A 57,671-nucleotide genomic window follows, 5' to 3' on the forward strand; every position below is an offset into this window, starting at 1 on the left:
TATGGGCAACTGGGCGATGGTAGCTATGGCTACTCCGTTTATTCCGATAGTTTTGTGCAAATCGGTGATGACAATACCTGGGTAGAGGTTTCTGCTTTTGAAGATAGTACTTTAGCACGTAAATCCGATGGCTCGTTATGGGCTTGGGGATATAACGGTTATGGGCAGCTTGGGTTAGGAAATACCTCAAATATTATCGCGCTACCAACGCCCTTAAATGCTGGTAGTGACTGGGCATCTATTGCCGACAGCGCTAACGGTGATCACATGCTCGCTATCAAAGAGGATGGAAGCTTGTGGGGATGGGGTCGTAATAACTATAACCAAGTCAGCAGTGATACTACCAGCAATGTTGTGTTACCTACGAGAATTGGCACCAAATCGGATTGGGAAGCCGTTTCGGTTGGTGGTCAAAGCTCTTATGCGATAAAAGAGAGCGGCGTGCTTTATACTTGGGGATACAATTACTATGGTCAACTAGGCCTTGGTCATAAAGATAACCAACCCAAACCCCAAGCGGTGGAGGGGTTATGGCAAGAGGTTTCGGCTGGAGAGCAGTTTACCGTTGCAACTCGGTTGAATAGCAACGAGCTATATGTTTGGGGAAGGACAGTCACGACTGATACCTATTATAGTAATTATTCTAACTATTTAACCCCAACACAATGGTCTTTCAATGATCGTGACGGTGACGGCATCGCAGATGGCGCAGATGCTTTCCCAGCGAACCCTAAAGAAAACTTCGACGCCGACTATGATGGCATCGGCGATAACGAAGATACAGACGACGATAATGACGGCCTAAGCGACGAATACGAGCTGCTTAATGGTACCGATCCAAACCTACCTGACAATGGCTTGGTGGATCGTGATAATGATGGCTATCCGCTGTTTGTTGAGTATCAAGCTCAAAGCTTTGATAACAATGCGCAGTCTGTCCCGACGCGTGATAAGTACCGCTTATTCACGTTTGCAGATGACAAGGACATCGTTAGCTTCGCTTCTCAAGGTTGGCAGGTTGCCTCTGGTGTGGACTCAAGAGATGGTTATGCTGTTAACTCAACCACGCATGCTGATGGTGGTGAAGACACACTTACGTTAACCTCTAAATTCCATAATGGCTCTATCGTCTACTGGGCGAAGACCTCGACAGAGAATGAGTTCGACAAACTTTACCTCAAAGTCGACGGCGTAAAAGTGGAATCAACAGAGCTCTCCGGTATCAATGGCTGGACTCAGTTTGTTGTGGATATTGAGGAAGGGCAGCATACGGTTAGCTGGCACTACATCAAAGACGATGAAACCAACGAGAACGAAGATACCGTTTGGCTAAGTGATATCGTTATGCCAATTGATCTTGATGGTTTAGACAGTGATGGTGACGGCCTAACCGATGCTTGGGAATACAAGCATGGCCTGGATCCATACAATCCTGCAGACGCCAATCAAGATAGCGACAACGATGGACTGACAAACCTAGAAGAGTTCTTTGCTGGCACGGATCCGCGTTCTGACGACACCGATGGTGATGGTATTCCTGATAAGTTTGAGATTGATAACAATCTCGATCCCCTTGATGCAACCGATGCTCTCAATGATGCTGATGGAGATGGTCTTTCAAACCTGATGGAATATGTATTAGGTACGAGCCTGTCTAACAGCGACAGTGATGGTGATGGTGTTAGTGACTTTGATGAGCTAAACAATGGCACGAATCCTTTAGATTCTAAGGATTTTGTTGAAGATTATGTTCAAGCACTACTTTGGGGTGATGTAAACAAAGACGGACGTGATAATGTTGTGACATTAGATACATCGAGTGATTTGTTTGCCAAGGTCACTCTATTTGGTGGCAATGCTTTGGGTATTCTACGTTCCCAAGAGCTTGAGCTTGGACTAAACCAGATCTCGCTTCATAAGCTGAGTGATCGAAACAATGACGGCATTGCTGAAGTTGGGTTGTTTGGTCTCGATTCTGAAAGAAATCGCTATACACTAGTTGTGTTGAATATTGCCAAAGATATCCAAGTCATGGGTAAGTGGAACTGGAGTGCCACATTGCATGATGCCAGATTCCAAGAAATAGACGACTTAGACCTTGATGGTAAGCCTGATTACGCAATGTCCGGTCGCCACAAAGTTAACAATACCAACCAGTTAATTGTTCGTAGCAGTACGAGTAAAGCAACAATAAATACCTACAAGTGGGTAAACAACTGGTCAAATGTTTCTTTCTTTGCGGTACCAGATCGAACTAAGGATACTATTCCTGAGGTTGCGCTATTTGGGACGCATAAGAGAAATGGGAAAGGTCAGATGTTTGTGCTTGATGGCGCTGATGCTTCAAAGCTTGAAGTCTACAACTGGAACCCAGTGTGGCAAAATGGTCAAGTTATGCTTCTAGAGGACATGAATGGCGATGGATATCGTGATATTGCTCTGTTTGGACAAAGAAGTGATGATGGACGTTATCAAGTAGCGATCAAGCATGGTCATAAGAGGTCTGGTATGGTGGGTTCAAAAACCTGGCCTACAGAGCTTACCAAAGCCCAGCCTGTGCTCATTAGTGACCGCGATGGTGATGGTGTGAAAGAGATTGCCTTGTTTGGTCAGTCAGAGAAAGGTGGAACGTCTAAGCTTAAACTCTGGATCACTGCAAGCTCTAGTGTCCAGCGTTTGCAAAACCTAGCGTGGAACAATGTTTGGAGTGAGGCGTCTATACAGGAAATTCCGGATCTTGATGGTGACGGCCTCAAAGAGGTGGTATTGGTTGGGCGTAACTCAGTATCGGGTCGTTTGGAGCTTTCTGTTCGCTCGAGTGCAGATGGTAGTCAACTAATCAATCTAGCATTACCAGATACGTGGGAGGACATCGACTTCACTATTGGTGATGTTAATGGTGATAACGTTGATGATTTAGTACTTCTAGGTCAGAGCCAAAGCTTGAAGGGAACTAAACTCCTTGCTGTTGATGGTCGTGATGGTAAGAGTGTGATTTTCAACACTCCAATTCACTGATTCAACGATTTTGTAAAACGGTAACGACATGGCCCCACTTTAGTAAGTGGGGCCATTTTTCGTTGAATCCTGATTTAACTTTAAAGGTTTAGCTAAGAAACCGTCCCTAGCTCATATTTTATAGCCGCTCTATCATTTATTGAGTTCTACTTACATTGCGAGAGCCTAGAAGTTTGGTACAATCATCGGAATGTCTCAATACCAATGGAAGGTCAAGTGCAAGTCGCAGACTCTACCCCCATAAATCTTCATGTCGATCACCTCTATTTATCATCATCAATCTTGTTACTTTCCGGTTGGTTTGTAGCTGAAGAGTTCACAGAGAATGTTCGTTTGTTTCACAAGCAAGATGAGTTGAATCAGCATACATTGCTTGTTCCCAGAATGGATGTTGTAGCGGCTCTAAACTTAACGGATGAGACTTTTTGTTCCGGCTTTGTTTGTATAGCAGATGTTTCTCATTGCGACGATGATATCGAGATTTCAATTAATGGACATATAACCTCGCTGTCAGCTTTTGATGGAAGTCTATGTGACAACCCCGAACACATCTTACAGGCTACGGGGGCATTACGAAGTCAATTTTTAGCTCAAATTGACCAGCAGAGTATTGCCGCTCAAACAGAAAAAGCACGAAGCTGCATTGACGTATGCGAACTATTAGATGGTAATTTGTTGCTTCTGGATGGTTGGGTTTTGGATGAAAGTTATGTTGATGCCGTTGTCACTAATGTCTTTGGAGAGAAGCAAGACCTTACTTTCAATACGATTCGCTTTGCGCGGCCAGATGTTTCGGAAGAGTTAGAGCTTTTGGATGTAAGTCAAAAAATTGGCATTAGTATAGTCAGTAGGTTGACTATTGCTACACAAGGGTTGAGTGTTGAATTGCGCTCTAGGAATAGTCAGCCTTTTGAGGTGACGGTTAAATCAAGTGACAGAAAGCTGGAATCGCAACCCTTACTCAAAAAGCAACTAGACAGAACAGATGTATACCAAAAGGACTTTCTAAATTCTGGATGTAGAAACATCTCAAATGTTGTTCAGGCTATCTGGAACTCTGAGGAAAAAAATGCCGGATTAGAGTCAGTAACGACGATGAAAGTATACGGTCGAGATATTCCCGAGCCCATGGTTTCCATTATCATTCCAATATATGGTCGCTACGATTTTATACAGCATCAGATGCTCGCATTTAGTGAGGATGTTGATATGCACAATCATGAAATCATCTATGTTCTTGATGACCCCAAGATTGAGAGAGAGTTTGGGATTGCGGCCAATGGTGTTTTCCAAGCATTCAAATATAGCTTTAAAACCGTATATGCGGGGCTAAACCTTGGTTTTTCTGGTGCAAATAACCTTGGGGCTAGCATTGCTAAGGGCAAATACATATTGGCACTCAACTCGGATGTTATGCCAACGACGACAGGATGGCTTTCCCGTTTAGTAGCTAAATATCAGCAGACTGACGATTGTGGCGTGTTAGGTACACGCTTGGTATATGAAGATGATACCTTGCAACACTTGGGGATGGAGTATGTTCAGGACCCATATTACCCGGGCATATGGATGAACCAGCATCCTTATAAAGGTATGCCATCTTCACTTTTTCCATCTCAACAAGTGCGATCTGTTGAATCTGTGACAGGGGCATGCATGCTAATGGAAAAGGCTTTGTTTGACAAAGTTAATGGATTCGACACTGGTTACGTTATTGGTGATTTTGAAGATTCTGACTTGTGCTTAAAAGTATCTGAGCAGGACAAGAAAATATATCTCGATTCTGAAGAAAAGCTTGTCCACTTGGAACGTTTGTCGCAAAGCCTAGTGGATAGTGGGGACTGGAAGTTTAAATTAACCATTTTGAATGGTACACGACAAAGAAATAAGTGGGATAAAAAAATTTTAGAGGTAAAGGCAGCCAATGCGTAAAGTACTAGTCATCGCTCACGGACACCCTGAATTGAATAAAGGTGGGGGAGAGCAGGCCGCATATCACTTCTACAAGGAGTGTTTAAAACAAGGTGATGATGCTTATTTTTTAGCAAGAACCGATGCTATTCCACATGGTGGAGCTGCTTTTTCCATTATCAATCCACCAAGAGAGATTCTCATGCATACCACGCATGATGACCACTTTTTATTTTCTAACATCAAAACTCGCCATTTGTGGGGTGACTTTAAGGGGTTGCTTGAAAAAATACAGCCTGAGGTTATCTATATTCATCATTATTTCCACCTTGGTATTGAAGTAATAAAAGTAATTAAGGACACACTTCCAAATTGCAAGATTGTAATGACACTACATGAGTATCATGCAATATGTGCGAACGGTGGGTTAATGAAAAAGAGCAGCGGTGAGCTTTGTTATCGTTCAGGTACTTTAGATTGTAGCCGTTGCTTTAAAGGATCTACGTTTGGTCCAGGCGAGTTTTATCTCAGAAAGCGTTATATCCAGACCTTCTTTAAATTAATTGATCACTTTGTTAGCCCTTCTGCATTTCTAAAAAAAAGGTACGTAGAGTGGGGGATCGCAAGTGAAAAGATCACGGTTATAGAGAATGGTCAGCCGACACTGAATATTTCCGAATCTGAAAAAGGAAGTTCAGACTCGCTAAGTCTCTGTTATATAGGGCAGATTAACCCTAATAAAGGGCTTGATGTGCTTTTAGAAGCCATCACTCTATTACCAGAAGAGATAAAACAACGTGTTCAGGTTGATGTTCATGGTTCTGGGCTTGAAAACCAGAGTCCTGACTATCAAAAAAAGATACAGAAACTGGTTAAGAAAAGTAAGAAATCAGTAAGATTGCATGGGCGATATCAAGCGGAAGACGTCGGTAACATTCTGAGTTCGGCTCAATGGCTAATCGTCCCTTCTATTTGGTGGGAAAACTCACCGATGGTCATTCAAGAATCTTTGAACTGTGGTGTACCACTTATTGTGAGCGACATTGGTGGAATGGCCGAGAAAGTAGAAAACAATGTAACAGGTTTGCACTTTAGAGTAGGTAAGCCCCTGGCTTTGGCTAATCGAATCGTCCAGATTGCTGAAGATAAAGATCTCCACACTCAGCTTGCAAGTAACATTACACCACCTCTGAGTCTCGCTGACGCCTACAAGAAAACAATGGATATTGTAAAGCAATGTTAAACTACTACTTACAGGAAACACAGGCCGCGGGTGTTGGGGTTCACTTTTTTTCACCAACTATTGGTCAAGTCGCGAACGCCAAAGTGGAGTTTAAAGGTAAGCTGTCTTCATCGAATCGAGTAAAAGGGATCCGAGTGGAGTGTTTATCTGAGCAGCATTCGATAGGTGTTGTATGGAGTGCCGCCCCTGATCTTTCCGATGAAGGCACTGCGCATACCTACCGCTTTTCGTTAGAGGTTGATTCAAAGCAAATCACCGAAGAGCATGACCTTCATTTTTGTGTGTTAGTTGAATATAGCGATACTTGTGACGAAGTGGCATGCGGGTTTATCCAAAAAGTCCATCCAGTTGATAGCGTGGTATTTGTGGTAGGTTCGCCAAGAAGTGGTACATCAGCGCTAGGTAAAGGCCTCCGTAAAGGTTTGGAAGCAAATGCGCACGGAGAGTCCCATGTTATTGAAGGCTTTCAAAGAATATTAGAAACTATTGATGCTTTCTTTGTTCGTTCTAAGACGGCTCAAATAAAAAATAACTTGGTCAACGTTTTGCCTTATACCGTTTTGCTTGCAGAGCAAGTCCGCTCACTAAGGCGAGTGTATGAACTTTATTATGGTAACCAGGTTATTCTGGACAAGACACCGGGTATCCCGATGCTAAAAGCATTGCCTATTGCTCTAATTGCATGGCCAAATGCAAAGGTGGTGTTCTGCAAACGAAGAGCGCTTGAGAATGTAAAATCTCGCGAGATAAAGTTTCCTGCTGTCAGCTTTGAGGCGCATCTAGCGCAATGGAAGCAATCCTTCATAGCTTGGCGTCAAACAAAACAGCAGATCAATCAAGCGCTGAAGACCAAAGATTGGGCTATGGAAGTGGATCAAAAGCAGATGTCAGATCACTCGAATCAGGTTGCTTTGCAAGTTTCGACATTTTTAAATTTGTCCAAACGAGGTCACAATAAGCTTGAAAGAAGCTTAACCAATGATAGGCCTGAGCAAACTTCGGCCCCAACAAAGCAAGCGCGAAACCTTTCGCAGTTTGGCTGGAGTGAAACGCAGCAACAGGCTCTTGTTAAGGTATGTGGGGATGAATTAAAGCGTCAAGGCTACTCTCTTGATGAACGTTATTACTTATAAGGTTGAAACAGAATATGACTCGTGTGGTAATTCACATAGGAACAGAGAAGACCGGAACGACAAGTGTTCAACACTTTTTTGACCAGAATAGGGCAAAACTAAAAGAGTTGGGAGTGCTTTACCCTCACGTAGGACCACGAAAAGATGCACACTTTGATCTCGTAAACGAGCTTCATCCATTAGACAACAATGGAAAATACATGGAGTTTTTGCCTAAACCGACGACCGACATTGGTTTTTATTGGGGGCAATTACGTCAGCGAATCGAAGATAACCCAGAGAAAACGGTGTTCTTAAGTGCGGAGCATTTTAGCTCTAGGCTTCGTGATAAAGCACTCGAATATATGTCGGCGTTTTTTTCATCGCTAGGAATCGAACCTGAAATACTGGTCTTTTTACGTCCACAAGATGAGTTTTTAGAATCGACTTACTCAACGGCGATAAAATCCGGTTCAAGTCAAAGCTTTGAGCAAATGATAGAGAACTATCAAGCACAAATATTGCGCTATGATTATGAGCAGTTGCTAGCGCTATGGAGCCGCTATTTCGGAAAGCATCATATTAAAGTGATGCGCTATCAAACCTCCGAAGGAGAAGAAAGAGATGTACGTAAACGAATACTAAACTACTTGTCGGTAAAAGAGTCAGAGACGTTAGACTTTTCACAATCGAAAAGCCTCAATGTTAAGTGGGGGCGGGATATGCTGGAGTTTGCGCGTTTGTGCAATCTTAATATTAAACCGCGCTTAGGAAACAAAAGGTTGTTGTTTTTAGAGACTTGCAGCAACAAGTTGCCAGCGAAGCCCAATGAACGACTTTTGACGTTTGAGCAGAGAGAGGCTATTGAGAAATATTTTTCTGCATCCAACAGTCAAGTGGCCATGGATTATTTAGGCTTGGATACGTTATTTGTCGAGCGGGAGCCTGTAAAAATAGACGAATCTACGCCCGCCCGACCTTTATTAACAAAGCTTAGTTTGATTGAAATGTTGGCTGAAGAAATGGGCTTTTAGGCAAGCGAGCTTGATTACGCTTATTTTTCCATTTCAGCAGCCCTATCACAGCACAATCTTAAGGGTTACATGTTTTTTCTCAACCAGCGCTTTATGGTTGGAATATCGAAACGTGTAACCTGCTTCTCTAGGTCAATCACCTCTCCTTGAAATGGGATGAGTTCACACTTTAGGTCATTAAGCTGGTTACAGATTGATTGGTTTGTGTTTAGTCTATTGGGATAACGACTGGTACAAATATTTATTATGCGAGATTTTCTTGGTAGAAACACGCCGTTGTGAAGAGCTGAGCCGTCTAGGCTTGCAAGAGTATGACAACTTCTGTAGAGCGTTAACTGTTGTTCAACACTGAGTTTTTCTGGATGAACAATGATAAAGCCGTGTTCAATGAAAGCTTGTTCAATCGCTTTTTCATTAACAACCATTCTTTTTCTTTTCTGCAGATTAGAGCGAGATAAGTATACTCTTAGTGTACCATTTTTAAGTGGGTTTGATATGCGTTTGAAAGTGTTAATGTATTCGCGGTGAGCCTTATTGCCTATATAAAACAATGGCGTTGGAATGTGAAGTGATTCAAACTTAGTGTTCTCCTTGATAATCAGAGTCTTTGTTGGATCTACACCAGCTCTAGATAAAAATACTTCAGTAAAGGATTTTAATTGTTCTGACTGTATCACAAATTCACTAAAAACAAATCCAGTGTAGTTGGTTTTCTCTTGTGCCGCCCATATACGAGATAATGACTCCAGTAAAAAATGACCGTAGTGATAAGTATACGCACCCAAATATAAATATTGCCCCTTTATTTTATTTGTGATTGATTCTACATAGTGATCCTGAACAGTGCGTGTTATTTCTTGAGGGAATGCTGGTACTCCAGTATAGGATGGGTCTTGTCTTAAGCTATCTGTTATTATATTTCCATGGCGGTCATAGATACCACCAGAAAAAGTTTTATTTACCCTGTCAACCTGTGTCGCAATCAATGTGGCATTCTTATACTCTGAACATCGTAGTGGATAGTTTTCTATTCGTTTCATTTTATCGGCTCTTTACCTTTATTAGCGTTGCAGACTTTTTTGCTATTCTCAATGGCCTGGGTATTTTTGTTTCTGGTAAAAAATTATCTGGTAGTGTTTGAGCACTCGCTGTTGGGTTGGCAATAATAATACCATTATCAAACAACCTATATGCTATCTCTGCACCGGGAGTGATCTTGAGATTTTTGATAGTAAGGTATTCTGCATCACTTTCAAGTATGAGCGTGGTCGTACCTTTTGGTAAATTATCAAAGTAGAACCTGGCTATAAAGGGAGAGCTGCCTGTCCATGAGGAAGCTTTCAGTTTGATATCTTCTTGTCGTGTGAGTGTTAAGTAGCTGATTCTGTCTTTCGCTAACGTTGAATGAGACATGACCTCGGCACTAATTACTACACCGGATGATTCGGTCAGTTCAATGTCAATCGAGTGCTTAATAGATCTACCTTTTCTTTTTAGTAAGATCGACGGTTTTGTGAAATCAATTCTCGGTTTGCTTTCGGATATTAATACTCGTGCTTTACTCTCAACAATATAATATTTCATTGTGGTGATCGGTTTGCCCAGCCAATCATAATGGCCATTGCTATGCAACTCTGGCCATTTGTGCAAGGCTTTTCCGTTGGACTTATAGGCAGGAGAAATCACGGCGTCCGTTAAAAGAGCAGCAGCGACTTTAAGTTTACGAATGCCCTCCTGATTATAGTTTTGGCTGGGGTTTGGCAGCCCAATTTTGATTACATTTAATGACGGAGTGCGACTGAACTGAGTCCAATAACGATGTCGGTTAATGCCAGTCGACCATTGATTGAGATCAGGATCGCCATAATTTGGCCACTCTTCGCTCTCTATACCATTGAGTAAAGTAATCTCTCGTTGCTGTGATAGCTGGTTACCATCTGCTATGAGGATTTTATTGTCGCCAAATGAGTGCCTTAGTTTCTGTAGCAGTTGCTTAACGCCTAATCGATACTGGGACTGTGCATTTATATCAAGTTGGTTAAATTTACCATCTAAGTGATAGTCAATAGGCGTTTGTCTTGAGTGGTGTTTACGTCCTCGAGAGTCAGCGAGTACATCAAATGCAATTCCGTCAAAACTTTCCAGAGCTTGACCTGATTTAAACAGTGATAGAAGCTCATTAGCAAGGATAAGAGAAGGCGCTTCTTTCGCGTCCAAATTTGCAAAGTTATAACGCCATAAGGACTGTGTGCTGGATTTTTTGTAAGGAGCCTGCGCGACATGAGGTGCTAAATAAACACCATTTTTATAATCTCTAGCCTTAGTGCCATACTGACTTCGCTTAACGGTAATAGTTGATTGGACAGGGTTTATCGATAACAGTTGAACTTGTTCTGCTTGAGCCCAGTTGAGCTCTTTGTTTTCAGTCAGAGGAACAATAGCGACATCGTCATTGTATTTTGCTCGCTTGCCATGGTTAACACGAAAAACGTCAGTATCATCGACACGGATCGTTTGAGTGTTACGAGCGAGTGGTTGCTGTGAATATGTACCAACAAAATATGTCCAAGCTCTTGCCGGATAGTCACTGGGACGGTAGTTGGGATCTCTTGCATTACCGTTAAAATGAAGAAGCATGAGTTTCTGTGGGTTTCTTTGTTTGTATTTTACAAACTTTCTTTGGGCTTCATCAGAACGCCCTGGTACTTCTTCATCTAATGCTTTAACGATCATTCCATCTAGTTTAGACCAGCGTTTCTCCCACCTCTCGTAAGGAATATTAGGGTTTGCTGCACTTCCCTCGACATAGCGGAAGTAAATGGCTTTTGGGTAGTCTGATTGGAGTATGTTTAGTTTCTCAAGTGGTTGAGCATTGGCTATTGAAGTCATACACCAGCCGAATAGTGCCAGCCGTCGATACTTGTTCGTTATCTGAAAAAACCGTTCCATGGTTCACTCACCGCTAATTTTTAGTTAATGACTAATGCTTCCTGACGCTCTTGATATTTGGTTATTGGCTATTGATGAGATCCTCGCGTAAAAACGTTACGAGCTTTTCATAGTTCAACGTAAACTCGATAGGCTCATGATTCACCTTATGCTCATTGATGTACATGTCCGCGCGGATGATCTCAAGTGACTTTTGGGGTAAATCTGGTGCCATTTCAAAAGCGCAGTTTGCTGTAGCAAGTCCAGCACTGGCTAAATCCTCACGCGATTGGTTAGCAATCACCTCACAAAACACTATGCCATTTAGCTTAAATGCAACATGCACAGGGTGATCTGGGCGTTTTGTGTCAAATGCCCAACCTTTAACCAGGTGCTTATCTGTAACATCTAGATGATATTGAAAGCTATGAGGTGGAATATAGTTCGAGTCTTTTGCTGCTTTGTGTTTGATTTTTCTCAGTATGTTGATCATTTTTATTCCGTGAAGAAGTGAAGTGTTTCCATAATGGTATCGAACTTTATTGGCTACCTAAAGTAAAAACGAATTGATTTCTTTCTATTGTGTTATTTTTGTGAATAGTCTAGTTTCAGTCATTGTCAAATTTTGGTTAGAATTACCCAAGCATTGCTTCAGATCAAGTTGATTTCGATGTTAATGTGAATTTTAAAAGAAGAGATATAATTATGAAATACGGAAATTTCAAAGGGTTAGGGTTAGCCCTTTCACTGTTGGCTTGCGCATATGTACAACCTGCTACAGCAGCGGAAGTAGAAATCGAACCTGGCTACGGCACATTAATGACCGCTGTCGCTGATGCAAATGCTGGTGATGTCATTGTGCTTAAAGAAGGCATCTACTACATGTCGAATGGCACACAAGTTATTGACAAGTCTCTCACCATTCGCGCCTTAAACGCACAGACAAAGCCAAAACTCATGTTTACGAGTGGTGGTATATCGGCCCTTGAAATTCGAGGGGAAGACACAGATTTTGTTATGCAAGGCATCACGTTTTATGAGGGTCAAAGTATCACAAATACCCCTTATTTTGAGGTGATAGGTGAGGTAAATTCGGTCGCTCTATTGCAAAATAACTTCACAGATATCGAAGTGTTCGTAAAGCCAGATTATGATCCGGACGGAAACTTGCTGTATTTGGATAAGCTTGTCGTGGTCGGTAACCGTTTTGTCCGCGGAAAAATCGATTCTGCGGCAGAAGAATTGTTCCTTTTTGCAGGTAATAGCTTGAGCTTTAATAATTTCTATGCAAATAAATCACAATCAACGGCTGAGCAGCATATCTTGGGTAACGCTTTTGTGCTAGATAATACTACTACTGTTAACATTGGTAGCACTGGTAGCAGTCACTCTAGAGTAGTAGGAAACTTCTTTGATCGACTCGTTTCAGATGACAGCAGTAGTGCGTCCAATGCTTATCTAAGCCCTGTTTACCTGCGTGGTCATGGTGTTTTTTCTAACAACACAGTACTTGCAGGGCGAAATACTTACCAATCACCTGGAACACCGAATAGTATTCAAGTGGTTGATTTTTATGGATCTTTTGCTATTAATAATAATGTTTTCCACGTAGAGCCGATAGCATTACAAGAACGAGATAATATTAGTTTCAATGTTCGTGATGGTGATGCACACTTTAGTAACAACATTTTTGTTAACCTACCCAATGCAGTAGCATTTTCTGGCTTAGATCGTGCCAATGGAACTACGTTGGAAAATAACCTTTGCTTTAGTGAAGTAGACGGAGTGCCTTGTATTGAGCATGCAGGTATTACTGTGGTTGATGATCTCAAACTCGACAGTCAGTTCCGTCCGTTAGCAGGGTCACCAGCGATTGATGCCGGTATCGATGACGTCTTTTATCGTGATGTCGATGGCACTCGTAGCGACATCGGTATTGAAGGCGGTCCGCTACCTAAAAGTCAGTTCGACGACCAACGTTTGGCAACAGAATCTGCACCTTATCTCTATCCCCTATTCGAGGCCAATGCGAGCTTGAGCAATAACGGTGAGCTTAATGTAAAAGCCATCGCAATCTCTAAATTACGCTAGAGCGAGGCCTCAGGGATGACAATGAACAAACCTCGGGTATTCGCCCTTTTAGCTATTGTGCATAGCTATAGCGCATGGGCCAGTGCCATCGACTCCGCACAAGTCTATTGGGACAATGACTCCATAAATAACGCTATTTCGGTTCCTGTCGAAGATGAGCTCAATTTACCTTGGGTAGTGTATACCCAAAAGGTGAATACAAGTTCACTCTCACGAGGTGAATTTGACTTAGATGGGATCGCGCACAAAGTGAATATTGCGGTGACCGACAGCGAAGGCAATGTGAGCCCCGCGTTTTCATTACCTATGTATTTGCGTCAGTTACCTGCGACGGATACTGAGTACGGAAACTTGGTCAGTACCGTCGTGCTTGCAAGGGCTGATCAAGCCGAAACTATCGCCATTAATGAGTTAGAGTTCGGTGTTGGGCCAAGCGAGGAAGCCACAGGTAAAGTGTGGGGGGTGTACAAAGGAAGTACTCAGTATGGCGCGCCATTGACGGGTAATCAAAAGTTGGCGTTAGCGGCTTTGGATAATTATGCCGGCACTCAAACGAATGCCATTGAGAGTAACTTGTACCTTACATCCGAGCGCTATTCACCTCTTTCTTCTGTGGTCACTACGGTTGATGCAACGGTGAATGGCCAAGCTTTGAGCGTGGATCAGAGTTGGATTAATGGTTCGGTTTACAGCGTTTCTTACCGTTCGCCGCAAGCGTTCAACTCCGCCAATGAGGCAGTGATAAGCGCTGAGGACTTTGATGGTAATGAGATCGCTATGGGGACTAACTACTTTGGCTTTATCGATGGGGATAATGACTTCATTGACGATCGATTTGACGACGATTGGGACAATGATGGTCTAACCAACGAGCAAGAGGCTGAACTAGGCACCGATCCACGTAACCCGGATAGTGATGGTGATGGTCTTGGTGACAAATACGAAGTAGATAATGGCCTCGACCCAACAGATCCAACGGACGCGCTGCTTGATATTGATGGTGATGGCTTAAGCCATTTAGATGAAGTGAAAAATGGCACAGATCCGAATAATGCTGATTCCGATGGCGATGGTGTCAATGACGGAGATGAAGTTCGGGAGGGCACAGACCCGCTTGATCCTGATGACTTTAAATCCCAAGCCATCCAAGAAGTGCTGACTGTTGGTGACGTAAATCGAGATGGTGCGTCGGAGTTTGTTGCCCTTGATAAGTCGGCTCTTCCTTTAGTTAATGTGAGCGTGTTGGATGCCCAGCTTGCAACGTTGATCGAAAAGGAGCTTGATTACCAATTTAGCGATGTGCAGCTTATTGACTTGACTGAACACTATAAAGGGGAAAAAGATTACGTAGCGTTGTTTGGTTACATTGAAAGCCAGAACCGTTATACCTTAGTTATATTGAATCCAGCGAATACACTAAGCGTAGTGAAGCGAATCAACTGGCCTGCGACTCTAAATAGAGTTGAATTTATGTCAGTACCTGACATGAACTCGGATGGCGTATCTGATTTCGCGTTGTTTGGTCAACATAAGGTCAATGGAACAAACCAATTAGTTGTTCGCAGTGGAGTAGATGGTAATAGCTTGAGGACGTTCAAGTGGGTAAATAATTGGCAAGATCCAACAGTGATTTTTTTACCAGATAGAAATAAAGATGGCATACAAGAAGTCGCTTTGTTTGGAAGTCATAAGCGAAGCTTGAGAAATCAGTTGTTTGTATTGAGTGGAGCTTCTGGTTCTAAGCTCGATGTTTACAACTGGGGAGCCGTGTGGGGTAGCGGTGAGGTTGAAGTAATTCCTGATGTTAATGGTGACGGGTTTGCAGATGTATCTATGTTTGCAAAACGGAATGATGATGAACGTTATCAATTAGCTATTAAGCGAGGGCAAACAAAAGCAGGTATGGCCGCATTTGTACATTGGCCTGGTGAATTCGAGGCAGAGACAGTACAAAAAATTAAGTTGGATGATAGGAATCAAGATGCTCTAGATGAAATTGGTCTGTTTGGATTGTCTCTCAAGAATGGTAGTGAGCGTTATAAGCTTTGGGTGAATAGCTATGTCAAAAACCAGCGCTTACAGAACCTTTCTTGGCCAAACTCGTGGGACAGTCCGAAGGTCAAACAAGTCAATGACTTGGACAGCGATGGTATTAGAGAAGTTGCCCTTATTGGCGTTAACCGTAATTCTAATAATCTAGAGGTGTCCGTTAAGTCCAGCTCAACGGGTAAGCAACTTGTCTTAACATCTTTGGAAACGGTGCTAGCTGATATGACGTACTCAAGCAAAGACATGAATGGTAATGGATACAACGATCTCGTGATTCTTGGCAAGAATGATGATGATAAGGTTGAAGTCATTATTATTGATGGTCGAAATTATCAACAAGTTCTATTGAGTAGTGAGCTACCTTAGACGCGAGGTTTGAAAGCGGTGACAAAGGCCAGCTAACAATGCTGGCCTTTATTTTTATGGTTGGTCTTTATCCCTAGAACGACCATGCAAAGTATGAAAATGGAAATGATAGAAACTAAAATGGAAGGCGTTAAGTCAGTGATGTTAACAAACAAGAAACTAATTAGTGTATTGATGAGTGCAGCTCTAATCGGTTGTACTTCTACCGGGTCAAGTTCAGGTTCAAATGTTGGCGATATAGATATGACGTCAACAGAGCAAATAACCATGTTTGACTCGATTAGTAGTAGACTTAAGGAAGCTGAACAGAAGCTTATTAGTGAGGAATTAGACTGGTACGCAGTTGATGCCCACGAAAAAATGGGTGAAGCTCTGGAAGAGGCAAAGGAGTATTATTCAGAGTTTGAAAATGATCCTTCTCTTATCAGTGACTCTGGTTTTTTCTCGAGTAAAAGTTACGGTGAGAAAACTATTGAAGCCCTTAATAGCTTTGATAGCGCCTACAAACTAGCTGTAGCGACAAAACAGAGAGTGCAAAGTACAATGGCTATTGCATTTGAGAATAAGCAATTTTTAGATCAGTTAGCGGTAAAATCTGTTTACCCTACCGACTATGCTCGTGTAGATAAGCAGTTAAAAAATGTAGTTGACTATATTGCCAGAAATGAAGATTTTGATAGTCAGCGTCTACTGTCACTAGAAAAAAATCAACATAATCTTGAAGTTCGAACTATTACAAGGAAATATTTAGGCGGGCTGGAGCAAAAGAAGCTTGCGCAAGAAAAACAGCGCTTTTCTAATTACGCACCAATTGTGACATCGAGATCAAATAGTCTCCTAGAAAAGGCAAAAGCGTACATCAATGCATCCCCTAGAGATTACGAGGCTATCGAAAATATGTCGAATGATTTCGCTTTCTCACTAGAGAGAAATGAGAAAATCGTTATTCAAGTAAAAGAGCTCAAATCTCTATCAGAAAAACAGTTCGAAAGGTATATACTGGCTTTGGAGGCATCCCTTCAAGAAATTGCTGTTGCTACTGGCATTGAAAAGATAGGTAATAAAACGTTAAAAGAGCAAGCACGTGCGATTAAAGTTTCTTTGTTGGATAGAGAGAGCAAAGGAAAAATCACAGGAGATAGAAAGCTCGCCGAAGTCGAACAGAAGAATCATGCCTTAACACAACAAGCAAAGAGTCTGAGTGAAGAGCTTCAGCAGTATAAAGCAGAAAAGACTGCGTTAGAGCGCACAATTAAGACACTTTCTCTGGCAACTGATTCTTCTATACCAGATCCTACAAAATTGACACCCTAATATTCAAGAGTAGTCATCATAAACCAGTCTATTTCACAACGGGATAGATTGGTTTAAGGATATTAATTGCGGGGCTAGATAGGCTGGCTTACACTATTGCTGAGCCTAATCATTAAGTTATAGTGTGATATATGTCACGCATTCGAACTTTCGAACTTCGGATAAAATGATTTTTATCAATTGGTTGTACTTTACAGCAAAATGCAACCGATTACACTGCTTGAAGCATCATTCAATTCGACTAGTCTCATATTAAGAGCTTTACGGACTCGCTATGATTTTGGCTAGAACAAGGATGAATATATGTGCTTATCAAGGTATTTTAGACGAGTAATCCTACTCATATCAATGACTTTACTCTCCGCAGCCCCTAACGCGGCGACTATTGTTGTTGAGCCAGGCTTTAACACACTTAGAGCGGCTGTTGCCAACGCTAGCGCAGGGGATGTCCTAGAACTCAGGGACGGTATTTATCCCTCCACAGCATCTGACTTAACTATTGATAAATCATTGACGATCAGAGCCATAAACCGTGCGGCTAATCCTATGGTTTATTTTGATTATAATGATGGATTGCTGATTTCAGGGAGTGAGACTGAGTTTATATTACAAGGTGTTAACCTTGGTAAGAATGATCGTCTCAACGATTTCAAAATTGAAGGGGATGTAGAGTCTGTTGCTTTGTTAGAGAATGCTATGACTAGAGTAGAAGCGTCTGTCGTTCAAGTTACTGATAGTGACAATAACATTGCGACGGTTGACCATCTTCTTGTCGTTGGGAACAGTGTCTTCAACGTTTTAGGTCATGGCAGTTTTTATAACTGGGGAGCTGAAAAGACACTACTTTTTGCTGGTAATAAATTGAACTATATCAACATTACATTTGCAAATTTTGGTGCTGAGCATAATGTGATTGGTAATGTGTTTACCATAACAGATTCACAAATTAACTTTCAAAGCACAGAGTACGCACGAATCATCGGTAATCAATTTATTCAAAACGTTTCAAAGAGTCTGGGGGGCAGTATTACAGGAGCTAGCATTGGTTATGTAGCAATGCTTTATGGGGCTGGTGAGTTTGTAAATAATATTATTAGACAGGGTCTCAACCCTTTTTCTGCCACGGGTACTCCAGGTAATTTTAGAACGCTATATCTTAATGGCGAATGGGAAGTCGTTAACAATGTATTTGAACAAAGTTATGATAGTTTGAATGAGGGTGTATCTACCTACCACGATAGCTTTGATATTAGCGGCTCTGGTTTGTTTAGCAATAATATTATCAAAGGGTTAATTCAACCCAATTTATTCGACTTTACAGACAGCCAGGCTCAAAATCATTTCCTTATCAGCCACAACTTGTGCTTTGAAACCAAACAAAACTGTCCTGAGGGCAATGGTAACCAAAGCGGTAAAGACCCGATGTTTTTAACTGATTACCAACTCGCGACAGGCTCTCCTGCGATTGATGCTGGTGTAGATTCAAATGTCTATCGAGATATTGACGGCTCTAGAGCAGACTTGGGCGCTTATGGTGGTGTTTATCCTATCGATCAGTTTACTAAGCAGTTGTCACCGGGCGTGACCTCTCCTTTCTTTTATCCATTATTTGAAGCTAACTCAAGCTTATCGAATACCGGAGCATTAACAGTAAAAGCGGTTGCCGTAGCTCGACAGCGCTAAAAAAGGAGGAATAAGCATGAGAAATTCTCTCTATGCAGGCCTCTCTTTGGCAATGACATTATTGACGTTTAGTCCAGATGTATTTGCAGCGGAGCTGCCGACGAAAGCACACTTATATTGGAATAGTGACACATTGGATGCAGCACAATCGGCAGAGTTAAGTACCGATAAGCCATGGGTTACTTATACGCAGACGGCCTTAACATCCTCGCTATCTCGTGGTGACAACACGTTACGAATAGCGATAGAGGACTCGGAAGGCGGTTTACAGAGTTTAACGTTTTCACTGACTATTCCCACATTGCCAAGCAATCAAACTGATGGTCAGTCCAATGCATTAGATTATGCGGAGCTGCGAAGAAGCAGCTCTTCAACTGTCGATACCTTGACACTTAAAGAAAGTGGCGGGGAGAGCTCAGGCGGCCAGGTTTGGGCTTATTTCCAAGGAGAAGCCGAGTTTGATGGATCTGTAGGGGAGGACGTAAACCTGTCGCTATTTGTCTATGATGCGTACAGCAATACGGTAACGACCCCTTTACAAAACACACTAAATATACCCAATTTTTCAGATCAGCCATTGGGTGGACTAGCGAATGTCATTACTAAAGCGTCATTAAATCGTTCATCTCGTACGCTAGCAAATAGTATTGAAGTTAAGGAAGCAAGCGGTCATTCGCAAGGTGTAGGGTATGTGTGGGCCGTGATGGTTGGTACTGGTACATTTACCAGTGCTGATATCGGTGATATTCAATTGACGCTGGATGCTAGCGATGCGTATAGCGATACACAGGCTGTCAACATGGCTTTGAGTATTGGAGCCGAAAGGTTGGCTGGTGCTCCAATAGTAACCTCGATGTCGGCAATGTTGAATGACCAAGAGCTGCCTATTGCTGATGCTAAGATCAATGGCCCTTTATATCAGGCGAACTTTACGACACAAAGAGTGCTAGCGAGTAGTAATTACACCACATTAGAGACATCAGATTCACTAGGCGCCTCGGCGCAGTATGCCCCCAGCTATTTTGCATTTTTTGATGGTGATACTGACTTTATCGATGATCGGTTCGATCCCGATTTAGACAATGACGGGTTAACAAACGAACAAGAACTGATAGCTGGGACGGATCAATATAAAGCGAATACCGATGGGGATGCATTGGATGACTATACCGAGATCTCGAATAAACTGAATCCGCTGGATCCTAACGACTTGGCACTAGATCCAGACAAAGATGGTCTTTCAAACTTAGAAGAGGTCAATTTAGGTACGGATATCGCTAATGCAGACTCGGATGGAGATGGTATTGCCGATGGTACTGAAACCCAATATGGCTTGAACCCAACAGATGGCGCTGACGGTTCGCAAGACTTAGACAAAGATGGTATTAGTAACGCAGAAGAAATTGCCAATGGCTATGATCCACTGAGTCGTGACTCGGATGGTGATGGCATCTTTGATAATCAAGAGCTAACTCTTGGGCTTGATCCGCTTGATGCCTCTGACGCCTCGAAAGACAATGATGGCGACGGTATAAGCAATTTGGATGAATTGTTAGCGGGAACCAATATTAATGCCGTTGATAGTGATGATGATGGTGTTTCAGATTTTCAAGAACTGGTTAATGGCACAGACCCGCTGGATCCGACTGATAGCGTAGTGGCTCAAATTAAACCTTACCTGTGGGCAGATATTAGTGGCGATGGAGCACAAGATATTGTGACGCTGAGCACCACGACATTACCGCAAATGGCATTGTCAATATTGGATGGCTCGAATTTAACGCCTATTAATACCACTAGTCTCGACTTTGGTTTTTCGCGAGTGGAGTTGTTAAAGCATGATGATTACAACCAAGACGGAATTGCTGATATCGCGTTGTTTGGCTTTATAGAAAGTCTTAATCGGTACTCTATGGTTATCGTCGACCCCTCTGACAATTTTAAAGTGCTGAAACGTTACAATTGGCCGGGGTCGTTAGCAAATGTCAAACCCTATCTACTCGCGGACTTAACTGGCGATGGGGTAGGAGAGGTGGCCATTGCTGGACAAAATAAGATGAATAAAACCAATCAACTTATTGTGAAGAATGGTCAATCAGCCGCCAGCTTACGAACTTATAAGTGGGTAAACAACTGGGATGACGTCATATTTATAACGTTAGAGGATAGAACCGGCGACAAGGTACCAGAAGTGGCAATGTTTGGTATCCACAAACGAACGAATAAAGCTCAGCTCTTCGTTTTGGATGGAGCCAGTGCAAGCAAATTGGAAGTGTATAACTGGAGCAATAAACTGGCGAATGGTACCTTAGTTCTGACTGATGATATTAACCAAGACGGCTATAAAGATATAGGTGTGTTTGCTCAGCGAAGTGATGACAATCGTTATCAATTATTTGTTAAGCATGGCGACACCAAAGCGGGGCGTGTGGCTTCTATTACTTGGCCGAGTAGCTTAACAGACGGGCGCATACAATTAGTACAAGATCAAACTTTTGATGGAGTTCAAGAAGTGGCGTTGTTCGGTTTATCAGGCAGTGGCGCTAATGCGCGCTATAAAGTCTGGATTAATGATGGAGCCAACAATGGGCGACAAGCAAATTTAGCTTGGCCGGATCGCTGGACCGATGCTTCTATTGAACAAGTCGCAGATTTGGATCAGGATAGTATCAAAGATATTGCGCTTCTTGGTTACAACAAAGATACCGGCGATTTTGAAGTATCGATTAAGTCATCCGTTAGTACAGCGCAGCTGATAACACTAACTTTGGGTAGTAATGTAAATAATGTTGTAATCCGGAATGCGGACTTAAACGGCGATAGGACTGAGGACCTGTTTATATCATGGGTAGATTCATCAACCAGCGTTTCAAACGTTATTGCGATCGATGGAAGTGATGTAAATAATCGATTATTTGAGCAACCTTTAAACTAGCCATATTTTTTCGTCTCATCTAAACGCCCTAGCACGTTAAGTGCTAGGGCGTTTTATTAAGTGATTACAGATCTAGTTAAGTGAGTGATGAACTTGCAAGGCTTTACCACTTTGTCCATCAATCACAAGGTACTCTAAGCTGTCGGTATCTAAGTGATAACCTTGAATGACGATATCATTTGCACCATCGCCATCGACATCCATAATCATGTGCTGTCTATCTCCTAGACGAGTATCAACCTTAACTTGACTTAACAGCTTACCAGTTGCACCGGACTTAGTAGAGAGTTCAAGTTGCTCTGTATTTCTGTTAATACCAATTAGAGTGATCTCTGGAGTGCCATCATCATCAACATCGTTCATTTCAACCACGGCAGGGTCATACCAATGGTTTGGCCAAGAAAGGTTTTGTAGCCTCTGGCTGTCTTGATAACTGTTGATGAACAGTTTGTAACGTTCTTGTCCATTCTGCTCAGAGAAGCCAAATAGACCAACTTCACTTAGGCCGTTAGCATCTCTATCTGCAATCGCTACTGTTGTAACCGAATCGGAGTTGAATTCGCTGCTCCATCGGACATTTCCAGCCATTCCGGATTTAGTATGACCTTTCTTTATTGCTAGTTGGTAACGGCCGTCGTCCTTGCGTTTAGCGAACAAAGCGATATCATCGATGCCATCAGCGTTGACATCAGGAATGATCTTGATTTCACCAGCCATCCAAACTGGGTTCCAGTTGTACACTTCCAGTTTGCTTGCCGTCGCTCCATCCAAAATGACCATTTGGTTTTTGTCTGCTCGCTTATGGTAACCAGAAAGGGCAATTTCAGGAACGGAGTCACCATTTCTATCTGGTAACGCCATAACCTGTGGATTGCTCCAGTTGTTCACCCACTTATAGGTCGTCATGGCCTTTCTTGACTCGCCGTCTCTCACAATAAGTTGGTTGGTCTTATTGAGCAGGTGCTGGCCAAAAATAGCGTATTCTGTCACTCCGTCCTTATTCAGATCTGGAACTACCACCAGTTCGGCGTTGCTCACTGTTGCTGGCCAGTTAAAGCGCTTGACCACCGTTAGTGAATTCTCCGGGTTCATCACAACCAATGAGTAACGATTCAATGACTCTATGTAGCCAAACAATCCGACTTGCTTAGCGTGGTTATCACTAAGGTCAATTAGTTGAATAGAAGAAGTAAAGCCCAATTCAAGTTGCTTGTCTGCAAGTACGCTTCCATCCAAAGCTTCTTTTAGTAATAGCTCAAGTGTTGGTAAGTTAGATTGGTTTAATACCAGTATCTCTGCACCACCATCACCATTGGTATCTTGCAACATAAGAAGTCTATGTGACTGAATTGGTTTAGTGGGTTCATTTGGTTCCTGTGGGTCAGTACCCGCTAAATATTCATTAAGGTTACTCACACCATCACCGTCGGCATCAAGCGTGGCATCATTAGCATCTAATGGGTCTAAGCCGTTATCAACCTCAAATTTGTCCGGTATGCCGTCCCCATCGGTATCGCTTGAGAGCGGGTTAGTACCAAGAAGGTATTCCTCTAGGTTAGTGAGACCATCGTTATCAGAATCAATGGTCGCATCACTGGCATCAAACGGGTTCAGGCCATAAAGAAGTTCCCAGACATCACTTACGCCATCACCGTCGGAATCGCTGGTCGTTGGGGTAAGTAGCATATTTTGAACTTCTAAAGGCACTTCATTTTTCAGCAGGCTTTCCATCACCAATGGAGAGGAAGATGCGCCGTTTTGCTCAAAAATTAGAGTAAACACGGAGCCGTCTGTGCCTAATGGTGAAGAGCCCGCCATTGCAATGGTCGCCTTGCCAGCAACATTTGTGTTCAATGTGGTAGCCCATGCTTGCGTTAATGCTGTGGTTTCCACTGCAATAAGAGTAGCTTGATCGGGGTTAAAGTTAATCTGGGCGTCAATGCCTTGCGCACCGCGGTTCAAATATAAGTCCACCGCGATATGGCCATTTTGCAACACCCGGCGGTTATACCACGAAGCATTCAGTCCAACCGACATTAACTGACTTTCCACATCGCTTGCACCATTACCGGATGGGTCACCTAATAAATAAGCAGTAAAGTTTTGCTCAGTTAAATTCGTGTTAACTTGCGCGTAATTATACTGAGCAGGAGAGAATTGCCACACGGCCTCTGCGGTGTTGAGTGGTAAGCTCGATAGCCCAGCTGCATAGGTGAGAACCGTGCTGGCCTCCATAGCAGTTACGATATTATCCCCATTTAGGTCGGCCGCCTGCAGGGCAAAGCCACTCAAGGTAGATTCACCAGAAATATGTGCGAGCATGAGTGCAGCATCGTAGGCGGTAATACCACCGAGTTGGTCTGACTTCATCGCTTTGATGTTATGACCCAAATCAGTGACAGGCCCAACCGAATAAAGACCTGAATTGGCGGATTGCGCTGTAATCGTGCCATCATCTAAAGCCACCGTGACTCTTGGCAGAGTCACGCCCATCCAGGTTGTGGTTTTACCAGAGATCATATAGCCATCGATAATGGTCAATTGACCATTATAGGAGTCGGTAGCGATAGCGCCGCCATTGAGCTGTGCAGCGCTGATTGTTACTTCAGAGTTGCTTGTTTCTTTGGCAATAACGGTAAATTCAAGAATAACTAACTCTCCATCACCATCGACAGCGTTGTCTTGAGAGGTTGCGCCAGTCAAAGTAACAGTATTGTTGTTCTGGTGGGTGCTGACAGACCAGCCTGAAATCATGCTGCCTTTTCTTATACCTTCAAATCTAAGTTTTGACGAGTCAAAGCCGACATCAAGATCTAAAGCGATGAGGCCGTTAACGTTAGAAGCTCGCACCGGAACTTCAAAGAACTGCCCTTGAGTTACGCTCAAATCAGCGATACCGATAGAAGTATCACCAGAGAGGTAAGTAAAGCCCCCTGCGAGTCGTCCCATTTTCTCGTCTGCATTGGTGACAAAAATATCAAAGGTGCCCGCGATGTGTGCCGTAGTGGTACATTGAAGTTCATAACTGCTGATAAAGGTAGGTGAAGAGCAAATAGCCTCACCAACTTTAATACTCGCCCCTTCTTTAAAATTAGAGCCAGAAAGCGTCAGCAGGGTGCCGCCTTTCGCACTGCCGACTTTTGGTGTCACTAGGCTTACAACCGGACTATCGACCACTGTAATGACATTTGGTGTCGCGCTACGGCCGTAAAAACTGCTGCTATAACCGTCATTTGCTTCAATATAATATTCCACACCTGGCGCTTGTACGGCTGATTGAACAATCGTCGCTCGGTAGTTATTTCCTTGATTATTCAGCATTACCGAACTTTGATATTGATTGTCGCCGATAGTGCGGTAATACAAGGTCACGGTATCGACAGCAATATTGTCTGTGACGGTTGCCTGCACCAGAATATTGGCACCAAACCCACTCGCGGTGATTGGGGTGTGTTGAATCACGGGTTTAACCGTATCAATAGGTGTTGCAGAAGCAATGTTCGAGCCTTCAGACTCCCCTTCGGCAGAAACGACTTTAAATTGGTAATAGTACTTTTTGCCAGGTTCAACGTTCTCATCACGGTAAGCCAAAGTGCCACTTTCAATCAATGATTGGTGAATACGTTGATACTGACCATCCTCTTCCGTTGAACGGTAAAGGTTGTAGCCGTATAAAGTTTCAAAGTCGTCTTGAGACCAGCTTAAATTAACAAAACCTTCGCCTGCATTGGCTTGTAGAGTTAATGCCTCTAGCCCGCTGGCACTCACACCAAAGCGGAATCGAGCGTAATCTTTACCCGTTTTTAGCCAAGCGTTATCGGCAGCAACTGCATCTTGAATACGAACGTACTGATAGCCGTCGGAAGCAACGTGAGAAACTCGTGCTTGCCCTTCCCAAGTTCTGGCATCAACCCAATCTCCCGCAACTGAAAAGTCGGTATACGGGTAGTCGGGTCCAAAGAAGGCTTTAGGTTGAGTGTTGGTATCCATGTTTCGGTTGAAAGTGACGCGCCATGTCATCACCTCAGGACCGAATTCTGTTTTCACATTGCCGTCTGCATCCAGCATTTGCACATCGACAACAAATGGATAAGCGGATTCTGGAGCAGTTTCAAGAATAGGGTAGACTTTCGCTTTGTTTAGATTAAAGTCATCGCTGTAGTCAATTACCGCAGTATCGATTAGGAACTCGCTGGTGGTGCCCCAGTAGTTGCCACTCCAGTCTTCTTCTATTGGGTCTCCGTTTTTCTCAGATGTATGGATCTGCAACCAATGATCGGGTTTTGGATCCCAATAGCGATTGAGAAAAGCATTATTTTTGAACTCCTGAAATCCCTCTCTGAAAGGACTAAAAAGAACGGATGTTTTTCTGCCATTGTTAGGCGTTTTTTTGAGGTTTCCTAAGAAAGTATTATGGCTACCTATAGGCAAATTCCCATAAGATAAGCTGTAACCTATGTATGAGTTTTGTATAGCACTGTTTTCAATTAAGCTCGAATTGATGATAGCGGGAAGTTGGGCATTTCCCCATGTTTGTTTATCTAAACCATCAATGTAATCAGGTATGTAACCTAAGTCCTTAAAGCGGCTGGTGCTCACTGTCATTCCATTAAATTTAGGCGTTAATGCATGCTGCCAATTGCCGTCACGGAATTCATAATAAAAATAGTCACCTTCATACAAGGAATCAAACTCTGCATTATCTACTTCAATATAGATCGGGCACTCAAATGTACTCGTGTGAATCATACAGTCTTCGAGTTTTGTGTAATTATTTGATATCTTAATATGTGAAAGCTTTATTGCTTCGCTTTTATCAGCATTTAGTAGAACCATCCGATCCGGAAACAAATCTGAAGGTGCCATCACAACTGGATTTTCAACACTTCCCTCAGCAATTAAAGAGCCTTCTACTTGTAGGTACGCATTTCTAAACTGAGCGTAGGTATCGTCAGGTTGGCTTCCCCAAAACTGAACGTGAACTCCTTCACCAAGCTTTAGGGTGGTGTCTTTGGCAACAAGAACCGGTTTATCAATGATATAAAGTGCCTGGTCACTTAAGGTAATCACACCATCCACAACGCCATCGGTATCAAGTAAGCCGCCATCGCTGCCAGGAGCATCAGAATCTAAAATCGAAGGTAGGTGGATTCCCCTGTTTACCTGAATTTGGAAAACAGAACTAGATTGATAATTGGTTGTATCTTGATTGTCTAGACCGTTTTGCGAGTTTATGTAGACCTTAAAGTTAATAATATGATTGTTAGGCGTGTTGTCAGCCACCTTAAAGGTGAAAGGTTGACTAACACCAGTAACCACACCATCTTCATCATAAATTAGGCCATTATCGTCATTACCAAAGGTACCGACAGACTCGTAGTTGACCGTATCCGTCACCCAGGTAATATACGGATCTGCCCCTACCGCGCCATTATCCTCAGCCGATAGCGTCACAGTTGTATTATCAGATTGTCCCCATTGGTTACGAATCACCACTGCTAAATCAATGGTTTCACCCGCATCAATGTGACCATTACTGTTGCCCTTACCTTGGAACCCTTGAACGTCGTTACCGCCATCCCATAAGTAGTGCTCTAGGTAATTTAAGCTTGGCTTAGGGGTGTTGACCAATGCTGCTAAGGCGTCCGCAGAGTGGGACATAGTTGGTGGTTTTTTAGGATCATAAGTGACGCCCTGTAATTTAGGGCCTGTTGCGCCAAGTTGTCCCATAATAAAACGAGAGGAATGAATCGCTTTGTCATTAAAGCGTGTTCGTAGCAGAGCGGCAATACCAGAGACTACCGGTGCAGCCATGGAAGTTCCATCCCATGCAGCGTAGCCATTTTGAGGTAAGGTCGAGTAGATATCGACGCCCGGTGCCATTAACTCATATTCCACACTGTCTTTTGCGATGCAGTCAAAGCTAGAAAAGCGAGCGAGGTTATCGCCATTTATGGCAGGTGCTGGCATTTGCGCTTGTACGCCCAGCACCCAAGGGTAGGCTGCTGGATAGTTTCTGGAGTAGGGAATACCACAAAGCGGATCATTTGGCTTACCGTCATTACCTGCTGCCGCAATCAGTACCGAAGAAGAAAAAGCCACGGCTAGGGCGTCCTCTTCCGCTTGCGAGTACCCTTGGCCACCAAATGACATGTTAATCACATCCGCACCGTGTGCTGCTGCGTACTCAATGGCTTCTGCAATATCCGTAGAGGTTAAAATGCCACTGTATTGCGCTGCTTTTACCGCCATGATTTTGACATTAGGCGCAATGCCTACTCCGCCAAGGTGGTTGTCTTTTTTAGCGGCAATAATGCCAGCGACATGAGTGCCGTGCCCGTGGTCGTCACTAGGGTCGCCGTTATGATCCCACTGACTACCAACAAAAGAAGCACCATGCACATCGTCGATAATCCCGTTATTATCATTGTCGATGCCGTCATTTGGAATTTCGCCATGATTCACCCACATATTGATAGCAAGATCTTCATGGTTGTAATCGACACCACTATCAATAACGGCAACCACGGTATCCCGGCTACCGTGCTGGTCGTAACCATTGTCTTTTAGCCACTGCCACGCCTCCGGAGTATTTGTGGCATTTAGGTGCCACTGCTGAGCAACATCTGGGTCGCTTGAGTTTACTGCATCACTCAGCTGTTGTGCGGTTGTAATAGATTGACTTAACAAGCTTGGGTTATTGGTGACGGTTCGAACTTGCGGCTCTTCAATCACATCAATTGTTGGGTCTGCGCGTAATTGTTTCACCACGTCTTCATAATCGACGTTGGTGGAGACTTTCACCTTCTGCCATAAGGGTAATTGCGCTTTCGCTTTGGCGAGTTGCTGCTGGGCGGGGGTTGCCATTCGCATAGGGGCAACAGTCGCGACTGGTGTCTCAAATAGTGGCTCAACGTGAATACCAGCAATCTTACTACTGAGTGGCGAAGACAGTGCTGAGTGACTTTGCGCACTAAATTGGCTCATCATTTGAACCTGACGTTGTGGCTTGAGCTTGACTAGTAGCTCATTTTGCTCACAGCCTGTACCTTTACAGCGGATCACTTTTGCTTCTTCAAGCGAGATATTGTTGATATGAACATCACTAGAATACGGCCCACGGAAGGTTTTTTGTTTTAAAAGAACCTCGGGGTTAGGAAGGCTGGTGGTTTCAGTCGCATTAATATTCTGACTGTCGATATCACTTGCCCCTGCAATAAAAGCAGCAAAGACACTGGCAGCGATAAAATGCCGAGCAGCATGTTTCATTGGAATATCCTATTTAGATTAGCTTCTCAATCCATTGAGGAGTGACAATTTTGCTTTGGAAATTAAAAATACGTTTTTGGGCAGGATATCTCATTCGGCTTATGCAGAAAGTGATGCGAAAGGAATTTTTATATTGCCATGGTCAAGAATTCAGTGGATTTATTAATTAACACAACACATTAAGTTGCTGGGTGAATTGTTGCTTTCGTGGTATTTGCAGCTTGAATGGCAAGGGTGTTGTTAAGTAATTAATTGATTATGCAATCCGAGTCACATTGTCGTTATCAAAACAAGGTCGCGCAATAAAATGATCGTATAATTTTTGAACAATTTTGGGTTGTCGTATCATCAAGGAAGAACATTATGAAGAAGAGCAGACGCTTATTTGATCATAGATATTTCGTGTTACTGCTTATTTTCACTTTCATTGCGCTGCTGTCGAGTCAAGTTAATGCTCAGCAATCTGCTTATTGGGAGCTTAAAAGCAATGAGACTGCCGACTATCTATTTAACGATTGGGTCACCCTCGACAATCCGATACGGGATAACACCACCAGTGATTCCTTTGGCTCAGATATCGCCTTTCAAGGGGATTGGCTATTGGTAGGAGACCCTGATTCAAATGAAGCGGGACAAGTCTTTATTTACAACCTGAGCAGTGGAGAGCCCCAGCTTGAGACTGTGCTTCAGCCAAGTGATGGAGAAATGGGTGATAAGTTTGGCTACTATGTGACTGCCCAAGACGATGTCATTGCGGTCTTCAGTGCTTGTGGTAGTAAACACTATGGAGGTTGCGTCTACCTTTACACTAAGCAAGCGGACAACAGCTACCGAGAGCAGCGACTTCAAGGTACAGGGTCTTTTGGGAGTCGTTGGGACTTTGGGCGCTCAGTGGCTATTCAAGGAAGTAAGGTAGCTATTGGTGCTCCCTATGCCGGAACCGAGACAGATAAGGCTGTAATCGAACATGGGAAGGTCTTTGTATACGAGGCAGATGTTAGCGGTCACTATGCGCTAAAACAGACAATATTACCCAACCTGTTAGAGGATAAACTTCGCTTTGGAGCATCCTTATCTTTTAGCCAAGATGGCTTGCTGATTGGCTCACCGGGTGCAGAGACATATGGGCGACTCTCAGGGGATATTTATTTTTTTACTAGAAACAGCGATGGTATCTTCGAAGAGCGTGATTCTGAAGGCCAACTAGATTTCTCAAATTATAAGCTATATCGCTATGGCGAAAATGTTAAGTCGCGCGAAGGTAGCGTTTACTCCACAGGTGTCACGAGTTCGGAGATCAACCGACGCATCGATGATATAGTCGCATTAACTCACAAGAATATCCCCTCCGTGAGTCTTATATCCACCGCCTTTGTTGACTTTGTAAATCCTACTATCTCAGTAAGCAATGCCTTCACCGTGGCTAATGAAAACACATTAATTGCACTTTCTACAGGCGAGTCAGAAACCTTTCCGCCTTACTACAATTGTTGGGTCAACGCCTGTGGAGACCACCTTTACATTCATGAGATTACGCATGACAAAGGGGAAAAAATACAGGAACGTCGATTCCGATTAGGCGGAGAACAATTCTATCGGTCGGCAAACGTGTCTGCATCTGAGGGTAAGGTACTGACCAATAATAGTGGCGATATTCTTGCTTTGAGTGTCACCGACTTTGGGCTGATTAACTTCGATGGATCTGACATAGAGGGTGAATCGAAGTACACAGGAAGAGTGTTTCTCTACCGCCGAGGCAAGACACTGAGTAATAACGACTACCTCTCTTTTTCATTGAGTGAAAATACGCAGCTTCCGCACTACCTAAAACCCTATTATGAAAAACAGACACAGGGCTCAATAACATTAACGGGTGAAGATGCACGTTTCTTCACGGTGGATGCTAATGGCAAGATTGAGTTTAAATCTTCCCCTGACTTTGAGAACCCGCTAGATTCCAATGGTGACAACACTTATCGATTGTCGGCAATCGTAGTTTCCGCCGATCAGGCTGCGTCTTCTACCGTTCACCTTTTTATCGACGTTAACGAGGTGCCGGACAATGATCTCGATGGTCTAGAAGATAATTTAGATCTTGATGACGATAATGATGGCGTCCCCGATCTTGTTGAAATAGCGCAGGGAACGGATGAAAAGGATATAAACAGCTATCTCGATACCGACAAAGATACGGTGCCGGACTTCTTTGAAGATGGTACGTACGGCAATAATAGACTTGCCCCCGATGCCATAGACTCAGATTCTGATGGAGTGAGTGACTATATTGAGGCATTTAGTGGTGTTAATGACAAACCAGTATGGTCTTATGTAGAAGATAACGCCTTGAATCGCGGCCAAGCGTTACGCCAAGTATTGAGTCATCAGACCTTTGACGACAGATTTTCTCAAACGGGAGAGATCACGAAAGATTCGGGATTGATCTATGTACCAGATCCTGCTTATAACGTGGTACACGTCTATGATAGCGAGGTGCTGCCATATGAAAAAATTGCAACGCTTCGTCCTTCAGACTTAGCTTGGGATGATGACGCGGATATTGACTTTGGAAGCTCGATAGCGAGTGACAATGGCACCATAGTCGTCGGCGCCTACTCAGACTCTGAAAATGGCACCAGTGCAGGGGCCATCTATATATACAACCACTTGGGAGGCGGGCAATACAGCGAGACCAAACTTCTCGCTACGGATGGAGGAAGTGAAGACTTTTTTGGCCGCTCTGTGGATATTGACAATGGCGTGATTGTTGTCGGCGCCAACTATTGTGCGATTGAAGGGCAAAGAGTTGGCTGCGCGTATGTTTATACTCCAAACAGCACAGGAACTGGCTACAGTGAAACCAAGCTAATAGGAAGCGGAGCGACCGCTTATGCTGGTTTTGGCTTTAATGTTGCCATCGATAAACAGACCATAGTCGTAAGCGCTGCCGCAGATGACAGCGTTTATGAAGACTCGGGAAGTGTGTATGTTTATACCATGCAGGATGATGGACGTATCAGTGAGCAAAAACTCATCCCGAACGACCCTGAATATCGCGGTGATTTTGGGTCGGATGTGGATGTTTCTGAAGGCGTAATAGTGGTTGGGCTGAGAGAAGACAGGAACCTAAATACGATAATCAGTGGCGGCAATATCGGGAAAGTGTACGTTTATAAAAAAGGAAGCGACAGCCAGTATCACCAAACCAATACTCTTTATGAGAATAATCTTAAAACCTTCACTATGGACTCTATGTTTGGCGCTCAGGTAAAAATCGACAATGGGGTTATTTACTCCGGTTTTTATCAAGACGACCATCAAGCCTTAAATGTGAAAGGGATCTATCGATTCTATTTAACCGACCTAGGTGGCTACCAAAGAGAGCAGCTCTCCATAACCACGCCGGATGATTATATTAGAGTACAAAATCATAAACTCACCGGGTTTTATGCCGATGCAACCTCCGTTTATATGGCCGCTGACTATCAATTTGTCATTGCTGATAATGGCAATACCTCAACAATCGATCCCTTTGGTACGATCACTGAATTTAGATTAGACAGCCAAATCTCAGCAGAGCAGGCAGTGTCGATAACTCTTGAAGAGCACAATACGCTCACGTCACTCTTCAACGCCTTTGACCCTGATGGTGATGACCTAACGGTGTCTTTGGCGGGTAAAGATGCCGAGCATTTCACTTATCACGCAGGATTACTGCAATTTACTCACCAACCTGTAGTTGCTGATCCTCAAGACTTTGGCAAAGACAATACCTATGATTTATCGTTATCGGTCACCGATGGCGAGCTAACGAGCACGATAAACATAGCCGTAACCGTAATAGAAAACTGGGATGTAGACGGTGACGGGATAGATAATTACTCCGATAACGATAATGATAACGATGGTGTAATAGATGCTAACGATCCATTTCCACTGGATCCGAATGAATGGGCAGATACCGATGGCGATGGAATAGGGAACAATACCGATGTTGATGATGATAACGACGGCATCAATGACCAGTTAGAGCAGCAATATGGGCTAAACCCGCTTGATCCAGATGATGCGCTCAGTGATTTAGATTCGGATGGTATTTCTAACTTAGAGGAGATTGTTGTTGGGACCGACCCTCGACTCGCAGACACTGATGGCGATGGCGTCTCTGACTACGATGAAATTGTCAATAGAACAGATCCGTTAGATCCAAGCGATAGCGCCCAATCCGCCATCAAATATTGGGTTTGGCAAGATATCAACGGTGACTACGCCGCAGAAATGATCGCGTTAAAATCCGATGACTTACCGCGAGTGAAGGTTGATATATTAGCGGTTCCAGCCATGAACAGCGTGGTAAGCAAAACCTTAGACATGGATCTTCTCTGGGCTGAGTTACACAGCGTTGGGGATTTGAATGGCGATGGTGTAGATGAAGTTGGAGTGTTTGGTTTTATCGAATCCGAAAACCGATACTCATTAGTCGCTTTGGACACGACCAATCAATTAACCCTTGTTCGACGTTTCAATTGGCCAGCTTCTGTTGCTAAGGGGCAACTAAAAAACCTCCCGGATCTTAACGGAGACGGAGTAAGTGAACTTGCCTTGTTCGGCCAGCACAAACTCAACAAGACCAATCAATTGCTTGTCAAAGATGGCTTAACCGGACAGTCTATTCGCACATTTAAGTGGGTGAACAATTGGAACCAGTTAGATATTGTGACCTTGGGCGACAGAAATGACGATGGAGCGCCAGAGATAGCGCTGTTTGGTATCCATAAGCGAACCGAAAAAGGGCAACTGTTTGTCTTGGATGGTCAGTCAGGCTCTAAACAAGAGGTGTACAACTGGAGTAAAACGCTCGCCAATGGCGCGCTGTTTCGTCCTGGAGACGTAAACAGTGATGGTAATGACGATATTGGGCTCTTCTCTCAACGCACAGACGACAACCGGTATCAGCTTTTTGTGAAACACGGCGATACAAAAGCAGGACGAGCGGCCTCTATTACGTGGCCCAACACCATAGAGAATGGACAGATCTTTTCTGTTGCAGATAGGACGTTTGATGGTGTTAATGAGGTAGGCTTATTCGGTTTGTCTGGCAGTGGTGATAATGCTCGCTATAAAGTGTGGATCAATAGCGGTGCAGACAACCAGCGCATTACTAACCTAACATGGCCAAACCATTGGCATGATGTAGTGGTAAGGCAAGTGGGGGACTATGACCAAGACGGAGTTCGTGATATTGGGTTGTTTGGTTATAACAGGCTCACGGGTGACTACGAGATATCGGTTAAGTCTGCAAGCAGTCGCTTAGAGCTAGGCGTAGTGACGTTAGGGCAAGAGGTAGAACAACTTACGGTCGAATTTACCGATACAAACGGTGATGGCAGGGATGATATGGCACTCGCTTGGCAAGATGGTGTTACTCAGAAGCGAAACTTGGTTGTGATTGAGGCAGCAACGTTGGCTTTAATGCTCGTGAATGTCGCGCTGTAGGGGAGAATAATAGAGAACTTACAATGCGTAAATGAACGGATAGTCGACAAGGCAAGCCTAGCTTGCCTTGTCGAAAACAGTAAGAGCAAGCTACGCAGGTTCGAGCTCATCTTTATCAACAGCCGCAACTTTTTCAGTTGGCTGCTGTTGCAGTTCTGTTTTTTGGCTGGCTAGGTAGAGATTGTCGAAGCAGTAGTTCGTTGCCTCGATATAGCCCTCGACTGAACCACAATCAAAGCGCTCACCTTTAAACTTATAGGCGATGACACAGCCTTGCTGCGCTTGTTTTAACAGAGCGTCGGTGATTTGAATCTCACCGCCTTTGCCTGGCTCAGTGTTTTCTATAAGCTCGAAGATATCAGGTGTCAAAATGTAGCGGCCAATAATGGCTAAGTTGCTTGGCTCCGTACCTGGTGCTGGTTTTTCAACCATATCGGTGACACGAAGTAAGTCATCACGAATGGCATCGCCAGCAATCACGCCATATTTGTGAGCATGATCCTTCGGTACCTCTTGTACAGCAACAATGGAGCAGCGGAATTGGTTGTACAGGCCAACCATTTGTTGCAACACGCCATCACCTTGCGGGTTGACACAAAGATCATCGGCAAGAACGACAGCAAAAGGTTCATCACCAACAAGTTCTTTACCCGTCAAAATAGCGTGACCTAAGCCTTTCATCTCACGCTGACGGATATAGGTGTAGTTGGCCGAATCGATCAAACGACGAATATCGACCAACAGGGCTTCTTTATTCGTGCCCTCAATTTGATGTTCCAATTCGTAATTTTTATCAAAGTGATCCATTAAGGTGTGTTTGCCACGACCGGTGACAATACACATACTTTCCATGCCTGCATCTATCGCCTCTTCCACCCCATACTCAATGAGTGGTTTGTTGACCACTGGCATCATTTCTTTAGGCATGGATTTTGTGGCAGGTAGAAAGCGAGTGCCGTAGCCAGCGGCGGGGAATAAACATTTTTTTATCATAACGTTGTTCTTTTAGTTTTTAAATTTTAAGCTGTTAGCTGTTAGCTGTTAGCTGTTAGCTGTTAGCTGTTAGCTGTTAGCTGTTAGCTGTTAGCTGTTAGCTGTTAGCTGTTAGCTGTTAGCTGTTAGCTGCACGGAAACCGCATGAACATCACCGTCACGTAAGGCTTTCAAGAACCTTACTTAGGTAGTTTTCGTCCATTGCGCAGTTCATCCGTTTACGTTTGATACCACCTTTAAACGTGGTTTCGCTCTTTAATAGGTTCAAACACATCTGCCTGATCCTTGCAAAAGCCTCTGCTCGATCGTCTGCTCTAATACGAGAGTTGTCCTCACAAAATGCAGTATCAAGCGACCAATGCATGACCTCTACATCCCAGTGAGAACGCGTCGCTTCAAGTAACGTTTGAGCTTCTAATTCTTTAGAGCATATGTAGTATCGAATACTCACATCTTGCTCTGTTGCTACTGCCGATTCCTGTCGAATTGAAGCCACTGTCAACGCCAGTTTAAAATTGACCCACTTATCGACGTTATCGCCGAAGTAAAACTGACCCACCCACGTAATTAATTTCTACTTTCAGATAGATTTGTCTAGAACCGTTGGTATGGTTCCAGCCGCCTTCTTTCCTCGTAATCGGTAGCTTTCTCCACTGATTTGTACGATGTGTGAGTGATGAAGAAGCCTATCCAGTAATGCCGCCGTCAGTGTCGTATCGTCGGCGAACGCATTTGACCATTGAGAGAACGGTAAGTTACTGGTCACGATAATGCTGCCTTGCTCGTATCGTTTAGCGATGACGTTGAAGAACAAGTTTGCTTCTTCTCTGCCGAACGGTAGATATCCAATTTCATCGACGATAAGAAGCTTTGGAGCGAGCACACTTCGTCTCAGGTAGCTTTCAAGTTTGCCTTGAGCTTTTGCTGTAGACAGTTGAAGCATTAAGTCTGCTGCTGTGATGAAGCGTGTTTTTAGACCCTTTTGAACCGCTATTTGACCAAGGCTCACGGCAAGATGGCTTTTACCAACGCCACTTGGGCCAAGCAATATCACGTTTTCGCTCAATGAAGGCTAACCCTGTTAGCTCCTTAAGCTGTTTTCTTGGAGCGCCTGTTGCGAACTTGAAGTCATAGTCATCGAATATTTTTTCCATGGGGAAGCTTGCGAACTTAGTCAGCGTGGCTCTTGTTCGCTCAGCTCTCGCTTCAAGCTCTGCGTTGAGAAGTGATTCTAAGTAATCGGCTAGGCTCAACTCACGACTATTGGCTGCTTCTGCCAGTCTTGGCCACTCCTGACCTATAGCTTGTAACTTCAGCGCTGCACAGGCCGCTTCGATACGATTCATTTGAAGGTTCATACTCGTACCTCCAACAGCGCGTCATAGGTTGAGAGTGGGTGTTGGAAGCTCTCAACTGGCATGACATTATCACTCATTGTTAGCGGTATCATTGGCCGTGTCGGTGACGGGAGAGGTTGAAGTGTAAAGCGCTCTTCATCTAAGAGAACTTGAGGCTTTGTACCCGTCGTACCGTGGAACCGTTGGTGAGCGACGGTTTCTAACCACGCGCCGATATGTCCATTAAGAACATCAACGGTGACTTTAAGTCCGTGTTGTTTGAGTGTCGCTGCAAGCGGAGTGACGAAGCTACTTTTCAAGTAAGAGTTAAATCGCTCTACTTTCCCTTTGGTCTTTGCGCGATAAGGGCGGCAAGCTCTTGGTTTGAAGTTGTACTTCTTGGCGGCAGTGAGCAACATAGGATTCCATCGGTGTTCACCTTCACCGTAAGCATCTCGTTCTATCATGATGGCTTTTGCATTATCGAAGAGAACTTCTTTGGGTACGCCACCGAAGTATTCAAACGCTTCTTCAAGACCTTCCACCCAGTCTTCTTGTCGCTCTCGCTCACAAAAGCGAACGAAGGTCGCTCTGCTATAACCAAGCGTTGCAACGAAGGCTTTAACACGCACCCCGTAATGAGTGATGGTAGTAAAGTCGACTTGCATCTGTTCACCTGGCTTTGTCTCGAATCGAACCACGGGGTCGACTGGCGTACTAGGTTTGTATTGTTTGATGTGCTCCTTGAGCATCGTTATACCACCATCATAGCCAAGCGCTTTTAATTCACGAAGTAGTACAGTTGCTGGTATCCAATACGGTTTTGCTGCGTCAATGCGAGTACGCAAGTAGTCATGGTATGGCTGAAGTTTAGTTGGTCGCGACTGACGCTCGGGATATACGGGGGCTTTGCTTTTATCACGAAGATAATTACGAACGGTATTCCTTGAGATACCCAAATCCTTGGCGATACGGCGGATGCTGCACCCTTGTTGATGTAAAACGTGTATTTCCACTAGTTGCTCCTGATTGATCATAATCCGCCGCTTTGTCCATTTACGAACGGATAGTTTGCCTCAGGTGGGTCAATTTTAAATCGGCGTTAGTGGGTCATTTTTACATCGGCGCTGACACCACGATGCCCATCGTTTTTAACTCAGGCCATTCATGTTCAATATCACCCAAAACCGACAAATCACGATTTACTAAAGCCACTCTCGTTTCTATTCTTCCGTGACTTTTTTCTTGAGTACTGTAAGAACTGCCGTCGAAGTCTTGAAGCATGTCCATGCGAAAATAATCATCAAAGGCTTGCTCAAGCATTCCCTGATTGCCTTTGACCGCTAGTAAATAATCCGCTTCTTTATCGAGAATTTTCTGCGCTATTTTCTTTTGGCAGCCCATCGCATCAATCGTAATCAAGCAACCTTTTACATCTAGCAAGTCAAGTAGCTTGGGGATCGCGGTAATTTCATTGCTTTTACTATCAACCTTCTGTTGACCAATGCTCATTCCATTCTCTGTCGCAAAAGCGTTCACCATGTGAATCGTTCCTTTGCCTTTCGAGCGATCATAAGAGCCACGTAATGTTTTACCGTCGATGGCAATGACTTCACCATCCGTCAGTGTATGGCAGTCCTTCATCCAAGCAATGAAGCTTCTTTGCAACGCTGCAGGATTAATCATACCCATCACTCGAGACAGTGTATCCGCCGAAGGAATGCCAGCTTCAAAATGACCATATCGTTTGAGGAAATCTAAGCGAGCATTACCAAAATCAATAATGCCATCCCAGCCATCGTGACCCGACAAAACACCACAAATTGTCAGCAAAATAATGTCTGATAATTTGTGCTCTACTTTGCTTTCTTGTCGATAGTCTTTACTGATTTGGAAATGCATAAATGGATTGGTTAACTCGCTCATATTTAGGCCCCTATATTGTCTAGGAGCTATTACAAAACAGCAGAAATGATCTACAAGGCGATCTTAAGGTTCATTGGGTTACATTTGAAAACTGAGAGTAATGAGGCATTGGTAACTAATTTTAAGCATCACCGCAGCCCTTATATATCAACGACTTTCATACGGTTTCCCTGATGGGGTTACATCTAAAAACTGAGAGTAATGAAGTATTGGTAACTAATTTTAAGCATCACCGCAGCTCTTATATATCAACGACCTTCATGCGGTTTCCCTGATCGTCACGGCTGTACCAAGAATCCATAGCTACATCATCGACCCATAAGGTGATGCTGCCTCGATTTACAAATGCTTTATTGTGCTGAGACCAGTTGGTTATTTTTCGCTTTGACTATTTCATCATGCTCACTGAAGTATTTAACGTTCAGCTCAATGAAATCAGAAACAGTTGAATCTATTTAGGAAACAACGCCTCTCCCACGGAAACCGCATGAACATCACCGTCACGTAAGGCTTTCAAGAACCTTACTTAGGTAGTTTTCGTCCATTGCGCAGTTCATGCGCTTACGTTTAATACCACCTTTAAAGGTGGTTTCGCTCTTTAATAGGTTCAAACACATCTGCCTGATCCTTGCAAAAGCCTCTGCTCGATCGTCCGCTCTAATACGAGAGTTGTCCTCACAAAATGCAGTATCCAGCGACCAATGCATGACCTCTACACCCCAGTGAGAACGCGTCGCTTCAAGTAACGTTTGAGCTTCTAGTTCTTTAGAGCATATGTAGTATCGAATACTCATATCTTGCTCTGTTGCTACTGCCGATTCTTGTCGAATTGAAGCCACGATGCCCATCGTTTTTAACTCAGGCCATTCATGTTCAATATCACCCAAAACCGACAAATCGCGATTCACTAAAGCCACTCTCGTTTCTATTCTTCCGTGACTTTTTTCTTGAGTACTGTAAGAACTGCCATCGAAGTCTTGAAGCATGTCCATTCGAAAATAATCATTAAAGGCTTGCTCAAGCATTCCCTGATTGCCTTTAACTGCCAGTAAATAATCCGCTTCTTTATCGAGGATTTTCTGTGCTATTTTCTTTTGGCACCCCATCGCATCAATAGTAATCAAGCAGCCTTTTACATCTAGCAAGTCAAGTAGCTTGGGGATCGCGGTAATCTCGTTACTCTTAGAATCAACCTTCTGTTGCCCAATGCTCATTCCATTTGCAGTAGCAAAAGCGTTCACCATATGGATCGTTCCTTTGCCTTTCGAGCGGTCATAAGAGCCGCGTAATGTTTTACCGTCGATGGCAATGACTTCACCATCCGTCAGTGTATGGCGGTCCTTCATCCAGGCGATGAAGCTTCTTTGCAACGCTACAGGATTAATCATACCCATCACACGAGACAACGTATCCGCAGAAGGAATTCCAGCTTCAAAGTGACCATATCGTTTAAGGAAATCTAAGCGAGCATTACCAAAATCAATAATGCCATCCCAGCCATCGTGACCCGACAAAACACCACAAATTGTCAGCAAAATAATGTCTGATAATTTGTGCTCTACTTTGCTTTCTTGTCGATAGTCTTTAATGATTTGGAAGTGCATAAATGGGTTGGTTAACTCGCTCATATTTAGGCTCCTATATTGTCTAGGAGCTATTACAAAACAGCAGAAATGATCTACAAGGCGATCTTAAATTTCATTGGGTTACATTTGAAAACTGAGAGTAATGAGGCATTGGTAACTAATTTTAAGCATCACCGCAGCCCTTATATATCAACGACTTTCATACGGTTCCCCTGACGCCTCTCCCATTGGCTTATTCTGTAAAAACGTCCCTAATGCAGTGCCATTCAGGACTGACCCAGTTGTACTCTCTGCGTTGTATAAATACAAGTGCCCCATACAGTGAGGCCAATAAACTACTTAGACTGCAAAAACTGAGTGTACTCATCAGGAGTCCCACAAAAGATGACATCTTCTAAAGGTATTTCATGGTAATGAACAAGAGCCGTAGTAGAGATCAAATAATTATACAGAGGAGCTATATATAACTCCCCCTTCTCCCATTTGTCTTTCGGTAGCGATAAATAATAGTCGTATGCAGAGAAAAAATCTTGAGCATTACTAAAATGATATAGCCCTGTGCAACATAGATCCGAAATTGGATTTTTTTCAGTAGTCAGGTCAACCTGAGTGCTATTTTCATTGATTGGGCGAACAAACGACCAGTTAGTACCTTCGCCACGAAAAACCTCTAAATAACCGTCGCCTAACTTACTGAGTTCTGGGTGAATAAAGTTTGGCCTAAAAGTATCAATGTTGAAAATAGTAATGGGTTCATTACTACTGCGATAATTAGCTAAGCCTAGCGAGACAGTTTCTGCTTGTCCTCTGGTTTCTGTATTCAAAACAACAATATCATAATCTTGTATGTCTAAAGCAATCACTCTTTGCTTAACAAATTCAGGAGTGCCGTATACATCCCTAACAATAAAAACAAATTTTTCAGAACTAAAATACTGTTGAAAACTTTTCACTGAATGGTCAAATAAGCTTTCACCATAGGCATCCAACATATACTTAGGGAGTTTATAACCTGCTTTAAAGAAGCGAGAGCTCAAACCCGCCATTGGAATAACAATCATAACTATTACCTATTTTAATTTTTTTAATTTCATATAAAGGCGGAACGCATTTGCAAAAAAAGCATCCTGACGTTTTAAATCATCGCTGTGCAGTGGCAACATAGACAAAAATAGTTGTATTTGCATCGCCATGATATTTTTCTCAGAAATCCCAAACTTCTCATGCATTAAATGAATAAAATACGACTGAATAGCATGCTCTTTTTTATTACTATCAATCGAGAGCGATATACTTTGATTGCTAATGTCAACTTGATAATAACCCGCTATAATCCAGTCATATAAGCCAATTACAGAGTGTGATAACTTAGCGATATCATAATATATATGACCATAAGCGGATAACTGACCATCGGGGGTTAGACCACGAGGGTCAATCACTTTAATTCTGTTAGCCCGAAAATCATACAAAACATTACTAAAACAAAAATCGCCGTGTAATAACGTGGGTTCACTGTCATCTATAGGAAGGTTTTGATTGGATAGTGAAAGTATTTCATTTAATGAAATACTTTCGTTTTCATAATGCCATTTTTGATCAAGTGAATAGCCCCTTGAATTACAATACTCATCCAATCGTTGGCTGGTTTTATTATCAAACAACTCGGATAGCGTACTATATGGCGCTGAAGTGGGTGCTTTTTCTTCTCGACATGCGACAAGAAAGTCAGCACTTTCATTCAAAATACGCTTCCAGACTTTCTGCGGCAATTCAGAAAAAACATAGAGTTCATTTAACGCAGTATTATGCAGATATTCTAGTCGGTAGCTTGTACGACCATTACAATGCGCTTCACCTAAATATTGGGGTATATATTGACGTAAAGAAAAAGGTAACTTAGCAAACCAGTTCGACTCTGCTGCAATTTTAATATCTTTAATACTCGACTTTTCTACCCAAGATGAGGTGATCGACAAATTATTAAAGGCACGCTGCGTTGTAAAATTCACTTTTGATGAATAATAGGTATTAACATGCCCAAAATCCAACCAATCAACAGATAGTTGACTCGTAAAGTCGGTCATCTGTCTATATTGATTTAGACCATTTAGAAAATCCCAATTAGATTTGCTTAGTGCTCTTAATAAGGTGCGAGGTTGAGAAAATTTAAAGTAGCCATTAATAACTTGGCTACCGTTAATCTCTAACTCACCTTGGGCTTGTTGTAACCAATGATTATTGTCTTCTGTTGCAATAGCCCAATGATAGTTCTCTTCAACCCTTGAAAGTGAAGCAAAGTTATAACCTTCAGGCAACTTGCTAAACAATGTATCCCCAAATAACAGGTGTAATGGCTTGTTAAAATCATGCTCAGACAAATTCAATGCAGCAATTAATGATTCACCTAGTTTTAAGCTATCTGGTAAAGCTAAGACTTCAACTTTGCTTTCAGCCAATAAAGTAAGGTCGGTATCAGAAATAACATAACTTTCGGGAACAGTAAGATAAACCTTTGTATTAGGTGGAGCAAGTTTGATTTGATGCTGAAAGAGCCGTTTATTCCCTAGAGGTAAAAAACTGGGTGGGATGCGCCCAAATTCAGATTGAAGTTCTTGGCCTATATAGGCACCTGACATAATTAAAAACATATTTAGTACCTAAAGCTCATTGCCACTATCAGTATGCGCATTTTCTTTCTTTAATAACTGCATAATTTCTTCATAGCTCAAAGAATTAAACTCAGAAGGTCGGATTGCTTTATCATCTATATAAAACCCATCAAATCCACACCATGGCTTACCTACTAAAATTTCATCGTATGGGACTTCATGCTTCTCAAGCCATTCAACAATGGTTGGTAAAGTATGAATATTAATCTTGCCAACATTCCCTTCATACGTACGCATGTTTCGCGCAGTGGCTATGACAATCTCAAAACCTTCATTTTTATAATTTTTAAGGCTAGCTATAAGATTTTTATTTGGTAAAACATTCAAGTAATCACTAGTATTGGCTTGGGTTAATGTGCCATCTAAATCAACTATTAATCTTTTCATTATTCACTGCTCGCTTTGCTAAGTAGATACCCTAAATCTTTTTTTATGGCATGAATAAAACGTTCTTTCCAAAAACTTGAGCCATACTCGTCTTTGTCTTGTGAGAGATATTTTAAAATCTTGTTTTTGTCAGGTCGCACAGAGCGCAGTTCACCTAACGTTATATAACTACCTATCGTTCCCCATTCCACATGATTGTATAAAAGCGAGAAAGCTTGGCTTGAATGCGGTTGATACAATCTACCGGGTAGACTGTAATGTTTAAAAAATCCTTCATTATTATAAACACCATGATAATTAGCCATGCCTTCGTAATCACCTATAGCAAATTGATCACAAATAGCAATGCCAAACGGACCTGTATTTATTTCGCCTTGGAAAGCAATATAGTTTCTTTTAGCTTGCTCCAATATGGCGACCATTTTCGAAATATCTACCTCTAACAGCTCTTTGTCTGCCCTTACCCTTATATAAAAATCATAGTCTGAGTAATTACTAGCCACGTGGAAACAGCTGTGCATTTTATAATGCATGCATTTTGCACCAGACCAGTCTTGGAAATGTTGTGCGTCTTCAAAAATAGCTTTTTTGGGGTTCAAAGCATCTACGATACTTTCTTGGCAGAGATGATCAATATCTTCAAGGTAAGCAAAAAGATTTGGGAGCTCACTCTTTAAGGCTAAGATATCATTATCAATTAAATAATCACGCCAAGTGTGCAAGAACTCTCCATCAAAAGTCCTATCAGCCTCTAAAGAGGTCGGCACTCTAAAACCTATTTGTTTCCAAGAGTGAATAAAAACATCCGCATTTAAAGGCTTTATTAGTTTATCTATAATACCAGGGAGTGTCTGTTCATAACCTCTAAACTGGCCAGAAAAAAGGATGGCAAACTTCAATGGTTTACTAGGCCTGTATTTTGTAGCTTTATACTGATTTTGAGTATTTAAATAGTTAGAACAAAACTTTATCCATTTCCGATTTCCTACAACGAAAGTATCCAGTGTTTCTTGTTTTATATAATCTACAAGTGGCACTTTCATCCGGTACGTTAAGATACATATGAACATTAATAACGAAGATGTTGCTATACATGCTTCAGCTTTGATTGCTAACCGCTCTATTAATTCTTTGTCTCTATTTAAAAACCGTATCGACCTCCAATGAATTGTGCCAAGTTCACCTAACGATAATTTTTCGGATTCTCTAACAAAAAGTAAGAAATCACTTTCGGTTGCTTTACTGCCAATTAAAATAAAATATTTACTTATATTCGCTGGTTTACTATCTAGGTGTTCCCAGAAAGAATTCTTAAGAAAGGATAGTTTTTCAAATTCAGAGCTGTATTTGAACTTTAAACCATTAAGCTGACTCAGAGATAAAGTCTCTATACTTGATAATAGTTCTAAAGAATCAATCGTCTCTATGTTTTTATTTAGAAGTGCTTGTTCAATAGTTTTGATCATTCATCAACCCCATTCAGCTGCTTCAATAAACCTCCATACATAGGTGTCTCCTTTAAAACTTCTAATGCAGGGGAGTATTTGAGTGCGCTTTCATAATCATTCAATTCTAGGAAACTAATCGCCAACATATATTTTATATGGTTATGATTTTTCCTATACCTATGGAACTCTAGAGCAGGCTCAATTACCTCTTCAAATTTTTTCTTTCTAAATAAGTTTAAACTGTGTTGATATAAAATATCTATTTGCAAATCTAGTTGCATGGGTTTGTGAAATTGCAATGCAAATTCACTTATTTCAAGAGAATAATCTATAGAGCTTATACGACCCAATCTTATCAGCGATGGATAAATTTCACTAATATGAGGGGAGTTACTTTTAACGTTGTTTAATAACTCTAATGACTTTAATGGTGACGTTCTCTCGAGTAAAAGACCTAAATATGCCATACATAGAAACTTTAAACTGCAAGAGTCGGTGTTAGCAATGCTAGCTTTCAACTGGTTAATAGTTAATTGTGAGCTATAACCACTTTCTAACTCAACATATGCTTTATACACAACTCTATAAATAATGTGTTTTTTTTCATTTATCGAGTCCCCTACATGAAAGAAATTTAAAACTTTAGAATGTAGGTCTTTATTATCTAGTGCTTCCGCTATATCAAAGCGTTCTATCAAAGAAGGTGGGATGCTATGTGTTAAATCTCTTAAAGGATACTTGTTTATTCTATCCATAGCTGGTATCAAGCTTGATTGATATAAGTCAACGATACATCTTTCACCATAAAATAAGTTTAAACTCTTAAATTTTGAGCTTGCTAAAAAATGAGATAAGTCAGGGACTATAATGTCTGGTTTAGTTATGAAATACTTTTTACTGTTACTGTGCGGTGTAAACAGTTCATACTCTAGACCAAAGCAATGAATTACATCTGCATTAAAAAGAGCACCATATAACAAAGCTCCATAAGCCCCCATTGACCCGCCGAAAAAGGTAGTATGTGTAATGTTTTTCTTTTCAATTACATTTTTTATTATGTTTTTATAGTACTCAAAGTCAGCCTCATCTTCGTCAAGTTTATTTATATACCAACTGTTGTGTGGACAATTAAGGTAGAGTACGTTAGACCGTGATGTAGCTAAAACACTTGAGAACGAAAACTTACCTTTAGGTACTGTTGCCGCTGAAAATGCAACAATTAAGTCATTCGTATTACCGTTTTGGAGTTTATAAAAACTTGAATCAGTCATTAGTTATTTACCAACTTGAGTGGAAAATTTTTTTGTTGGATAAAGCCCCTGAATTAGAAAGTTTAGTCAACGCATACTCTTTCCACTCTTCAGGCATTTGAAAGCTTTTAGTTTTGTTCACTTTTTTATTTAACTGACTTTCATCAGGAGCAATTTCTTCAATACCTAAAAAACGTTGTACTTTGTTTAACATATCAACTGGGCGCTCTCTAAAATCTTCGAAATACAGGATCATCAACTCATCATCTGTTAATGATTGCTGTAATAACTTATAATTATTTGCGTATTCAGCATTCACCCAGAAGAAGTGTTTATCCAACAACTCTTTAAAATGCTCAAAACCAGCTTCTAATGCATCATCTTCACGGTTGACCCATTTCATATGAAACTTATAGTGCGACCATAAACGCTCTAAGGGATCGCGTAGTGTGTAAATAACTTTTATATTTTTTGCTACTTTACGCACATTATCCCAACCGTCACGGCCCATTTGGCAATACAAATTTGAAAAATCAGCGCAGAATTTTTTGTTTGCATTAAAACGAAACAGGTTTTCATACCATTCGTTATCGATTTCAGATTCTCTTGCATACTCCGAATACCATGAAATATCTTCTAAATTTTGTGAGATAAACTTAGCATTACCATTTGCTGTTTTCTCTAATATTGCTTTTAATTTTAAAATGCGATCACGATGATTAAGCTGATTTTCAATACCCACTTTATTCGCAAAGTAATGAATCTCTTTTTCTGGTGTAAAGTGAATATCTGGGTGATCTTTTAGTTGTTCATATAACCATGTTGTGCCCGCTTTCATTGCACCGACACTCAAAAATAAGCTGTCAATCATTTATATATCTCCACTAGTTCATCCACTTGCTTGTCTGTTAAACGGGGCTCTGTGTTTACTATTTTATTTTTAAATTTAATTGTATCCATATTTATTGTTTTAACAGCATTAGCCAAACTAGGTAAGTCTGGTTTTATTCTTAACCCAGTCTTTCCCTCAATAATGTCTTCACCGATACCACCTAAATCACTTGCTACCACCCAGCAGCCGCAAGCTGCGGCTTCGCGTGTTACCAATCCATAACTTTCTGGCCAAATTGAGGGTGCAAACACTACATCGATTTGTTGGTAGAGTGATTCTATTTTATTTTGAGGTACATAGCTTATGAACTTTACATATATGCCACCCCAACTCTCTTGTCTCTCTTGTCCAGTGGCTAATGTACCATCGACAACTAGAACTTCAATATTTTCGGGCTGTATCGAGGTAATTGCTTGTTTGAATAAATGATAACCTTTATGATCACTCATTCCCCCAATGTGCGCACATACCACACGAGGTGTATGTGAGGTATTCTTATGTGCCCAATTTATCGACGATGATATGCCATTTTTATTTAATTTTATTTGAGGAATACCATTGTTCCTGCATATTTTTGCGAACCTTTCTGATACAGTCAATACTGATTTCGCGCCACGAAGTAGCGATAACAAATAACTTTTACGAGAGGTTGAATCTGTTAGCGAAATTCCCTCGGGTAATAAAGGAATATTATAAGGGTCAGGGTGACCATCAGGGTAGACAGTACCTAGTTGGTCCACCAAAAATTGATGATCTGAGAACCACCATGCATCATGAACAGTTACAACATATGGAATACTAGTCTCCTTTGCAGCTTCTATAATTGAAGCCCCTAGGCGTTGCACACAATGAAAGTGAATAACATCTGGTTTTTCAAGTTTGAGAAACTCTGCAAAAAGTTCTTTGACCACTTCGTCTTTAGGATGCCAGTCCATATTAACGCGATATTCTATTGTTGTGCGATAAACCCTAGTGCCATCTTCTTGATAGACCATTAGTTGATGGGGGGTTGTACAATGGTTATCACTAGTAAAGGCGACGACATCAACAGTATCGTTATATTTTTTCTTTAGTACTGCCAAGTTGTCTGCAACAACTCGAGTGGCACCACCAATGGCTTGGGGAGGAAAAAAAACATTAACTAATGCGACCTTGATTTTTTTAGTCTTTTCCTTCGGAACTAGATTCTTTAATTCATTAGCAAGTTTTTCACCGAGGTGTTCAATTGTGTATTCTCTTTCAATCCGCTGTTTTGCAGCCAAACCTACTTTTTCACGAAGAGGACTATTGCAAATTAAATTGTCCAACTGTTCAAACCACTGTGCTGAAGATGCTGCGATGAACCCGTCAATGCCGTCCCTTACTACGTCCAAATAATTCTGTGTGCCACTGACAACCGATGGAATCCCGAAATATCCCGCTTCAAACCATTTAAGTTCACTTTTGCTGTTATTTAACTCGTCATCATGTAAGACCGCTAGATTAATATCTGCCGAGGATAATAAAGCATAATATCCTTGTACGTTTTTTACAGAAGGGATTTTCTTTATTGCATGTTGATATTTTGATAAAAAATCCGAAGGTAAATTTAGATTGCCACAAATAATAAGTCTGACATTACTATGTTTATTAAATATACGCTCAAGAGCTGGTAGTAGTAATTCAATAACATCACTATTATGCGCTTGTGTTCCACTGCCATAGAAGATATCTAGCGTATTAGCATTGTTTTTTTGGATAGGGTCAATTTCATTATGTGAGTCTAAGCCATTTCTGTGGACAATACACTGTTTGCCAAAAACTAGCTCTTTTAGCTTAACGGCTAATGGCTGAGTTGAAGCTATACCGAAACGACATAATTTAGCTGCTGCGTAAAAAGATGACATTCCTTGCTTTAATGAGTGGTATGTTTCTCCATCTATATAGCCCCCAAATGTATGAATAGGTGCTGGATATTCAATGTCAAATAGAAGATCATCAATTTCATAAACGGCCATCTTCCCAACTGCGTTTACTTGAGCAATTGCTTTTAATACTTGAGGTACTGCAGGAACCCTGTAAAAAATAACAATGTCATGTAAAGCTACTAAGTTATGAAGCTTCTCGGTATTTTGCCAATCAATGCAGACAACTTCTACTCCAACTTTTTCCAGTTGAACTTTTTTTTGTTCTATTCTATAACGTACACATTGTGGAATATGGTAATCACCAACAATTAGTACTTTTTTTGTGTTAACCTCTTTCAAATCAGGCATGCTATAGCAGCCATAATAGGCTAAATGAAGGTCATGAATAGATTTAGATAGTTTGTACACTTCTTCCCGATACGAATCTTTCAGCTCAGTATTTGCCAATGCATATCCTTTGCCACAAATTTTTAGATAGTATCTTTCTGTAACGTTATCGAATAAATCAATTAGTGAGCTATAGTCCTTACACTTTATGGATGCTTCCAATAAATATTCCAAAGCTGGCTCTAATCTGTCCATATTTAGATATGCTGAGACTAGCTTCCTGTAGATATTGAGACTTGGCTCAGCATTGTGCTCTGTAAGATATTTATAGTGACATTTTGCAGTATATAAATCGCCACACTCAAAAAAAGAGTCTCCTAGCATCTCGTACGCATCATTGTTAAAATTGTAATTTATTGATGCCATAAGGATTATACGCAACTTATGGTGATCCAAATCTTTGCAAGTACTTTTATAGGCCTTACCAATCGCTAAGTAAAGTGAACTGTTTTCTGACTCTAAGTTGCTGATTTTAAATGGGTAGCCTGTATTTCCTAACAGTTGGTTTGTTATGTCTTTATAGGAAACAGTAACACCATCTATTTTGTTTATTGCTATTATTCTTTCAGGGTTTAGATCTACTGCTATATCACGAATTTCATTGTGTTGATTTTCACACCAATCCTGAAAGTTTTTTAAACGACCTTCTTTTTGGCCAGCCCTAAGCCAATGCAATTTGCAATCTATGAGGGATAAACGTCTACTCGAACTTAAGTCTGGATAAAAATCATTATAAAAATCCGGGTCGATTTCTATATTAAAATTAAGTGAGTCTGGTAAGCCTTTGTCTCTCAATAAGCATTCTGTATTGGGTAGCCTCCCTTCTTTCATTCCAAAGTCAGTCCAATGTTTTTCTAGCTGTTCTATTGTCATTTCACTGAGGTCTTGATAGTACTCTTGATAAAATGATACGTCTAAGACCGTTTCTTTTTCTGGTAGCACTATAGCAGTAGTGAGCTCTGTGTTAGGGCCGCCGTTCTCATGACTTTTCTCTTTATTCATTAGTGTCTGTTACTTAGATAATTAGGTTAAAGTAAAGTTAACTTGCCCGTTAACTTGCCCGTTAACTTTCGTTAGGTCCATGTGCCCATTTTTTTAGTAAGCTAGGATGTTGGTGTTCAAAGTTAATTAAATAAAGTTTGGTTTTTCTATTGGTACTTAATTCTTGATAGGTGATAAATTTAGCTTGGCGTGAGCTTGATCTACTTTTGTAATAAGCTACTGATGGTGCACTGAAATGAAAATTTAAAAAACGTGGTAATTTAGAATGTTCATCAAGTACTGTCCATAACCAGATTTTATCTGTGGCTTTGCTATATCACGTAGTTTAGACTCATTGATATAGCCTTCTCTAAAAGCAATCTCTTCTGGGCAGCATATTTTTAGACCTTGTCGTTTCTCTATCGCTCGAATAAACACTGCTGCATCAAGTAGGTCATCAAGTGTTCCTGTATCTAGCCACGCGGTACCTCGCCCCATAATCTCAACTTTTAGGCTTTTCTGATTTAGGTATTGCTCAATCACATCGGTGATTTCTAACTCTCCTCTTGGAGATGGCTTGACATTTTTCGCGTATTCAACAACCTTGCTGTCAAAGAAGTAAAGCCCTGGAACGGCATAGTTGGACTTTGGTTCACTTGGCTTTTCTTCAATCGAGATAGCTGTGCCGTTACTGTCAAACTCGACCACGCCGTACGAGGTTGGGTTGGCAACGTGGTAACCAAATACGGTTGCCCCTTGTTGTTGGTTATTTGCGTTAACAAGGGATTTTGCAAGGTCGTGACCGTAGAATAGATTATCCCCTAAAACGAGAGCGGCGGGCGCACCAGCCAGAAACTCTTCCGCTAGGATAAAGGCTTGTGCCAAGCCATCTGGTGAAGGTTGTACTTTATACTCAAAGCGAATGCCCCAATCAGAGCCATCGCCAAGTAAATTTTGGAAGCGCGGTAACTCTTCTGGTGTAGAGATAATGAGGATCTCTTTAATGCCTGCTAACATTAAGCTTGAGATTGGATAGTAAATCATCGGTTTGTCGTAAACTGACATCAATTGTTTACTTACGCCTTTTGTGAGTGGATATAAGCGGGTACCAGAACCGCCAGCAAGAACAATACCTTTGCGGGGTAGGTTGGAGTTTTGCATTTTTAAGCCTTTACGCGTTGTTATCTGTATGAAAAAATTTAGCTGTTAGCTGTTAGCTGTTAGCTGTTAGCTGTTAGCTGTTAGCTGTTAGCTGTTAGCTGTTAGCTCGTCCATCATCGATGAGAGCTGCTTGCGCCAGTGAATGGTATTCACTCCGCTATAATCTTCGGTTGTTGATTTGTCTATCACACTAAAGCTAGGGCGTTTTGCGGGTAGTGGATAAGCGCTTGCTGGGATAGGGCGTACAGGAATGGCCTTATCTAGCATGCCTTTTTCTATCGCCAGCTCTTGAATTGCCGTCGCAAAATCGTACCAAGATGCCACGCCTGCATCGGTCCAATGCAACATTAAGCTGTGAGCTGAAGGCTCAGAGCTGTCAGCTTTACTTGTGAGTGTCCAGATTAGTTTCGCTAAACCTTTAGCCCAAGTTGGCGTTCCCACTTGATCGTAGATAACACCAAGCTCTGGTTTTTCCGCCATGAGGCGAAGCATGGTTTTTACAAAATTATTGCCATGCGCAGAGTAGACCCAAGCGGTACGAATAATGGTCGCATCACCGCCCAAAATATCGTCGATTTTCATGTCTCCCATGAGTTTTGACGCACCATATACATTGATTGGGCTAGGGGCGGCATCGACAGAGTAGGGTGTCGTTTGCTTGCCATCAAACACAAAGTCGGTAGAGACATGAATCAGCTTGGCATTAATTTCCTTACAAGCTAAGGCTAGGTTTTCGCTGCCTTTCTCGTTAACGGCATAGGCGATAGTGCTATCGCTTTCGGCATTGTCAACCGCTGTGTAGGCCGCAGCATTGATGACCACGTCTGGTGATTCTTTTATTAGAACTTCGTAAACGCGAGCCGTATTTGTGATGTCGAGTTGTTGGGCGTCAAACGCGATCCAATCAATACCGGTCGGTGCAGTCTGCTCTAGTTCCCAGGCCAGCTGGCCTCCACGGCCTGTGATCAATACTTTCATAAATGTCCTTTAATAATGCGAATGTTAGCTACTTCGCTAATCTCGTTTTCCTATTTTATTTGTAATACCATGCCAAATGCCTTGAAGCATGGCGGCGATGTGTTGGTGTCTCTTGTTAGTAAATAGGGAGTAAATCATAAACCGTGGTACTAACTTGATGAGCTCATTTCGTTTCCAAACGCTAGGTACATACGGGCGCCTTAACATGTGAATCACATTACGAAAGTAGTAATAGTGACGAATGGGCGAGTGGTTAACCACATTCACACCCATTACCGATATGGGCTTTGTGCCCAGGCAGTGTGTAAGCTTGGCGTTGGGAATGACATTGATTTGGTAACCTTTGGCATTGGCTTTGAGGCCCCAGTCAATGTCGACAAAATCTATAAAAAGCGATTCGTCGTGATTGCCTATATCGCTGTAATGAGATAGACAAAGGTAACTTCCAGAGCTAATGGTATAACTTGCCCATTCGATATGGTATTGAGCTTTGCGCCGAAATAGGCGTGAGCCTTGTATCTGAATGATACGTCCACTGCGTTGCAAGTTTGTGTCAAAATAGACAGGTGCAAGGGCGGCTATCGGTTTTGTGTACTGCTCGTTGCAACGTGTTATGTGTGCGCGAGCTCGTCGCATTTGGTGAAAAAATTCGTCATCAGGCTGAGAGTCCTGGTCAAACAAAAAACACCAAGTTGCGCCGTGCTGTTTGGCGTAGTCAATCCCATCGTTTAGCGCTTTGGCAATGCCAAGGTTTTCTCCATAGCAAATACTATGTTTGAATCGACGGGCTGTTGGCGTTTGATTGTTGTCGCCTGTTTCCGTGGTGTTGTCAACCACCACCACGCCGCCACCTTGCTTTTGGTATTGAGCCTGAAGCCACAAAGCATGGTTAATGGCGCTGTCATCAGGTTGATAAAATACAATAACGGCCCAGTCTGTCTGCAGCAATGTGTTTGTGGTTGTCACGATGGCTTTTGTTTGTTCACTGGTTGAGGTTGATGCGTGTTCACTTGGTGTGTTTTTAACCCTTTGACCGATAGCAGGTTTTTACACGTTAATGAATAAATCAATACGCTATTTAAATGCATGAAAAACGCCCGTGATAGAAACTGCTGGCTGTTTCTTTGCCTATGATGAGTCGCTTTTATATGGTCAAAAAACGTGACCGACATCCCTTGCTGGTGCGCTCTTTGGCAAATGTCGATGTCCTCGCAGTAGAGGAAAAAGCGTTCATTTAACCCGTCAAGCTGCTCATAGATTAGTGATTTAAATAGCAGGAATGCACCACTGGCCCAATAGTGCTTCGGCAGTTGCTCTGGTTTATGTTTGTCAACGACACTACTGCGGTCATTTAATAGGTAGTTTTTACTAAATGTAAGCAGTGAAGGGTAGCATCGTAAGTTGTCATCAAAGTGTTGATGTTTGTGATCCAAAAACAAGTTTGGCGCAGCAATAAGCGGTTTGCGCTGTTTTAAACTGTCAATCAGTTGCAATATTGATGGCATGTTGATGTGAATATCGCAGTTAAGCAAGACAAAGTAGTCGTCACTTTTCATGCCCAGCTTTTTGGCTTCCAAGAAGTTTAAGTTGTTGTTTGTCGCAAACCCTATCACTTTACTGTTTTGATAATAGTGTATGTTTGAACGTTCACAGTGCTGTTTTAACCGTGCATTGCGTTTGTTATCGCGGCAAAGTACGGTGACACCATCGCACTTTGCCAGTCGTTTTAATGATTCAAGTTTTTGAATCAGTGTGTCGTGTCCGTGCGATACCGCAGAAATGTACAAATGCATAATAATCCCTGTATGCGTTTCGAGGTATCAGGATGTTGGTAAGGAAGTGCGTATCTAATAAAAGTGTTTACCTAATAAAAAAGCGTAGGTGCTTAGTTAAAATGTCGGTGCTTGCGCAAAGAGTAGGCCGTTTTCATCTTTATCGGATAAGTTAGGCTTTTCGCCATCAACCAAAGGCCACTCGATGTTAAGGCTTGGGTCGTCCCACTTAACAGAGATTTCAGCATTAGGGTTGTAGAAATCCGTACATTTGTACACAAACTCAGCCTCTTCGGAAGTCACATAAAACCCATGAGCAAATCCCTCTGGTACCCAAAGCTGTTTTTTGTTGTGTTCTGAAAGGTAAACCCCTACCCATTGACCAAATGTTGGAGACTCCTTACGCATATCGACGGCAACATCGAAAACTTCGCCCTTTACCACTCGTACCAGCTTTCCTTGGGTGTTTTCAGTTTGGTAGTGTAAACCACGTAAAATCCCTTGGCTGGATTTGCTGTGATTCTCTTGCACAAAATCACGCTCTGCGCATTGTTCGTTAAAGGTGGTGGTGCGGAAGGTTTCCATAAAGAAACCACGCTCGTCTCCAAACACTTGTGGTTCAATAATCTTTACATCTGGAATTGAGGTTTCGATGATTTTCATTCTATGCCTTATTTTAGCTCGTAGATAGTGAGGACAATAATGCGCCCAATAGCAAAGATCATGCTGGTTAAAATAGCAAATAAAGTAATGTTGTAGAGCACCTCGGGGTACTGGTTGTCCTCTGGTTGGGTCGCGGCCTCTACGGTAACTAAGTACTTTAACTGACGGTAGGCCTCAATACGAGATTTCTCTAGCGACACTTGCGATGACGTGTACGCTTGGAGCGCTAACTCCATTTTGACTCTTAAGTCAGTAAATGTGGCCAGAATCTGGCTGACTGAAAAGCTTTCGCCTTCAGAGGTAGCGAGTTTAGTACGCTCAGAGACAAGTTGTTGCTCGAGAGCGGCAATCTCATTTTGCAACATTTTTACCTGGGGGGCTTGTGCGCTCATAATTTGGCTTAAGCCCGTTAACTCAGCATTTTTGGTAGCGATTTGTCCCTCTAGCCCATAGGCTATTTGTTGAATTGCGGCGCCTTCTGCTGTTGGATCGATTAAATTGTATTTTTGTTGAAAGCCAAGCAGGGCGGTTTGAGCATCGCGAAGTTTTTGCGCCACTATCTCGTGCTCACCTTGAATAAAGGTTAGCTGCTCCTGAGCCAGCTGGTGACCTATCGAGTTTATATACCATTCGGCACGGTCAACGATGGTTTGTGTGAGCTGCTGCGCGTACTCTGAGCTAAACGCCTGCCCATAAATAGTAATCACGCCAGAGGTGGTATTAACTTCGACTTTCACTCGTTTTTTATAGTATTCGATGGCGGTTTCTCTGCTGTCACTGTCGTGCAATCGGCTAAAATAATCGATACCGCTATCGCTAAAGTGTTGTCGCATATTTAACTGACGATTGAGGTACTCAATCATGTCGTTGGAGTAAATATAGGCTTTCACCAGTTCAGAGTCTGTCCCTTGAGAGCTGCTTACCCCTAGGCCACTGAGTAACGCCATTGAGGCATCCATAGTCGCCATTCCGTCCGGCTGCTGCACCGTTACTTGTGCTTGGCTCTCGAAGCGCTCAGATGCCCATAAGGTTTGATACAAAGAAAATAGCAGCGTTGGAATAACCACTAAAGCCACAAACGGTCGTCGTGAGATCCATTCGATGAGAGGCTTGGTAAAGTCGTACCATTGTGGTGCTTTTGAATCTGCCTCCGTTGCAGCTGAAGGCGCTTTCCTAGCGCTATTTGTAGTGGTTGTCTCTGATGCTTGGTTATTTTCAATGGGTTTGGAGGGCGTCCGTGACGTTGCACTCTTCACTGCCGATGTTTGTACGGTTGCCGCCGCTGTCACCGAGTCGTTCGGCGTGCTTTGTTGTTTCACTTTTAAATTTTTGACTCGTAGGCGTATTCGGTTAGCAAGTTGCGGATCATTGGCGTCGAGTTGTTTGGCTTCATTGAGCAAGAAGTCAATGTCGTTAAATTCTGAGGGCTTAACGCTGACTCTAAACTCATTAAATCGTTTTTCAATCATAGTAATTTTTACTGGCTGTTTAGTCGCGCGTTAGCGGCTAATGGCTTGTTTCCAGCTTACGTGATAACAAGCTAAAGAAAAGAACACGAGGACAATGGTCACAATGTCTAAGTAAAAGTAGCTTACGCCTTCAGAGCCGTAAGCCGGGTAAGCGGCGTAGCGTATCAGTTCGACAGCATGGAGCAGTGGGTTCCAATCTAAGTAATGCCAATATTCTCTGGGGATATCTTGAAGGCTAAAAAAGATACCGGAAATAAAGAAAATGGGTCTCATCGCGAGATTGCGCAGTTTATCTAGCTCTGGAACGTAGCAAGACGCTAGGGCTGAAATCAGTCCTAGACTGGTGGCGATTAACCAGACGCGAACCACAATAAACATAACCTCAATAGGGTCATCTATTTGGGTTTCCATTTTCAAAAACAGACATAGTACGGCGATGGTTAATATAACAAACACCTTGACCAAGAATTCAAAGCCTGCGATGGCGATGACGGAGCTAATGGGTTGTACCTGCCTAAAGGCATAGAGAGGCTTATTCTTTTTGATGGAGACAGAAACGGTTTCAATCATGCCCAGAAAAAACTGGACTAATATCATGCCATAGACCATGAAGAAAAATGTTGGGATACCATGCGTATTCCCACCATCCATTTTTCCGCGAATAAACGACAACAGAAAGATAAAACTCACCGGCGAGATAACGCTCCAAGCAATCCCAAGTTTATCGTTAAATTTGCTTTTTATCTCGCGCAGAAAGATAGCAAAGATGACGTCTTTCCAAATAATGAGTGTCGAGCGTTTTTTTACTGTGGCCATCAGGTACAACCGGTATGCGGGTTAACGTCGCAGCGCTACGTTGGCTGAAACGGCAATTTGGTAGACGATCTGTGTGATGTCTTTAACCGCTTGCATGGTTTTGGTATCGACTTTCGGTAGCACCAAGATTTGGTCACCTTTGCGGATAATTTTGTCGTTACCAAACTCGACCAGGCCATTGGCACGAACGATAGCAATACGCTGATCTTCTGCTCGCTCCGTAAATCCACCCGCCCAAGCTACATAATCATCGATGGTGGCGTTTTCGTTAAATACCACAGCTTGCGGCATCAGCACTTCACCACCAATAGCGATAAGATCGGTCTTATACGGAATGACGATTTGGTCGCCTTGCTCTAGCATGATATTGGCGATGTTGCCATCTTCAGACACGATGACTTTGCCCAAAGGCTGTACTTTGCGTGCTTTTTCAGAAAATTGCAGCACCATTTCGGCTTCTTTAGCGCGAATTGCCGCTTCTCCATCGGACGAGGCTGGCGCGGTGAATACACTGCGCTCTAATCGATCTAACGAGTCGTTTAGTGTTTGCTTTTGACGTTCAGCGACACTTTTTCTTAGGATGTAAATCGAGCCATAATC

The 57,671-nt window shown here is 42.4% G+C and carries 34 protein-coding genes and 2 pseudogenes (2 of these 36 running past the window's edge); 11 read left to right on the plus strand and 25 right to left on the minus strand.

Features of this window, described 5'->3' with window-relative positions:
- From PG915_RS01915 to PG915_RS01935, 5 genes are all read left to right on the plus strand, one after another.
- Positions 1-3,018, plus strand: the 3' portion of a protein-coding gene (locus PG915_RS01915; protein ID WP_353497643.1) for a hypothetical protein. Its footprint begins 1,551 nt before the window's first position; 3,018 of the gene's 4,569 nt are visible here — the last part of the coding sequence; the start codon falls outside the window, past its left edge; the stop codon is at positions 3,016-3,018.
- Positions 3,019-3,234: 216 nt separating this feature from the next.
- The gene (locus PG915_RS01920) at positions 3,235-4,950 is read left to right on the plus strand and encodes a glycosyltransferase family 2 protein (RefSeq protein WP_353497644.1); all 1,716 of its coding nucleotides are present in this window, start codon (positions 3,235-3,237) and stop codon (positions 4,948-4,950) included.
- Positions 4,943-6,172, plus strand: a complete 1,230-nt coding sequence (locus tag PG915_RS01925; RefSeq protein WP_353497645.1) for a glycosyltransferase family 4 protein — start codon at positions 4,943-4,945, stop codon at positions 6,170-6,172. The genes PG915_RS01920 and PG915_RS01925 overlap by 8 nt, the downstream gene beginning before the upstream one ends.
- Positions 6,166-7,305 (plus strand): sulfotransferase, encoded by a 1,140-nt coding sequence (locus PG915_RS01930; protein WP_353497646.1) that lies wholly within the window; start codon positions 6,166-6,168, stop codon positions 7,303-7,305. The genes PG915_RS01925 and PG915_RS01930 overlap by 7 nt, the downstream gene beginning before the upstream one ends.
- A 14-nt stretch (positions 7,306-7,319) precedes the next feature.
- Positions 7,320-8,318 carry a hypothetical protein gene (locus tag PG915_RS01935; protein ID WP_353497647.1) on the plus strand — a complete coding sequence of 333 codons (999 nt, stop codon included), beginning with the start codon at positions 7,320-7,322 and terminating at the stop codon, positions 8,316-8,318.
- Positions 8,319-8,383: 65 nt separating this feature from the next.
- On the opposite strand, the gene PG915_RS01940 is transcribed toward PG915_RS01935, so the two are convergent.
- From PG915_RS01940 to PG915_RS01950, 3 genes are all read right to left on the minus strand, one after another.
- A complete protein-coding gene (locus PG915_RS01940; RefSeq protein ID WP_353497648.1) occupies positions 8,384-9,358 on the minus strand; it encodes a glycosyltransferase family 61 protein in 975 nt (324 codons plus the stop codon).
- Between the two features lies 1 nt (position 9,359).
- The gene (locus PG915_RS01945) at positions 9,360-11,267 is read right to left on the minus strand and encodes a hypothetical protein (RefSeq protein WP_367357776.1); all 1,908 of its coding nucleotides are present in this window, start codon (positions 11,265-11,267) and stop codon (positions 9,360-9,362) included.
- A gap of 61 nt (positions 11,268-11,328) precedes the next feature.
- Positions 11,329-11,739, minus strand: coding sequence for a hypothetical protein (locus tag PG915_RS01950; protein ID WP_353497650.1), 411 nt, complete (start codon positions 11,737-11,739; stop codon positions 11,329-11,331).
- Positions 11,740-11,951: 212 nt separating this feature from the next.
- Here PG915_RS01950 and PG915_RS01955 point away from each other — a divergent pair, with 212 nt between their 5' ends.
- The 5 genes from PG915_RS01955 to PG915_RS01975 all read left to right on the plus strand — a co-directional run bounded on the left by PG915_RS01955 (position 11,952) and on the right by PG915_RS01975 (position 21,684).
- Complete coding sequence (locus tag PG915_RS01955; RefSeq protein WP_353497651.1) at positions 11,952-13,337, plus strand: hypothetical protein; 1,386 nt, start codon at positions 11,952-11,954, stop codon at positions 13,335-13,337.
- Between the two features lie 21 nt (positions 13,338-13,358).
- On the plus strand, positions 13,359-15,752 hold the full coding sequence (locus tag PG915_RS01960; protein ID WP_353497652.1) for a hypothetical protein: 2,394 nt from the start codon (positions 13,359-13,361) through the stop codon (positions 15,750-15,752).
- Between the two features lie 99 nt (positions 15,753-15,851).
- Positions 15,852-17,066 carry a hypothetical protein gene (locus PG915_RS01965; protein ID WP_353497653.1) on the plus strand — a complete coding sequence of 405 codons (1,215 nt, stop codon included), beginning with the start codon at positions 15,852-15,854 and terminating at the stop codon, positions 17,064-17,066.
- Between the two features lie 348 nt (positions 17,067-17,414).
- Complete coding sequence (locus PG915_RS01970) at positions 17,415-18,749, plus strand: hypothetical protein (protein ID WP_353497654.1); 1,335 nt, start codon at positions 17,415-17,417, stop codon at positions 18,747-18,749.
- Positions 18,750-18,765: 16 nt separating this feature from the next.
- Entirely contained in the window at positions 18,766-21,684 is a 2,919-nt protein-coding gene (locus tag PG915_RS01975) for a hypothetical protein (protein ID WP_353497655.1), read from the plus strand.
- Between the two features lie 72 nt (positions 21,685-21,756).
- On the opposite strand, the gene PG915_RS01980 is transcribed toward PG915_RS01975, so the two are convergent.
- A complete protein-coding gene (locus PG915_RS01980; protein ID WP_353497656.1) occupies positions 21,757-28,953 on the minus strand; it encodes a S8 family serine peptidase in 7,197 nt (2,398 codons plus the stop codon).
- A 363-nt stretch (positions 28,954-29,316) separates the two neighbouring features.
- Between PG915_RS01980 and PG915_RS01985 the strand changes: the two genes are divergently transcribed.
- Positions 29,317-34,446, plus strand: a complete 5,130-nt coding sequence (locus tag PG915_RS01985; protein WP_353497657.1) for an FG-GAP repeat protein — start codon at positions 29,317-29,319, stop codon at positions 34,444-34,446.
- A gap of 90 nt (positions 34,447-34,536) precedes the next feature.
- Here the strand turns inward: PG915_RS01985 and galU are convergent, their stop codons facing one another.
- The 21 genes and pseudogenes from galU to PG915_RS02095 all read right to left on the minus strand — a co-directional run.
- Positions 34,537-35,439, minus strand: a complete 903-nt coding sequence (galU, locus tag PG915_RS01990) for a UTP--glucose-1-phosphate uridylyltransferase GalU (protein WP_353497658.1) — start codon at positions 35,437-35,439, stop codon at positions 34,537-34,539.
- A gap of 157 nt (positions 35,440-35,596) precedes the next feature.
- Positions 35,597-36,007, minus strand: a complete 411-nt coding sequence (locus tag PG915_RS01995) for an ISAs1 family transposase (RefSeq protein WP_420884614.1) — start codon at positions 36,005-36,007, stop codon at positions 35,597-35,599.
- A 12-nt stretch (positions 36,008-36,019) separates the two neighbouring features.
- A pseudogene (gene istB / locus PG915_RS02000) lies at positions 36,020-36,719 on the minus strand (IS21-like element helper ATPase IstB).
- Positions 36,720-36,793: 74 nt separating this feature from the next.
- Entirely contained in the window at positions 36,794-37,813 is a 1,020-nt protein-coding gene (gene istA, locus PG915_RS02005; protein WP_353497660.1) for an IS21 family transposase, read from the minus strand.
- A gap of 91 nt (positions 37,814-37,904) precedes the next feature.
- Positions 37,905-38,702: pseudogene (locus PG915_RS02010) on the minus strand (ISAs1 family transposase); the annotation flags it as partial.
- Between the two features lie 500 nt (positions 38,703-39,202).
- Positions 39,203-40,330, minus strand: a complete 1,128-nt coding sequence (locus PG915_RS02020) for an ISAs1 family transposase (RefSeq protein WP_353497661.1) — start codon at positions 40,328-40,330, stop codon at positions 39,203-39,205.
- A gap of 293 nt (positions 40,331-40,623) precedes the next feature.
- On the minus strand, positions 40,624-41,349 hold the full coding sequence (locus PG915_RS02025) for a glycosyltransferase family 2 protein (protein WP_353497662.1): 726 nt from the start codon (positions 41,347-41,349) through the stop codon (positions 40,624-40,626).
- Between the two features lie 9 nt (positions 41,350-41,358).
- A complete protein-coding gene (locus PG915_RS02030) occupies positions 41,359-42,939 on the minus strand; it encodes a phosphotransferase (RefSeq protein ID WP_353497663.1) in 1,581 nt (526 codons plus the stop codon).
- Between the two features lie 9 nt (positions 42,940-42,948).
- Entirely contained in the window at positions 42,949-43,347 is a 399-nt protein-coding gene (locus tag PG915_RS02035; protein WP_353497664.1) for an HAD-IIIC family phosphatase, read from the minus strand.
- Positions 43,347-44,813, minus strand: a complete 1,467-nt coding sequence (locus PG915_RS02040; RefSeq protein ID WP_353497665.1) for a hypothetical protein — start codon at positions 44,811-44,813, stop codon at positions 43,347-43,349. Before PG915_RS02040 ends, PG915_RS02035 begins: the two co-directional genes overlap by 1 nt.
- On the minus strand, positions 44,810-46,066 hold the full coding sequence (locus PG915_RS02045; RefSeq protein ID WP_353497666.1) for a hypothetical protein: 1,257 nt from the start codon (positions 46,064-46,066) through the stop codon (positions 44,810-44,812). The genes PG915_RS02040 and PG915_RS02045 overlap by 4 nt, the downstream gene beginning before the upstream one ends.
- 7 nt (positions 46,067-46,073) lie before the next feature.
- On the minus strand, positions 46,074-46,916 hold the full coding sequence (locus tag PG915_RS02050) for a sulfotransferase domain-containing protein (RefSeq protein WP_353497667.1): 843 nt from the start codon (positions 46,914-46,916) through the stop codon (positions 46,074-46,076).
- On the minus strand, positions 46,913-50,233 hold the full coding sequence (locus tag PG915_RS02055) for a glycosyltransferase (RefSeq protein WP_353497668.1): 3,321 nt from the start codon (positions 50,231-50,233) through the stop codon (positions 46,913-46,915). The genes PG915_RS02050 and PG915_RS02055 overlap by 4 nt, the downstream gene beginning before the upstream one ends.
- Before the next feature lie 243 nt (positions 50,234-50,476).
- Complete coding sequence (gene rfbA / locus PG915_RS02060; RefSeq protein WP_353497669.1) at positions 50,477-51,373, minus strand: glucose-1-phosphate thymidylyltransferase RfbA; 897 nt, start codon at positions 51,371-51,373, stop codon at positions 50,477-50,479.
- Positions 51,374-51,460: 87 nt separating this feature from the next.
- The gene (gene rfbD / locus PG915_RS02065; protein ID WP_353497670.1) at positions 51,461-52,351 is read right to left on the minus strand and encodes a dTDP-4-dehydrorhamnose reductase; all 891 of its coding nucleotides are present in this window, start codon (positions 52,349-52,351) and stop codon (positions 51,461-51,463) included.
- A 36-nt stretch (positions 52,352-52,387) separates the two neighbouring features.
- Positions 52,388-53,317 carry a glycosyltransferase family 2 protein gene (locus PG915_RS02070; protein WP_353497671.1) on the minus strand — a complete coding sequence of 310 codons (930 nt, stop codon included), beginning with the start codon at positions 53,315-53,317 and terminating at the stop codon, positions 52,388-52,390.
- Positions 53,314-54,144: a glycosyltransferase family 2 protein gene (locus PG915_RS02075; RefSeq protein WP_353497672.1), complete on the minus strand. Its 831-nt coding sequence runs from the start codon at positions 54,142-54,144 to the stop codon at positions 53,314-53,316. The genes PG915_RS02070 and PG915_RS02075 overlap by 4 nt, the downstream gene beginning before the upstream one ends.
- A 96-nt stretch (positions 54,145-54,240) precedes the next feature.
- Complete coding sequence (gene rfbC, locus PG915_RS02080) at positions 54,241-54,786, minus strand: dTDP-4-dehydrorhamnose 3,5-epimerase (RefSeq protein ID WP_353497673.1); 546 nt, start codon at positions 54,784-54,786, stop codon at positions 54,241-54,243.
- A gap of 8 nt (positions 54,787-54,794) precedes the next feature.
- Positions 54,795-56,255 (minus strand): lipopolysaccharide biosynthesis protein, encoded by a 1,461-nt coding sequence (locus tag PG915_RS02085; protein WP_353497674.1) that lies wholly within the window; start codon positions 56,253-56,255, stop codon positions 54,795-54,797.
- A 30-nt stretch (positions 56,256-56,285) separates the two neighbouring features.
- Entirely contained in the window at positions 56,286-57,071 is a 786-nt protein-coding gene (locus PG915_RS02090) for an ABC transporter permease (RefSeq protein ID WP_353497675.1), read from the minus strand.
- A gap of 21 nt (positions 57,072-57,092) precedes the next feature.
- A protein-coding gene (locus PG915_RS02095; protein WP_353497676.1) for a polysaccharide biosynthesis/export family protein crosses the window boundary here: on the minus strand, positions 57,093-57,671 show its 3' end. The gene runs 1,227 nt beyond the window's last position; 579 of the gene's 1,806 nt are visible here — the last part of the coding sequence; the start codon falls outside the window, past its right edge; it ends in the stop codon at positions 57,093-57,095.

The sequence above is a fragment of the Vibrio sp. CB1-14 genome (assembly GCF_040412085.2).
Classification (GTDB): Bacteria; Pseudomonadota; Gammaproteobacteria; order Enterobacterales; family Vibrionaceae; genus Vibrio; species Vibrio chaetopteri.

Coding starts and splice junctions, on each gene's coding strand:
- PG915_RS01925 (WP_353497645.1), top strand. CDS start 4,943: ATGCGTAAAGTACTAGTCATCGCTCACGGACACCCTGAATTGAATAAA.
- PG915_RS01930 (WP_353497646.1), top strand. CDS start 6,166: ATGTTAAACTACTACTTACAGGAAACACAGGCCGCGGGTGTTGGGGTT.
- PG915_RS01935 (WP_353497647.1), top strand. CDS start 7,320: ATGACTCGTGTGGTAATTCACATAGGAACAGAGAAGACCGGAACGACA.
- PG915_RS01940 (WP_353497648.1), bottom strand. CDS start 9,358: ATGAAACGAATAGAAAACTATCCACTACGATGTTCAGAGTATAAGAAT.
- PG915_RS01945 (WP_367357776.1), bottom strand. CDS start 11,267: ATGGAACGGTTTTTTCAGATAACGAACAAGTATCGACGGCTGGCACTA.
- PG915_RS01950 (WP_353497650.1), bottom strand. CDS start 11,739: ATGATCAACATACTGAGAAAAATCAAACACAAAGCAGCAAAAGACTCG.
- PG915_RS01955 (WP_353497651.1), top strand. CDS start 11,952: ATGAAATACGGAAATTTCAAAGGGTTAGGGTTAGCCCTTTCACTGTTG.
- PG915_RS01960 (WP_353497652.1), top strand. CDS start 13,359: ATGAACAAACCTCGGGTATTCGCCCTTTTAGCTATTGTGCATAGCTAT.
- PG915_RS01965 (WP_353497653.1), top strand. CDS start 15,852: ATGGAAATGATAGAAACTAAAATGGAAGGCGTTAAGTCAGTGATGTTA.
- PG915_RS01970 (WP_353497654.1), top strand. CDS start 17,415: ATGACTTTACTCTCCGCAGCCCCTAACGCGGCGACTATTGTTGTTGAG.
- PG915_RS01975 (WP_353497655.1), top strand. CDS start 18,766: ATGAGAAATTCTCTCTATGCAGGCCTCTCTTTGGCAATGACATTATTG.
- PG915_RS01980 (WP_353497656.1), bottom strand. CDS start 28,953: ATGAAACATGCTGCTCGGCATTTTATCGCTGCCAGTGTCTTTGCTGCT.
- PG915_RS01985 (WP_353497657.1), top strand. CDS start 29,317: ATGAAGAAGAGCAGACGCTTATTTGATCATAGATATTTCGTGTTACTG.
- galU (WP_353497658.1), bottom strand. CDS start 35,439: ATGATAAAAAAATGTTTATTCCCCGCCGCTGGCTACGGCACTCGCTTT.
- istA (WP_353497660.1), bottom strand. CDS start 37,813: ATGATCAATCAGGAGCAACTAGTGGAAATACACGTTTTACATCAACAA.
- PG915_RS02020 (WP_353497661.1), bottom strand. CDS start 40,330: ATGAGCGAGTTAACCAACCCATTTATGCACTTCCAAATCATTAAAGAC.
- PG915_RS02025 (WP_353497662.1), bottom strand. CDS start 41,349: ATGATTGTTATTCCAATGGCGGGTTTGAGCTCTCGCTTCTTTAAAGCA.
- PG915_RS02030 (WP_353497663.1), bottom strand. CDS start 42,939: ATGTTTTTAATTATGTCAGGTGCCTATATAGGCCAAGAACTTCAATCT.
- PG915_RS02035 (WP_353497664.1), bottom strand. CDS start 43,347: ATGAAAAGATTAATAGTTGATTTAGATGGCACATTAACCCAAGCCAAT.
- PG915_RS02040 (WP_353497665.1), bottom strand. CDS start 44,813: ATGATCAAAACTATTGAACAAGCACTTCTAAATAAAAACATAGAGACG.
- PG915_RS02045 (WP_353497666.1), bottom strand. CDS start 46,066: ATGACTGATTCAAGTTTTTATAAACTCCAAAACGGTAATACGAATGAC.
- PG915_RS02050 (WP_353497667.1), bottom strand. CDS start 46,916: ATGATTGACAGCTTATTTTTGAGTGTCGGTGCAATGAAAGCGGGCACA.
- PG915_RS02055 (WP_353497668.1), bottom strand. CDS start 50,233: ATGAATAAAGAGAAAAGTCATGAGAACGGCGGCCCTAACACAGAGCTC.
- rfbA (WP_353497669.1), bottom strand. CDS start 51,373: ATGCAAAACTCCAACCTACCCCGCAAAGGTATTGTTCTTGCTGGCGGT.
- rfbD (WP_353497670.1), bottom strand. CDS start 52,351: ATGAAAGTATTGATCACAGGCCGTGGAGGCCAGCTGGCCTGGGAACTA.
- PG915_RS02075 (WP_353497672.1), bottom strand. CDS start 54,144: ATGCATTTGTACATTTCTGCGGTATCGCACGGACACGACACACTGATT.
- rfbC (WP_353497673.1), bottom strand. CDS start 54,786: ATGAAAATCATCGAAACCTCAATTCCAGATGTAAAGATTATTGAACCA.
- PG915_RS02085 (WP_353497674.1), bottom strand. CDS start 56,255: ATGATTGAAAAACGATTTAATGAGTTTAGAGTCAGCGTTAAGCCCTCA.
- PG915_RS02090 (WP_353497675.1), bottom strand. CDS start 57,071: ATGGCCACAGTAAAAAAACGCTCGACACTCATTATTTGGAAAGACGTC.